Raw genomic sequence first — 57,671 nt, 5'->3', positions numbered from 1 at the left:
CGCGGCGGCCTCGCGGCGCGCGGCCGACCGGCTGGCGACGCGTACCTGGACCGAGACCGCCCGGGACTACGCCGCGGTACTCGACTGGGTGGCCGGCGGCCGCTCCGGTCCGGTCCCCCAGTCGTCGTTCCTGAACCCAGACGCCGTTGGAGGCAGCCCGTCATGAACCCCGCACTGCGCTATCCGGTCGCCCGGCCGTCCCTGACCGAACTGGAGGAGGCGTACGTGCTGGACGCGCTGCGCAGCGGTTGGGTCTCCTCGCAGGGGCCGTACCTGCGCCGCTTCGAGGCGGAGTTCGCGGCCCGCTGCGGCACCCCGACGGCGGTGGCGACCGGCAACGGCACGGTCGCCCTGCACCTGGTGCTCGCCGCCGCCGGGATCGGCCCGGGCGACGAGGTGATCGTTCCGGCCCTGACCTACGTGGCCACCGCCAACGCGGTCACCTACTGCGGCGCCCGGCCGGTCTTCGTGGACGTCGACCCGGCGACCTGGTGCCTCGACGTCGACCGGGTCGACGCCGCGATCACCGCACGGACCAAGGCGGTGCTCGCGGTCGACCTGTACGGGCATCCGGCCGACTACCCCCGGCTCCGGGAGGTCTGCGCCGCGCACGGCATCCTGCTGGTCGGCGACGCCGCCGAGTCCTTCGGCGCCCGGCTCAGCGGTACCGGCGCCGGTGCGCTGGCCGACGTCACCACCTTCTCGTTCTTCGGCAACAAGATCCTCACCAGTGGCGAGGGCGGCTGCGTCACCACCTTCGACCCGGCACTGGCCGAGCGGATGCGACTGCTGCGCAACCAGGGGATGGACCCGCAACGGCGCTACTACTTCCCGATGGTCGGCTTCAACTACCGGCTCACCAACCTGGCCGCCGCCCTGCTCTGTGCCCAACTGGAGCGCGGTACGGCGATGGTGCAGCGCCGGCAGCAGATCGTGGCGACGTACGAGAAGGCGTTCGCGGATCTCGACGCGCTGACGCCGCAGCCGGTGGCGGTCGGTGTCGAGCGTGCCCCGTGGATGGCGTCCTTCCTGGTCGGCCCGGCCGGCGACGGTCAACTCCGGGACCGGCTGGCGGCGGAACTGGACCGGCTCGGTGTCGAGACCCGACCGTTCTTCGTGCCGATCCCGGACCTGCCGCCGTACCGGTCGGACCGGGACGGCGGTTTCCCGGTCACCGCCGACCTGAGCCGGCGGGGCATCAACCTGCCGACCTATGCCGACCTCACCGACCCGGAGGTGCTGGACATCGCCGACCGGGTGCGTACCGCGCTGGCCCGGCTGTCGACCGCCGGACCGGCCTGACCACCGCCGGTCGCGGATCAGACCGGTTCCAGTACGGGTTCCGCCCGGTGCCGGACCCGCAGCAACGACCGGTAGCTCCACCACCAGCCGACGGCGGCGCAACAGGCCATCCCGGCCATCGCCCAGGCCGCGCCGGCCGCGCCGAACAGGTGCCCGGCCCCGACGATCGCGCCGACCCGGATCGGGGCGAGGGCCGCCCCGAGGACCAGGGTCCGGCCGCCGGCCCGCTCGATCCGGTGTCCGGCGGAGGCGACCATGGCGGCCACCATGAAGACGCTCTCGACGGCGAGCGCGGGCAGCAACGGACGGGCGAACTCCCAGTTCGCACCGAGCAGCGCCCGGCCGACGAGATCAGGTAGGGCGGGTAGGGCCAGCGTGAGCGGCCCGACCAGCACGACGATGCCGGCGGTGACCCGGGCCGCCGAGCGGAGCCGGATGCGTGGCCCGGCCTCCCTGGTCCGGGCGAGGTACGGAATCAGCAGCGCGGAGCTGGCGCCGATCAGCAGGGTGACCGGGCCGAGCGCGGTCTTCGCCCCGCCGATCGCGCCGACCACGGCCGTTCCGGCCACCGCGGCCAGGGTGGCGGTGGCGAGTTGCGCGGTCCCCGAGCCGACCAGGAAGTGCAGGCCGAACGCGAACGCGTTCCGGGTCTCGGCACGCCCGACCGGCCAGCCGGGCAGCAGCGCGCAGCGCCGCCGGACCGCTCCGAGGTAGCCGACCGACGCCCCCGAGCCGGCCCACACCACGAAGGCGGTCGAGGCGCTGATCCGGCCGGTCAGGGCCAGCCCGGCGCCGGCCCCGCTGGCCAACGTCCAGAGCAGTTCGTAGCGGAGGATCCGGCGGGGGTCGGCCACGCCGAGGCCGTACGCCTTGACGTAGTCGTAGAGCACCAGGCCGGGCAGCGCCAGGCCGACGACGACCAGGTAGCGGTTCCCGGCCAGTGCTCCGGCTGTGCCGGCCAGCACCCCGGCCGCGCCGCCGAGCAGGCAGATCCGCCGGGTGGACCGGCGGAACGGCTCCGGGTCGCGCCGGTCCGGCTCGGCCAGCACCGACTCGGTGACCATCGCCCGGGCCAGGCCGGAGACCAGGACGTACAGCGAGAACGCCAACGAGTACCGACCCAGTTCGCTGAGGGATCCGCCCCGGGCCACGGTTACGGAGAGCAGCAGGTTGCCGAAGCTGGACGTGGCGGTGACGACCACGGCGGTCGGGGCACGCCGACCGGAGAGGATCCGGCGGCCCGACACCCGCAGCGTCGCCCGCCAGCCGGGTCGGACGCTCACCTGTGCGCTCGACCGGCCCGGGGCACCGGCAGCCGGCCGGCCGGACCTGACGGCACCAGTCGGCCCGGTGGGCTACGCCGGGTCAGCAGCAGCACCAGCAAGACCGGCGCGGCCGCCATGGTGTTCTGGGTCGCCGCGATCGTCGACTCCGGGTGGCCGTTCAACCAGACCAGCGGTCCGGCCACCACGAAACAGAACAGGCTCAACCGCAGCGGTCCGGGCGCCCCGCGCACTCGGAGCAGCAACCCGGCGACCAGCGCCCAGCCGCCGTAGAAGACGACCACTCCGGCCCGGCCGTCGACGAAGTAGACGGTCCCCAGGGTGAGGAAGTTGAACGAGGACTTGTCGCTACCGCCGAGGAACCGGTTGATCGCCGACCCGGTGGCCAGCGGTGCCCGGCCCGGATCGAGGATCCGGGGCACGAAGCCGTACCGGAGATAGGCGGTAGGGCCGGGTTGCCCGACGTCCACCGGTACGTCGTACCCGCTGGCCCGGCCGATCTGCTGGTCGAACCGGAGCCGGTCCGCGGCGCTCACGTCGCTGGCGACCTTGACGCCGTTCTCCTGCCGGATCGCGTTGCGTAGCGCGAACACCGTCGGCCAGGCCAGGAAGAGCAGCACGGCGACCACCAGCACGTACCGGGCCCGGATCACCCCGCAGATCGCGCCGGCCGCCGCTACGAAGGTGAGGTAGCCGACGAGCGAGGCGGCGATGGCGGTCAGGAACACGAGCGCGACCTGCACGCCCACCAGCCCGGCGGTCCACCGGTAGAGGCTGCCCAGCCGCGCGTGGCCACCGTGGAAGCTGGCGATCAGGAGCGCGAAGGCGAGGTACTTCCAGCCGGAGACCAGGGCCACCACGTTCACCAGCGGCGACGCCACCTGGGCCCCGGCGACCTGGGTGAAGATGCTTCCCCGGCCGGCGTACCCGCCGAGGAGCTCCGCGGCGATGCTCACCACGGCCACCGCGCGGGCGACGAGGAAGAGATTCGGGTATCCGGAGTTGGCCTCGGCGAAGGTCTGCCGGGCCGGGATGCCGGCGGTCCGACCTCGCCCCGGCCTGCCCAGCGGCAGCAGCACCGTCTCGACCAGCAGCGAGGCGGCCAGGGCCAGGGCCAGCAGCCGGAGCACGAACCCGAGGTCCGGGTTGCGGTGCAGGATGGCCATCGGCAGGACCAGGACCAGGTACGGCACCAGCAGCAGCGTGCTGACCGGATAGCGCTGGAGCAGCCGGACCAGCGGGGCGTACCGGTCGCCCCTGCGCGGAGAGGTGACGAGCTCCATCGATCCCCTCCCGGTCCCGGCATGGCCACTGGGGTCGACGCCCCGGTGGCCACCAGGGTCAACGAGGCCGTCGCACAACCGTCACGCGCGCTCGCGCCTCCAGTACGTCTCCGCCGCGGTACCCGGCTCGTCGCCCTGGTGCGGACTCGGTGCCGGCGGGCTCGGCGCTCGACCTGGCCGGGGCAGCACGGCAGAAGCCGTCGAAGGCACGAAAAACGTGAAAGTGGCCCCTAAGGCCCCAGCAAGGGGCTAAGTGTGGTTTACCCGCCGGGAATTCCCCCGCTGAGCTGCCCGAATACCGCTCGCATCAGGACACCAGGAGACTCCATGCCGCCCAGCGCCGCCGCCACGACCGAGAGCCCGCCGACCCTCCGCCGCAGGCAGCCCGCTCTGGGCAGGGCCGCACTCCTGGTCACCGACACCGCGGCTTGGACGATCGGCTTCGGCTCGGGCGCCTGGACCAGATACGAGTTCGCCCTGACCACGAGTCAGTTCGTCCGGGCGCTCGCCGTCGGCATGCTCGCCGCCGCGTTGCACGCCACCATCGCTTCCGTCGGCCGCCGCTATCTGGGTCGGCATCCGCTGGGCAGCCTGCCGGACCTGCGCGCCCTCTCGGTCACGGTGGCCTGCACCGCGATCCTGGTGTTCCTGGCCGACATCGCGCAGCCGGACCGGCCGGTCCCGGCGAGTACCCCGCTGGTCGGCTCGGCGGTGGCCCTGCTGCTGATGGTCTGCGCCCGGGCCGCGTACCGGCACCGCCGGGACCGCTGGCTGCGCCCGGACACCCGGTCGGCGACCCCGGTGCTGCTGTTCGGCCTCGGCTCGGCCGGTCAGGGCCTGCTGCACGCCCTGGTCACCGACCCACAGGGCAGATATCTGCCGGTCGGACTGCTCGACGACGACCTCGACAAGCGGAACCTGCGGATCGACGGCGTCCGGATGCTGGGCGGCCGCCGGGAGATCCGGGAGGCGGTCACGCAGACCGGTGCCACCACGGTGATCTTCTCGGTGGCGAACGCGGACGCCGAGCTGATCCGCGAGGTCCGCGCCGCGACCCTACAGGCCGGCGCCGACTTCAAGGTGCTGCCGCCGGTCTCCGAACTGGTCGACCACCGGATCAGCGTCGCCGACGTACGTGACGTGGAGATCGACGACCTGCTCGGGCGCCGGCAGGTGGCCGCCGCCCTGGTCACCGCCGACTCGGCACTGACCGGGCAACGGGTACTGGTCACCGGCGCCGGCGGCTCGATCGGTGCCGAACTGTGCCGGCAGATCCTCCGGGCCGACCCGGCCGAGCTGATGATGCTCGACCGGGACGAGTCGGCGCTGCACAGTCTGCAACTCTCCGTCACCGGCCGGGCGCTGCTGGACGGGCCGGAGCTGATCCTGGCCGATCTGCGGGACAGCGAGGGAATCTCGCGGATTATTCGCGAGCGGCGTCCGGACATCATTTTCCACGCCGCCGCGCTCAAACACCTCACGCTGTTGCAGCGGCACCCCGGCGAGGCGATCAAGACGAATATCTGGGGTACGCTGTCGGTCCTGAATGCCGCTCGGGACGTGGCCAGGTTCGTGAACATTTCGACCGACAAGGCGGCGAACCCGATCAGCGTACTCGGCTATTCCAAGCGGATCACCGAACGGCTGACCGCGTACGCCGCCGCGAACAGCCCGGGCACATTCCTCAGCGTACGGTTCGGCAATGTGTTGAGCAGCCGGGGATCCGTGGTGACCGCGTTCCGGGCACAGATCGACGCCGGACTGCCGATCACCGTCACGCACCCCGACGTCACCCGCTACCTGATGAGCGTGCACGAGGCCGTGCAACTGGTCCTGCAGGCGGCGGCGATCGGGCGGGACGGCGAGGCGCTGGTGCTCGACATGGGTGCCCCGGTACGCATCGACGACCTGGCCAGGCAACTCGCCGCGCAGGTACCTGGCCCGCCGCGGATCGTCTACACCGGTCTGCGGCCCGGCGAGAAGCTGCACGAGGAACTGCTCGGTGACGGCGAACTCGACGTACGGCCGCTGCACCCGCTGGTCTCGCACGTGTCGGTTCCGCCGATGAACCCGACCGAGGTGACCGGGCTGGACCCGTTCGACGAACCGGAGAAGGTGATCGAACGCCTTGCCTGGCTCTGCGGCCAGCCGGACCAGCCCACCCCGCCCCTGGCGCTGGTGCCGAATACCCGAAACGCTCGCCCCTCCTCGTCCCGGTCGACGTGACACCGGTCGGGAATTGGACACGCCGCTGGCGGGTCGCCGCCGGGCCGTAGCAGGATTTCGGGGAATTGCCGCCGGGCTTCCGGCGGCCGCCTTCACCCGCCTGTCGACACTTTTCCACACCACCGACAGCGAGTGATCGTCGCCGAACGGAATTCGCGTCGCAGAAATGTCCGCGCGATGTTCGGCGACGATTTCCACAGTCACCGATCTCCTGGAGACACCACCGTGACCGAGAAGTTCGGCCTGATCGGCTTCGGCTACTGGGGCACCAATCTCGCCCGGAACCTCGACAAGCTGGCCGGAGACCGGTGGCGCTACCTGGTGGACGCCAGCCCCGAACGGCGGCAGGCGGCCACCGAGCGCTACCCGCAGGTGCGGGCCACCGGCGACCTGGACGCGGTGCTCGGCGACGACGAGGTCCGGGCGGTCCTGATCGCCACTCCCGCGCCGAGCCACGCCCCGCTGGCCCGCCGGGCGCTGGCGGCCGGCAAGCACGTCTTCGTCGAGAAGCCGCTGGCGATGTCGGTCGCCGACGCGGTCGCGCTGGCCGAGACGGCCGACCGGTACGGCCTGGTGCTGATGGTCGGGCACACCTTCGAGTACGTCCCGGCGGTCGAGCGGATGCGCGACTACATCCGGTCCGGCGAGATCGGCGACGTCCTCTACCTGCACTCCCAGCGGCTCAACCTGGGCCGGATCCAGAACGACCTGCACACCTTCTGGTCGATCGGGCCGCACGACGTCTCGATCGCCAACTACCTGCTCGACGCCGAGCCGCGCTGGGTCGCCGCCCAGGGCGGTCGCTACCTGCACGACGGCGTCGAGGACGTCACTTTCGTCACCGTCGGCTATCCGGGAGACGTGGTGGCGCACATGCACGTGAGCTGGCTGGACCCGGCGAAGACCCGGCGTACCACCGTGGTCGGTACCCGGCGGATGCTGGTCTACGACGACCTGAACACCGACGCCCGGCTCACCGTGCACGACAAGGGGGCGGACAGGCTGGAGCCGGACGGGGACGGCGTGCGGCGCTACCGGCTGCGCGACGACGCGGTGCACGTACCCGTGCTCTCCCCGGCGGAACCGCTCAGCCTGGAGTTGCGGCACTTCCTCGACTGCGTCCGCACCGGGGCACGCCCCCGGACGGACGGCTGGAACGGCGCCCGGGTGGTGGCGGTGCTGGAGGCCGCCGACGCCTCGCTGCGGGCCGGCGGCGCGACGGTGCCGGTGCCGCCCGTCGCCGGCCCGATGGACGCCGCCGGGACGTACCGCCGGCGTCCACACCCCGACGGCCCGCATCCCGACCTGACCACCGCCGCGCACTGACCACCTCTGCACCCTGAATCGCCCGGCGCCGCCAGCGCCCCGGCCCGACCGGCGGCCACGGCGGGCCGCAGGGGGTTCACCGAGCAACAGGAGCCTGAGATGCCCCGAATTCCCCTGGTCGACCTCGCCGCCGCCTACCACCGGCAGCGGGACGCGATCGACGCGGCGATCCGCGCGGTCGTCGAGGACACCCGGTTCATCCTCGGCCGGGAGGTCGGCGAGTTCGAGTCGGAGTTCGCCGCCTTCTGCGGCACCACGCATGCGGTCGGGGTCGCCTCCGGCACCGCCGCGATCCACCTGAGCCTGGCCGCGCTCGGCATCGGACCCGGCGACGAGGTGGCGGTGCCGGCGCACACCTTCGTCGCCACCGCCGAACCGGTGAGCTGGCTGGGTGCCCGGCCGCGCTTCGTCGAGGTGGACACCGAGACCGGCGGGATGGACCCGGACGCGCTGAAGTCGGTCGTCGACCGGGTCCGGGCGGTGCTCCCGGTGCACCTCTACGGCCTGCCGGTCGACCTGACCGCGATCGGCGCGCTCGCCTCGGCCGCCGGGGTGCCGCTGATCGAGGACGCCGCCCAGGCGCACGGCGCCGAGTACGTCCGGGACGACGGATCGGTGGTCCGGGCCGGGGCGTACGGCCGGATCGGCTGCTTCTCGTTCTATCCCGGCAAGAACCTCGGCGCGTTCGGCGACGCGGGCGCGGTCACCACCTCCGACCCGGCCCTCGCCGAGCGCGTCCGGAGGCTCTCCGACCACGGCCGCACCAGCAAGTACGAGCACCTCACCGTCGGCTACGCGGCCCGGCTGGACACCGTGCAGGCGGCCGTGCTCTCGGTCAAGCTGGGCACGCTGGCCCAGGGCAACCAGCGACGGCGGGACCTGGCGGCGGCGTACCGGTCCCGGCTGGACGGGGTCGGCGACCTGGTGCTGCCGGCCGAGCCGCCGAACCGGCGGGGCGTCTACCACCTCTTCGTGCTCCGGACCCGGCACCGGGACGGGTTGCTGGCCCACCTGCGCGACGCCGGCATCGGCGCCGGGGTGCACTATCCGATCCCGCTGCACCTGCAACCGGCGTACGCCTCGCTCGGGCACAAGCCCGGCGACCTGCCGGTCACCGAGGCGTGGGCCCGGGAGTGCCTCTCCCTGCCGATCTATCCGGAGCTCACCGAGGAGCAGCTGGAGACGGTCGTCGCCGAGGTGCGTGGCTACTTCGAGCGGGTGTGAGGGACGGGCCCTCCGTCGTCCGGAGCGCCCGCCCCGTCGTCCGCTCAGCTTCCCGGCGGGCTCAAGCTTCCGGACAGGCTCAGCTTCCGGACGGGCTCAACGCAGGCCGTTGCGGATCGCCACCGTCACCAGCCGCTCGGGGTAGTCGGTGATGATGCCGTCCACCCCGAGGTCGATCACCCGCTGCATCACCGCCGGATCGTCCACCGTGTACGGCACGACCTTCAGCCCGTACCGGCGTTGCAGGTCGGCGACCGTCGGGCCGTGGAAGTACGCCGGATCCTGCCGCAGGTACCAGTCGGCCGACGGCACGGTGCCCTGGGCCGGGTCGTGCACCTGCCAGTTCGCCGAGACGGTGCCGGCGCCGGAGGCCCGGACCAGCTTGCCGAGGTCCCGGTACCGCCACCAGTCCAGCCCGGCCGTCCACGGGCTGCGTACCGAGGGGTCGCCGTAGACCGCCCGCAGCGAGCACTCGTCGGCGAGGCTGGCGCACTCGGCCGGGCCGTACTGCCAGACCAGCGCGACGGTCTCGATCCGCCGGTTCAGGTCCCGGGCGTGGGTGATGGTCCGCCAGTCGAACGACTGGATCGTCACCCGGTCGGTGAAACCGGCCCGCTCGACCGCCCGGACCAGCTTCGCGGTGAAGCTGCGGTACGGCTCGGTGTCGTCCACCAGCGGGCTGAGCTTGGTCTCGATGTTCAGCCGTACATCCCGGCGACCGCTGCGCCGCACCAGGTCGAAGACCTCGTCCAGGGTGGGGATCCGGGCACCCGGCGCGGCGACCTGCTCCGGCAGCTCCGGCAGCGTCTTCGTGCCGCAGTCGAGGGTCCGGATCTGCTTCAGCGTCAGGTCGTGCACCCGCTTGCCGACGTACGGGAACGCCCGGTCACCCGGCCAGGCCGGGGCGGTGTCCTCGCAGTGGCTGCCGTTGACGGTCCGGTCGTGCAGCACCACCAGGTGACCGTCCCGGGTCACGCCGGTGTCCAGCTCCAGCGTGGAGATCGCCGGATTGCCGAGCGCGTTGGCGAAGGCCGGCAGGGTGTTCTCCGGCCGCGTCGCCCGGCCGCCCCGGTGCGCCTGGATGTCGAACGGCGCGGCGTACCCCTTCGGCAGCGGGATCCGGCGCTGCGCCAGCAGGGTACGCAGCCGGTCCGGGTAGTCGGTGATGATGCCGTCCACCCCGTCGTCGAGCAGCTTCGCCATCGTCGGCACGTCGTCGATCGTCCACGGCACCACCTTGATGCCGTGACGGTGCGCGTGCGCGATCATCTCCTTGGTCACGTACGGCCGGTAGCCCGGGTCGGTGACCGTGCCGTTCTGCGGGAAGCCGTGCACCGGGGAGAACGCGGTGGCGCCGAAGGTCCTGATCGCCGTGATCGGGTCGCCGCCGAAGTCGTCGATGTCGAGGCCGCCGAGCCAGGGCGAGGCACCCGGCTGCCCGGTCTGCAGGAAGTCGTAGTTGGTCAGCGCGACCAACGGCAGCCGGGGCTCGACCTGACGCACCCGCATCAGCGCACCCCAGTCGAAGCTCTGGATGGTCACCTGCTGTACCAGCCCGGCGGCCCGGATCTCGGCCACGGTGAGCTGCACGAACTGCTCACGGGGCGCGGTCTCGGTCGGCGCGCCGGCCTCCACCTTGGTTTCCACGTTGAGCGTGACGTCGTCCGCCCGGTAGCGCTTCACCAGCGCGAAGACCTCGCGCAGCAACGGCATCCGGGCCCCGGGTACGGCGAGCTGCCCCGGCTTGTCGGCCAGCGTCCTGGTGCCGCAGTCGAGGGTACGCACCTGGGCCAGGGTCAGCGTGTTGACGTACTTCCCGACGTACGGGAACTCGGGGTCGCCCGGGGTGGCCGGGGCGGTGTCGACGCACTTCGTACCGCTGACCCGGCGGTCGTGGGTGACCACCACCTGACGGTCCTCGGTCACCTGCACGTCCAGTTCGAGGGTGCGGACCCCGAGCTGGAGCGCGTTGCCGAACGAGGCGAGGGTGTTCTCCACCCGCAGGCCGAGCCCGCCCCGGTGAGCCTGTAGGTCGAAACTCCGCCGGGACTCCGGTCGGTGGCGCTCGCCCGCCTGGACGCCGGTGGGCGTCCCGGCCAGTACGGCCGCCGTCACCAGCAGCGCGCCGATCAGTTGGCGCCGTCGGGACATCGGTATCACCTATTCCAATGTGGTGCGTCGGAGCCCGGGTCGACCGGGCCTCCGGTGCGCTGTCGAGGGTCGAGCCGGGTCTGACCCGGTGATCGGGGCACAGCATCACGACAGTCGGCGGCCGAGAGGCGTGCAGTGGGCGACATCGGCGTGAACCGGGGTCGACGGCCGACGGCGGATCGGACGAACCGGTGGGGATGTCCGACCGGTCGGGCAGCGCACACCGGAGCGCACGCTGTCCATTGCGCGATCGAGGGCCCCGATTTGACAACAACAGTCGGTTGTGCTTCGGCTACAATGAGCCGCGACCACGTCACCCAACCATCCACGGGGAGGGGTTGCGATGAGCCCGGTTGGTCCATCGGTGGGCGCGGCAGCCGGCGCGATCGGCGCGGCAGCCGCCGCGGTCATCGGCCAGATCAATGTCGAGATCGACGGTCTGGCGAGCGCGGCGGCGGCGATGCGCGAGGAACTCAAGGAGGGCTACCGCACCCAGGTGCCCCCGGTGCACGACGCCATGCAGCAGGGCGCGACGATCGGCGACCGGCTCGAGGGCGACGACTGGCTGCGCCTCCAGGAGCGCTACGACGAGTGCATCCACAAGAGCCTGGAGGCACTGGTCAACCTGGACAAGGGGACTCAGGCGGTGGCACAGGCGGCCGAGCAGATCGCGGCCAACTACCGGGGCTCCGACGCGTTCGCGCACGCCACCGTCAGCGACGTGCACCAGGTCCTGCCGCCGACCGAACAGACCAGGCCGGCTTCCAGCGCGAACCCGGCCGCACCGGCCACCGGGACCGGAGGCGACGGCAATGGCTGAGGAGTACATCCCGCACCTGTGGCGGCTGGTCGAGGCGGCGCAGCAGAAGCTACAGCCGAGCCGGGACCAGGTGGCGGCCTGGGAGCGGGCGTCCAGCATGCTGAGCGGGCACGCCGCCAGATTGCAGAACTGCCGCAACCAGCTCGCCGCTCTGTGGCCGCCGGAGCAGAACGCGGCCTCGGCGGCGTACATGGTCGAGCTGGACCGGCTGATCGAGGCGAGCCGACAGACGTCGACCGCGGCGCAGAACAACGCCACGCACATCGGGCACGTGGCGGACGCCATCGAGCAGGCGCGGACCAAGCTGGAACCGATCTACAAGGAATACCTGGAAAACCAGCGGAAGCTCGCCGACTACCAGCAGCAGGTCGAACTGGCCGGCGACGTCGGGGCGGCGGCCGGCGGAGTCGCCGGATCGCGCTTCGGCCTGACCAGCCTGGGCCAGAAGGCCGGGGACTTCCTCGGCGAGGGCGGGATGACGCTCTTCACGGATCCGCCGGTGAGCGATGCCCAGCAGGCGGCGCTGGTCGCCCGGGCCCGCGCGGTGCAGGCGGAGGTGGACGGCGCGGCGCGGGACGGTGGCGGCCGGATCCAGCCGCCGCCGGAGTACGTCCCACCGTTGACCAACAAGGAGGGCGATCCCCGGCAATTCGACGACGACTCGGACGGGACGGTCCGGCCACCCGTGGTCAACCCGCCGCCGCGCCGCCGGGGCGAGGTGGAGGACTCCCGGCCCGGCTACATCGACGGGACGCCGCCGCCGGACATCCACACCGAACTGACCCCGGAACAGGTCACTCCGCCCACCTACCCGGTGGAGGAGGGTCCGAGCCTGACCGCTGTCGCCCCGCCGACCACCGGGCCGCCCCCGCCCGTCACAGCGGTTCCGCCCGCCCCGCCGACCACCGGGCCGCCGGCTCCGGTACCACTGGTCGTCCCGCCCACCATCGGCGTGCCACCCGGTCCCGGCGGACCACCGGGCACCGGCCCGGGACTCGGCAACGGGCCACGCGTCCCGGGTGTGCCGGGCAAGGTCGGCCCGCTCGGTACGGTGCCGACCGGTGTGCCGCCGGGCGGTGTGATCGGTGCCCGGCCCAGCGGAAACGTCGGCGTGCCACCGGGCGGCGTCGGCGCATCCCGCTCGGGCGGCGTACCCAAGGGGATCAATCCGGTCGGCGGCGTCATCGGGCCGCAGGGCGGCCGCCCCGGCCCGGCCGGCGCCAGGTCGGGCCCCCGCCGACCCGGCACCGGCGGCGTGCCCGGCGCGGCCAGCGGGACCCGGGGCCGTCGCGACCAGGAGGAACCCGAGCAGAAGCACTGGGACCCCGACAATCCGTGGGAGGTCGAGCAGGGCGTCGCGCCCGAAATCGAGCCGAACCGGGACGTCGGCCGACACGAGCCCGGTGGCGGAATCCTCGGGAAGGACCGGTGAGGAGAGCCACCAGGTTCCACGCACGGCTGCCGCGCTGGTGCGCGGCAGCCGTCTGCGGTCTGCTCGTGGCACTGGTCGGCGCCCCACCGGCAATGGCGGACGCGGCCCGGGACCGGCAGTGGCACCTGCGGGCGCTCGGCGTCGCGCAGGCGCACCGGGTCACCCAGGGCGCCGGGGTCGTGGTGGCGGTGATCGACACCGGGGTGCGGGCGGACCACAAGGACCTGACCGGCAACGTCCTGCCCGGCGTCGACGTGACCGGCGCGGGGACCGACGGCCGACAGGACACCGACGGACACGGCACCGCGATGGCGGGACTGATCGCCGGGCACGGGCACGGGCCGGACAACGCCGACGGCGTGCTCGGGATCGCCCCTAAGGCCAAGATCCTGCCGGTACGGAGTTCCCGGACCAAGGTCGGTGCCGGCGACGACCTGCCGCCGGCGATCCGGGAGGCGGTTCGCCGCAAGGCGGGCGTGCTGTCGCTATCGCTCTCCGGCGGCGCCAGCGAGAGCCTGGAGCAGGCCGTCCAGGAGGCTTTGGCCGCCGACGTCGTTCTGGTGGCTGCCGCCGGGAACCGGCCGGACGACGCGTTCGTCGGCTATCCGGCGGCCTACCCGGGAGTGCTCGCCGTCGGCGCCACCGGACGGGACGGGAAACTCGCCCCGGTCAGCGTCACCGGCGACGCGATCGGGCTTGTCGCGCCCGGCGTGGACATCGCCTCCACCAGCCGGACCGGGGCGTACCAGTCCGCCACCGGGACGAGCGATTCCACGGCGATCGTGGCCGGGGCCGCCGCCCTGGTCCGGGCGAGATATCCGGATCTCTCCGCCGCCGAGGTGGTGCACCGGCTCACCGCGACCGCCACCGACCGGGGCGCCCGCGGCCGGGATCCCGAGTACGGCCACGGGGTGCTGAACCTCGTCGAGGCGCTGACCGCCGACGTCGAGCCGGCCGGGGCGCAGCCCAGCCCCGGCACCCGACCGACTCCCACGGGGGACGCGACGTCACCGGCCGTGGCCGCACCGCCGCCCGGCGACGGGTCGGCCGAGGTCCGGCTCAGCCCCGCCGCGTACGTGGTCGGTGGGCTCTGCCTGCTGGTGGCGTTGGCCGGTGCCGGCGTACTCGGCTGGTTGCTGGTGCGTGGCCGACGCCGACGACAAGGCGGCGGGGGGCCTTCCGTTCCTGGGCACCCGGTGCCGCCCCGTCCCGCTCCGACGGCGAGGTACCCGGGACCACCGGGTGCACGGCCGTATCCGTCCGGATATCCGGCGCCACCGCAGCACCCCCCGGGCGGCCATCCGCCCGGTTACGGCCCACCCGGACCGCCGTACCCGCCGAGGCACCCTGGCACACCGCCGCCGGGCGGATAGCTGCGGGTACGCGCCTACCTCAACCACCGGTAAACGATCCAGGCCGCTGGCAGGTCGGGTTCAGGCCGGACACGTCGGTCGTGGGCGGGACGCGGGGTGGGCGTACCGTCCTTGAGATGCGGCAGGACGGGTCCGGTGACTGGGCGGAGCAACGACGGCAGGCGGTCGCCGCCCGGGCACTGGCCGACCAGCACCGTCGGGACGCGGAGCACGAGCAGGCCCGGCAGCTCGTCGCGGCGTTCGTCGCGCAGGCCCGGGAGCGGGGGCTGCGGCAGACCAGACTGACCGCACTCGCCTACAACGGCCGTACCCGTTACCGCACCAAGCTCACCGGCTGGTACCTGGACCTCGCCCGGATCCACGCGGTGGACGACGCCGGCAACTTCTACCTGCTGACCGTGCCGACCAGCCTGCGTGCCCGGTTCACCGGTGCGACTGTCCGGCCGCAATCCGCGAAGCTGGTCGTCGGTGAGGGCGGGCCGGACGGCCAGTCGATGCCGCTGGCCGCGCTGTTGCGCAAGCGGCTCGACGCCGGTGACCGGTGGCCCGAGACCGCCTGACACGACGTCCGGGTTGCCACCGCGAGGCTCCCGGCCCGGTCAGGCGCCCTTCAGCACCTCGGTGATCAGTGCCTGCGCCTCTTCCTGGAGCCGGCCGAGGTGCTCCGGTCCCCGGAAGGACTCCGCGTAGATCTTGTAGACGTCCTCCGTACCGGACGGGCGGGCGGCGAACCAGCCGGACTCGGTGCTGACCTTCAGCCCGCCGATCGCCGCACCGTTGCCCGGCGCCTCGGTCAGGATGGCGGTGATCGGCTCCCCAGCCAGTTCGGTGGCGGTGACCTGGTCCGGGGAGAGCCGCCCGAGCACCGCCTTCTGGGCCCGGTCGGCCGGCGCGTCGATCCGGGCGTACGCCGGCTCGCCGAACCGGGACACCAGGTCGGCGTAGTGTTCGCTCGGCGTCCGCCCGGTCACCCCGATGATCTCGGCGGCCAGCAGGCAGAGCAGGATGCCGTCCTTGTCGGTGGTCCAGGTCCGGCCGTCGCGGGCCAGGAACGACGCCCCGGCGCTCTCCTCGCCGCCGAAGCCGACCGAGCCGTCCAGCAGCCCCGGCACGAACCACTTGAAGCCGACCGGGACCTCCAGCAGCTTCCGGCCCAGGTCGGCGGCGACCCGGTCGATCATGGACGAGGAGACCAGGGTCTTGCCGACCGCCGCGTCCGCGGACCAGTCGGGCCGGTTGCCGAACAGGTAGGAGATCGCCACCGCGAGGTAGTGGTTCGGGTTCATCAGGCCGCCGTCCGGGGTGACGATACCGTGCCGGTCGGCGTCGGCGTCGTTGCCGGTGGCGACCTGGTAGTCGGCGCGCCGGGCGATCAGCGAGGCCATCGCGTACGGGGACGAACAGTCCATCCGGATCTTGCCGTCCCAGTCCAGGGTCATGAACCGCCAGGTCGGGTCGACCAGCGGATTCACCACGGTCAGATCCAGGCCGTGCCGGTCCGCGATCTCGCCCCAGTACGCCACGCTCGCCCCGCCCAGCGGGTCCGCGCCGATCCGCACCCCGGCGGCCCGTACCGCCGGCAGGTCGAGCGCCGAGGGCAGGTCGTCGACGTACTCGGCGAGGAAGTCGTACCGGCCGGTGGTGTCGGCGGCGCGCGCCCGGGCGTACGGGATGCGCCTGACCTCGCGGAGTCCGTCGGCCAGCAGCGCGTTCGCCCGGTCCTGGATCCACCTCGTCGCGTCGGTGTCGGCCGGGCCGCCGTGCGTCGGGTTGTACTTGAACCCGCCGTCCGAGGGCGGGTTGTGCGACGGGGTGATCACGATCCCGTCGGCGAGCCCGCTGGTACGCCCGGAGTTGTGCCGGAGCACCGCGTGCGACAGCGCCGGGGTCGGGGTGTAGCCGTCCCGGCTGTCGACCAGCACCGTCACCTCGTTGGCGGCCAGCACCTCCAGCGCGCTCACCATGGCCGGCTCGGAGAGCGCATGCGTGTCCCGGGCCAGGTACAGCGGCCCGTCGACGCCCTGATCCCGCCGGTATTCGCAGGTCGCCTGCGTGATCGCCAGGATGTGCCGCTCGTTGAACGCCGCCCGCAGGCTCGACCCACGGTGCCCGGAGGTGCCGAACGAGACCTGCTGCGCCGGGTCGGCCGGGTCCGGCTGCTCGGCGTAGTACGCGGTGACGAGCCGGGGCACGTCCACCAGGTCCTCGGGCTCGGCGGGCTGGCCGGCGCGGGCGTGTACCGACATGTGACCTCCTTCTGGCACGGGTGTGGGAACGCGGAACCGGGGGTGCCGGCTCCGCCGGTGGCGGCCGACGGGTCAGGGCTCGACGCGCTGCCCCTTGCCGACGACCACGATCCCACGGTCGGAGACCGTGTACCGCTCACGGTCGCGGTCCAGGTCGACGCCGATCTCCGCGCCCTCCGGCACCACCACGTTCTTGTCGAGGATGGCGTTGCGGACCACGGCGTGCCGGCCGATCTCCACCCCTTCCATCACTACCGAGCCTTCCACGCGGGCCCAGGAGTGCACCCGGACATTCGGCGAGACGACCGAGTTCTCCACCAGCGCACCGGAGATCACCACCCCCGGGGAGATCATCGACTCCACCGCCCGGCCGATCCGCTCCTCCAGCCCGTGCACGAACTTGGCCGGCGGCCACGGCGGGTGGTCGGTGTAGATCGGCCACTCGTAGTTGTAGAGGTTGAAGACCGGGTGTACGGCGATCAGGTCCATGTGCGCCTCGTAGAACGAGTCCAGCGTCCCCACGTCCCGCCAGTACGCCCGGTCCCGGTCGGTGCTGCCCGGCACCTCGTTGTCGCGGAAGTCGTAGACGTTGGCCTCGCCCCGCTCGACCAGCATGGGGATGATGCTGCCGCCCATGTCGTGCTTGCTGGCCCGGTCGGCCGCGTCGGTCTCCACCGCCTCGCAGAGCACCCTGGTGGTGAAGACGTAGTTGCCCATCGACGCGTAGATCTCGTCGGGCGCGTCCGGCAGGCCCTTCGCGTCGGTCGGCTTCTCGCGGAACGCCTGGATCCGCCGGCCGTCCGACCCCACCTCGATCACCCCGAACTGGTCGGCGGAGGCGAGCGGCTGGCGGATGCCGGCGACCGTCACCCCGGCGCCGGAGTCGATGTGCTGCTCCAGCATCTGCCGGGGGTCCATCCGGTAGATGTGGTCGGCGCCGAACACGATGACGTAGTCCGGCTGCTCGTCGTTGATCAGGTTGAAGCTCTGGTAGATCGCGTCGGCCGAGCCGGCGAACCACCACGGTCCGCGGCGCTGCTGCGCCGGTACCGGCGTCACGTAGTTGCCGAGCAGGTTCGACATCCGCCAGGTCTTGGTGACGTGCCGGTCCAGCGAGTGCGACTTGTACTGGGTCAGCACCACTATCTTCAGGAACCCGCCATTGGCCAGGTTGGACAGCACAAAATCGATCATGCGGTACATGCCGCCGAACGGAACGGCCGGCTTGGCACGGTCGGCGGTCAGGGGCATCAGTCGCTTGCCCTCACCCCCGGCCAGGACGATCGCGAGGACCTTGGCTGACATGTCCCGACGGTAACGGAGCCGGCAGCCCACCGCACGGGGCTCGTCGGCTTCGTCCCAGCAAGATCTTCAACGGCCCGATTCGCCCGGATCCACGGCACCAGCCGGGGTTGGCCGAGGACGCCCGCGACGGGGTTCAGCGGGCCGGCGCGGACCTGCCCGGGCTCGGCTACCCGTCGAGGGCTTCGGCGGCCGCGGCGGCGACGCTGTCGGCCAGTACGCCGAGGAGCCGGGAGTCGAGCCGCCACTGCTGCCAGTAGAGCGGAACCTCGACCACCGCCGCCGGGTCGATCGGCACCAGGCTGCCGGCCGGATAGCGCTCGCTCTGCTGGGGCGGCACCATCCCCCAGCCGAGCCCGAGCCGGATCGCCTCCGGAAAATCCCCGGAGGACGGGACGTAGTTGCGCGGCGGGTTCCAGTCCCGGCGGGACCGCTGCCGCAGGTAGCGCTCCTGGAGGTCGTCCCGGCGGTCGAAGACCACCATCGGGGCGCGGGCCAGTGCCTCGACGGTCGGGCCGTCCGGCAACCAGGTCCGGAGGTACTCGGGACTGGCCATCGGGCGGTAGCGCATCCGGCCGAGCGGGCGTACCGCGCAGCCCTGTACCGGCCGGGACTCGGAGGTGATCGCCGCCATCGCCGTACCCTGGCGGAGCAGTTCGACCGAGTGGTCCTGGTCCTCCCGGTAGACGTCGACACAGATCCGCTCGCGGGCGGCCGCCGCCAGCGCCGGGAGTACCCAGGTGTTCAACGAGTCGCCGTTGACCACGATCGGGATCCGGCTGAACTCCGCGGGCTCGGCCGAGTCCTGCCCGAGTTCCTGGAGCGCGTCGGTGGCGAGCAGCGCGACCTGGCGGGCCAGCCGGAGCACGACCTGCCCCGAGGGGGTCGGGCGGGCCGGCTTGCCGCGTTCGACCAGCACCCGGCCGACGGTGCTCTCCAGCGCCTTCATCCGCTGGCTGACCGCCGAGGGGGTGACGTGCAGCCGCCGGGCCGCCGCCTCGAACGAGCCGTCGTCGACGACGGAGACGAAGGTCCGGAGCTGCTCGAACTGGAGGTCCACGTTAAGCAAGTCTAACGAATCATAAGAATGATTAGCTGGAGTGGTCCGGACGGGTTACCTAGGGTCGGGCCCGTGATCCTCTCCTCCACTGCCGCCGCCACCTCCGGTGTACTGCCCGTCCTCGTCGCCGGGTTCGGCGTCGGCCTCTCCCTGATCGTGGCGATCGGGGCGCAGAACGCGTACGTGCTCCGGCAGGGCGTACGCGCCGAACACGTCCTGCCGATCGTGGCGATCTGCGCCGTCTCGGACGCGGCACTGATCCTGGCCGGCATCAGCGGGATCGGGGCGGTGGTCGAACGCGCCCCGGTCGCGCTCACCGTGGTCCGCTGGGCCGGCGCCGCCTTCCTGGTCGGCTACGGCCTGCTCGCCGCCCGCCGGGTCTTCGCCACCCAGAGCCTCCGGGCCGGCACCGGCGGCGGCACCTCGACGCTGCGCACCGCGGTACTCACCGTGCTGGCGATGACCTGGCTCAATCCGCACGTCTATCTGGACACCGTCCTGCTGGTCGGCTCGATCGCCAACACGCACGGCCAGGCCGGCCGGTGGTCGTTCGGGGCCGGGGCCGCGCTCGCCAGCTTCGTCTGGTTCGCCGCGCTCGGCTACGGGGCCCGGCTGCTCGGCCGGGTCTTCGCCCGCCCGGTCGCCTGGCGCGTCCTGGACGCTCTGATCGCGATCACGATGATCACCATCGGCGTGAGCCTGGTGGCGGGCTGAGCGGCCCCGCCCGAGGTCGGCGGCGCATCTCGCGCCCAGGGTCGACGGCACGGCGACAGGTGACGACATCAGGGACGTCGGCGAGACGACAGCAAGGATGACCGTTCGGTTGAGGAAGGTCATATAAACAGCCCCTATAGTCGTACCGATCGATATGCGGCTTCCTCGTGGCCCACCAAGGATCGTGATCCGACAAGCCCACCACGCGGTTCCGTCCGTCGATCACCGCACCCGGCATTTCCCGTTCCGCCCGGAGCGGAGGTCCCGTCCGACCGCCATCACCCGGCACCGGAGGATGCCGAGACAACGGTGGACGGACCACCGGCACGGTGCTCGTCATCCCAGCTAGGGCCGACATTGTGAGCGTGGGCCGAATGACACTCCGAACGCAGGCCACGGGAGCGACCGTCACCGGTCTCCGTAGGTCGGAATATCTTGAGGCCAGATTGCGCGCCTTCCGGGCCCGCGAACTCGCCGACCGGCAGCATCCGACACCTACCCGGGTGGCCGCGGACGCGGCGTCACGCGTACTGCCACTGCTCGGCGGTTACACCGGGATCTTGTTGTTCGCCTTTCCCTACAACCTGCCCGCAATAGCCGTCTTCGCGATAGCCACCGTCTCCGTACTCGGCTCCTGGTTCCACGATTCGGTCCACCGGAGCGTCCAGGCACCCGCCACCGTCGCCTTCCTGCTGGCCCGGCTCGGTGCGAGTCCCGTCGGATTCAGTCCGAGCTGGTGGGCCTACAAGCATGTCCGACTCCATCACCGATACCCCGGAAACCCGGAGTTCGATCCCGACATCCAGTTCGGTCGGCTGGGGCGGGTCTCGTCCGCGCAGCAGTGGCAGCCACTGCACCTGACCCAACACGTCCACATGTGGTTACTGCTCCCGTTCTCGACGCTGAACATGCTCAAGCCGGCCGAGCCCGGTCTCGTACGCCGCTACAACAACCTTCCCGGAATCAGGATCACGACGCCCGGCTGGTTCTTCCTGGTCGACAAGTACGCCGGGCCGGTGGTCGTCTGGGTCCCGGTCCTTCTCGCACAGTCCCTGCGGGGGGCGGTCTTGACCTTCCTCGTCTTCCACCTGCTCACCGGCACGCTGGTCTCCTTCGTCACCCAGGTCCAGCACAACACCGCGCTCTCCGACGCCAGCGACGACTACTCGGCCCGCTGGCCCCTGTGCGAGCAGGTACTGCGCACCACCGACGTGGGCCGGTCGCAGGACTTCTGGTGGTGGCTCTGCGGTGGGGTGAACTTCCACGTCGCCCACCACCTGGCACCGAGTCTCACCTTCTTCGAACTGCCGGCCGTGACCGCGCGGTTGCGGGCGGACCTTCGGGAGATCGGCATCGACCTACCGGTGCACAGGAACATGATCGAGGCCCTCCGGTCGCACGCGTCGCTCGTCCGCAGCCTCGCCCGGCGCCCTTCCGACAGCCTCCCGCACAGGCTCGGCAGCAGCCTCGACAGATAGCCGAAAGGACCCAGGGTGCAGCCAGTACCGAAACAAACGCAGCGCACCGAACCGGCGCCCATCCCGGACCTGAGGCCATTCGTCGTGGAACCTCTGATCCTGGCCAGGCTGGACGGCGCCGCGGCGGGCAACCTGACCGTCGCCCTCTGCACCGCCGCACTGACCGCGCTGGCGGCCATCTGGTCGGCAGCCGCATCCGGCCTGTTCCTGCGGTCGAAGGACGCGGACGCCCTGTGGAACGACATCTGGCTCTTCGCGCTCCGCAACGAGTCGAACGGTGTCGACACATCCGTTCCCTACCTGCGCGACTATCCGTCCATCATCCTGACCTTCACCATCGCCGCCTCGGTGCCGCTGGTCTACGCCCTGTACCGGGGAGCCGCCAGCCTGCATTCCGAGATGGAGGCGTCCGGCTGCGTCAAGTACGACGAGGCCGGCCGGCGGAAGCTCACCGAGGCCGTGGAAGCGGTCAATCTCCGGCTTCGGCGTTGGGGAAAGTTCTCGCCTCTCGCATTCGCGGTCGCCCTCGCCTTCACGACTCTCACCAACCTGGCGCTCCAGTCCGGGCTGTTCGGATTTCTCGCTCCCGGGCTTTACGACGAGTGGTGGGCGAGTCTCCAACCGCTACGCCCCGGAGGTGTAGTCTGGATTCTCTTTGGGGCGATCGGCATCTATATGGTTTACGCGGAGGCGGTGGTGGGTCTCACGTATGTCTCGTTCCTGAAGCGTCTCCACAACGACTACCAGTTCAGGGCCAACATGCTAAACCCCGACGGGTTCTTCGGCTGGCTCCGACTACGGCAGTTAATCACGAACATGCAGGCCGGAGCGTTGTGCACGCTACTCAGCGCCTGGGCGCTGTCCTTCTTTCTGGAGCCGGCGACCGGCACCATCGCGACCGTCGTCCTGCTCTCGGTGTTCATCGGCGTCGTCGGCTATGTGTTCTTCGCCGTCAACATAAACTTCCGCCGTCAGGTCCGGCGAGACAAGGAGGCCCAGACGCGGGAGGTGGCGGAGGAGATAAAGAAGAACGCCGGACGGACGGATACGGAGGGCCTGCTGCTGCTCCTGGTCGCCTATCAACGACTCGAATACATTGCCAAGATTCCCTCAACCCCGATACGACAACGATGGCTGGTCGCCGGCGCCCTCTCCATCCTCGGCCCCATCTCTGCGATTTCCATTCAGGTGGTCAAATACTTCTCACCATGACCATCGGCCGACCCATTTAGGAGCCCCAGAATGATCTCCGTTGTGATCCAGGGCGGCGCAATGCGCTCGATATACTGTCTCGGCGCGATCCGGGCGGTCGTCGAGGGTGGCTACGCGGACCGGGTGCAGACCATCCACACGGCCAGCGCCGGCTGCGTCTCGGGAGCCGTGCTCGCCGCGCATCTCGCCAGGCCGGAGAGCCGGGCGGTCGCCGAAGCGGCGGATGCGTTCCTGGACAGGCTCGGCGGCGATCGCTTCATCAACCTCTGGCGCTTCCGGAAGATCGTCGACGTCGACCTCCTCGTCGACAGCATAGCTGCGGTGACCTCGCTCTCCGTCAAGGCGCTCGCCAGCCGAGACCTCACCTTCGAGGTGGGCCTGACGGACGCGCACGACGGCTCGGCCAGATACGTCGACCTGGCCCGGAGCGAGTCGGACCACGACCTCTACCGCGCGCTGCGCGGGACGATGGCCATCCCGCTGCTGTACCCGAGGAAGGTGATGATCGACGATCGCCGCTACATCGACGGCGGTATAAGCGATCCGCTACCGGTGCTGCGGGCGGCGCGCCGGAATCCGACGGCCATCATCGCGATCTCCAGCGTGGCGAAGCCGAATCTCGGCAGGGAACTGGAGAGCCGTCGCGAGTCGTACGTGGTCAGGCTCCTGCCCAACCTCTCGTCGTCGATCAAACACCTGCTGCTGGCCAGGAATCCGCTCGGCGCCGCGATCGAGGACCTGACCGAGTACGGGTCGGTGGCGGGAGTGCGGGTCATCCGGATCGCGCCGGTGGACCAGGCGCGGCTGGGGCATCGGCTGGAGACCGACAGGCAGAAGCTGCTCGTGCTCGAAGAGATGGGTTACCAGGACGGCATGCGTGCGCTGAGCGCTCTGGCGCCCCTCGGAGAGTCGAAGCGGCAGTAGAGCTCTCGACCTGGACGGCGCGGCGGACTTGTCCGGCGGAGCGCGGCGGGCTGCACTAGGGTGCCGGCTGTGACCGAATCCGTACCCGACGACCGGCGGCTCCGGGTCGACCTGCTGACCCGGGAGTACCCCCCGGAGGTGTACGGCGGGGCCGGGGTGCACGTCGAATACCTCGCCCGCGAACTGCGTACCCGTGCCGACACCCGGGTGCACTGCTTCGGCGCACCCCGCCAGTCCCCGTACGCCGATCCCGGCGTCACCGCGTACCCGGAGCCGGCGGAACTGGCGCACGCCAACGCCGCGCTGCGCACCATGGGGGTGGACCTGGCGATGGCGGCCGGCACCGCCGGCACCGACGTGGTGCACAGCCACACCTGGTACGCCAATCTCGCCGGCCACGTCGCCAAGCTGCTGCACGGGGTACCGCATGTGGTGACCGTGCACAGTCTGGAGCCGCTGCGGCCGTGGAAGGCAGAGCAGCTCGGCGGCGGCTACGCGCTCTCCTCGTGGTGCGAGCGGACCGCGCTGGAGGCCGCCGACGCGGTGATCGCGGTCTCCGCCGGGATGATGCGTGACCTGCTGGCCGCCTATCCGGCGGTCGCACCGGAGCGGGTCCGGGTGGTGCACAACGGCATCGACACCCACCAGTACGCCCCCGACTCCGGCACCGACGTGCTGGACCGGCTCGGTGTCGACCCCGACCGGCCGAGCGTGACGTACGTCGGCCGGATCACCCGGCAGAAGGGCCTGCCGTACCTGCTCCGGGCGGCCCACCGGCTGCCGCCGACCGCCCAGCTCGTGCTGCTGGCCGGTGCCCCGGACACGGCGGAGATCGCCGCCGAGGTGGAGGCGCTGGTCGCCGAACTGCGGGCCAGCCGGGAGGGGGTGGTCTGGGTGGCCGAGATGCTGCCCAAGCCCGAGGTGATCCAGATCCTCAGCCACAGCACCGTCTTCGTCTGCCCGTCCGTCTACGAACCGATGGGCATCGTCAACCTGGAGGCGATGGCCTGCGAGACCGCCGTGGTGGCGACCGCCACCGGCGGCATCCCCGAGGTGGTCGCGGACGGCGCGACCGGCCTGCTGGTGCCGATCGCCCAGGCCGGCGACGGCACCGGCACCCCGCTCGATCCGGAGCGCTTCGTCGCCGACCTGGCCGCCGCGATCACCGAACTGCTCGACGACCCGAGACGCGCCGTCGAGCTGGGCCGGGCCGGCCGGCGCCGGGCGGTCGAACACTTCTCCTGGGACGCCATCGCCGACCGCACCGTGGCGGTCTACCGGGAAGCCCTCGGCTGATGCGGGAGCGTTCTGCGCGCCCTGCCTGGCACGCCGGACGCTCCCGGATCATGACGCCTGGCTGTCGGGGCGGCGGGGCCGGCCAGCCGGAATGCGTCCGGCGCGCGGCCGTCGATCAATCACAGTAGGTTGGGCAGGGTGAGTGGACGGATTCCGATCGAAGACGTGACGCCGTCCGTGGCGGGTGGTCGGTACCCGGCCAAGGCGGTGGTCGGCGAACTGATCCCGGTGACCGCGCTGTCGTACCGGGAGGGGCACGCGGCGATGGGCTGCCAGGTCGCCTGGCGCGGCCCGGACGGCGCGCAGCGGCCGGTGGTCCGGATGCGCCCCGGCCCGCACTTCGACGACCGGTGGCACGCCACCATCCGGCCGGACGCGGTGGGCGAGTGGAGCTTCACCGTGCAGGCGTTCGACGATCCCTATCTGACCTGGCGGGACGCCGTCGGAAAGAAGATCGACGCCGGGCAGGGGCTAGCCGAGCTGGCCAACGACCTGACCGAGGGCGCCGACCTGCTGGACCGGGCCGCCGACGGCGTACCGGTGCAGGAGCGGGACCGGGTCCGGGCCGCCGCCACCGCGTTGCGGGACGGCGCGCGGCCGCTGCCCGAGCGGGTCTCCCCCGCGCTGGACCTGGCCGACCTGCTCTGGGCGTACCCGGTCCGGACGCTGCTGACCAGCGCCCCGGCCCAGCCGATCTGGGTGGACCGGCAGCGGGCGCTCTTCTCCGCCTGGTACGAGTTCTTTCCGCGCTCCGAGGGGGCGGTGCTGGCCGCCGACGGGCATCCGGCCCGGTCCGGGACCTTCCGCTCCGCCGCCGAGCGGCTGCCCGGGGTCGCCGCGATGGGCTTCGACGTGCTCTACGTGCCGCCGATCCACCCGATCGGCCGGATCAACCGGAAGGGCCGCAACGCCGCCCTGGTCGCCGGGCCGGACGACATCGGCTCGCCGTGGGCGATCGGCGCGGCCGAGGGCGGGCACGACGCGATCCACCCCGACCTGGGCACGCTCGACGACTTCCGGTCCTTCGTCGCCGCCGCCGGGCGGGTCGGCCTGGAGGTGGCGATGGACCTGGCGCTCCAGGCCGCGCCGGATCATCCGTGGGTCACCGCGCACCCGGAGTGGTTCACCACCCGGGCGGACGGGTCGATCGCGTACGCCGAGAACCCGCCGAAGAAATACGAAGACATCTACCCGGTCAACTTCGACAACGACCCGGAGGGGATCCGGGCCGAGGTACTGCGGTTGGTGCTGCACTGGGTGGACCAGGGCATCCGGATCTTCCGGGTGGACAACCCGCACACCAAGCCCTTCGACTTCTGGCACTGGCTGATCTGGGAGGTCAAGCGGCACGACCCGGACGTGCTCTTCCTGGCCGAGTCGTTCACCCGACCGGCGGTGATGCACGGGCTCGGCAAGATCGGCTTCACCCAGTCGTACACCTACTTCGCCTGGCGGACCAGCACCGCCGAGCTGCGCGAGTACTGCCAGGAGTTGGTGGCGGCGGCGGACTACATGCGGCCGAACTTCTGGCCGAACACCCCGGACATCCTGCCCGAGCACCTCCAGCACTGTGGGCCGCCGATGTTCAAGATCCGCGCGGTGCTGGCCAGCCTGCTCTCGCCCTCCTGGGGGATCTACGCCGGCTACGAACTCTTCGAGCACCTGGCCCGGCCCGGCGCCGAGGAATACCTCGACAACGAGAAGTTCGAGCTGCGCCCCCGGGATTGGGCGGCGGCCGAGGCCGAGGGCCGGTCGCTGGCGCCGTTCCTGGCCCGGCTCAACGCCATCCGGCGGGACAACCCGGCGCTGCACTGGCTGCGCAACCTGGTCTTCCACCAGATCGACAACCCGGCGCTGCTCTGCTGGTCGAAGCGGGACGAGCAGACCGGCAACACGGTGCTGGTGGTCTGCTCGGTCGACCCCGGGCAGGTGCAGTGGGGCAACACCGTGCTGGACATGCCGGCGCTCGGCTTCGACTGGCACGAGCGGTTCACCGTGCACGACGAGCTGACCGGTGCCCGGTACGACTGGGGGCAGCACAACGTCGTCGGGCTCGACCCATTCCTCTCCCCCGCGCACGTCTTCACCGTGCACCGGCACGACGGCCGGGCGGGCGACGGGGCCGGGGCCGGGGCCAACGGCACCGACAAACCCGCCGGACCGGAAGGCCAGGGATGGACGAGCTGATCGCCGGTACGGCACACGACCCGTACGCCCTGCTCGGTGCCCACCCGGACGGCGACCGGACGGTGATCCGTACGCTGCGTCGGGGTGCCGGCACAGTGGAGTTGCTGGTCGGCGGGGAACGCCGGCCGATGCACCGGGTGCACGGCGAGGGGATCTTCGAGGCGACGGTCCCCGGCACGGTGCTCGACTACCGGGTGGTGGTGGACGGCGAGCCGCGCGACGACCCGTACCGTTTCCCGCCGACCGTCGGGGAACTCGACCTGCACCTGATCGCCGAGGGCCGGCACGAGCGGCTCTGGACGGCGCTCGGCGCCCGGCCGGCCGACGGCGGCGGGGTGTCGTTCGCGGTCTGGGCGCCGAACGCCCTGGGTGTGCGGGTGGTCGGCGACTTCACCGGCTGGGGCGCGCACCAGGGCTGGCCGATGCGGTCGCTGGGCAGCAGCGGGGTCTGGGAGATCTTCGTCCCGGAGGCGGCGGCCGGGCAGCGGTACAAGTACCGGATCCTGTCCCGGGACGGGCAGTGGCGGGACAAGGCGGATCCGCTGGCCCGGCGGACCGAGGTGCCGCCGGCCACCGCCTCGGTGGTGGACGGGTCCGGCTACCAGTGGTCCGACGCCGACTGGCTGGACCGGCGGGCCCGGCGGCAGCCGCACCAGGAGCCGATCAGCGTCTACGAGGTACACCTCGGCTCGTGGCGGCCGGGGCTCTCCTACCGGGAGTTGGCCGACCAGCTCACCGCGTACGTGCTCGACCTGGGCTTCACGCACGTCGAGTTCCTGCCGGTGATGGAGCACCCGTTCGGCGGCTCCTGGGGCTACCAGGTGACCGGCTACTACGCCCCGACCGCGCGCTTCGGCGACCCGGACGACTTCCGCTACCTGGTGGACCGGCTGCATGCCGCCGGCATCGGGGTGCTGCTGGACTGGGTGCCGGCGCACTTCCCCCGGGACGACTGGGCGCTGGCCCGGTTCGACGGCACCCCGCTCTACGAGCACCCCGACCCGCGCCGCGGCGAGCACCCGGACTGGGGCACGTACGTCTTCGACTACGGCCGCCCCGAGGTCCGCAACTTCCTCGTCGCGAACGCGCTCTACTGGTGCGAAGAGTTCCATGTGGACGGTCTGCGGGTGGACGCGGTCGCCTCGATGCTCTATCTGGACTACTCCCGCGGCGACGGCGAGTGGCTGCCGAACGAGCACGGCGGCCGGGAGAACCTTGAGGCGATCGCCCTGCTCCAGGAGGTCAACGCGACCGTCTACCGGAAGCATCCGGGTGTGCTGATGGTGGCCGAGGAGTCGACGGCCTGGCCGGGGGTGACCCGGTCGACCGACGCCGGCGGGCTGGGCTTCGGCTTCAAGTGGAACATGGGCTGGATGCACGACACCCTGACCTATCTCGGCAAGGACCCGATCTACCGGCAGCACCACCACAACGAACTGACCTTCTCCCTGGTGTACGCCTGGAGCGAGAACTACGTGCTGCCGATCAGCCACGACGAGGTCGTGCACGGCAAGGGGTCGCTGCTCGGGAAGATGCCCGGCGACCAGTGGCGCAAGCTGGCCGGGGTACGCGCGCTGCTGGCGTACATGTGGGCGCACCCGGGCAAGCAACTGCTCTTCATGGGCTGCGAACTCGGCGACGACCGGGAGTGGAGCGAGACCCGGGGGCTGGACTGGCACCTGGTCGACGATCCGGGCCGGGCCGGCGTGCAGCGGCTGCTCCGGGACCTGAACCGCGGCTACCGGGACAATCCCGCGCTCTGGTCCCAGGACACCGTACCGGCCGGCTTCCGGTGGATCGTCTCGGACGACTCCGCCAACAACACCCTGGCCTTCACCCGGATCGCCGCCGACGGCTCGCCACTGGTCTGCGTGGCGAACTTCGCCGCGCTGCCGCACGAGGGCTACCGGATCGGGCTGCCGCTGGCCGGGCGCTGGTCCGAGATCCTGAACACCGACGCGGACTGCTACGGCGGCTCCGGGGTGGGCAACCTCGGCGCGGTCACCGCCGACGACCAGCCGTGGCACGGGCTGCCCGCCTCGGCGGCGCTGCGGGTGCCGCCGCTCGGCGTACTCTGGCTCCGCCCGGGCTGAGCGGCGGCGGGACGCACCGCGACTCCGGCGGAGCCGCCTCTCCGGCCCGGGTGCGGTCGCTACCCGGCAGGCCGGGCTCCGAGGCGGCGCCCGGTGAGGAGCACTGCCAGCAGGGTCAACGCGGCGAGGGCGGCGGCGGCCAGGAAGACCCCGCGCGGCGAGGTGGCGGCCTCGACCGGCCCGAAGAGCAGCGGCGAGCCGAACTGGCTGGCGAAGGTGGCCGTACCGAGCAGTGCGGTCGCCTGCCCGCGCCGGGCGGCCGGGGCGTGTTCGGCGACCAGCACCGTCAGGGCCGGCACGGCCAGACCCATGCCGAAGCCGAAGACGGCGGACGCGGCCAGCAGCGGGACCGGCGACGCGCCGACGGCGAGGAGCACCAGCGCCACCGTCCAGGCGGCGAAGGCCAAGAGCAGCAGTCCCGACCAGCCGAGGCGGGCCCGGACCCGGGCGAACCGGAGCCCGGTCAGGCTCATCACCAGCGAGAGCAGCGCGCCGAAGAGCGCGACCCGGAAGCTGTCCCGGACACCGACCTCGGCGAGGCGCGGTGGCAGGAACACCAGTACGCCGTAGAGCAGCGCGGTGGCGATCGCCTGAAGCGCGTAGATCCCGAGCAGTCCGGGACGCCCCCGCAGCAGCGGCTCGGGGCGGGCCCGCGTGCCGTGGCCGGTGGCGGACAGGGTCGCCTCCTCCGCAGCGGCCCTCCGCGACCGGGCGGCATCGGCGTACCTCGACCGTCGTGCGCCATCCGACATGGACAGTACTCGGAGGGTGGCCACGCCGAGCGGGACGCCGACCAGGTATACCGCGAACGGCGCGTGCCAGGAGATCTCGCCCAAGGCGCCGCCAAGCAGTGGCCAGAGCACCCCGCCGAGGCTGATCGCGGTGCTGCGCCAGCCCATCATCCGGTCCCGAGCCGCGCCCTCGGCGAGGTCGAGCAGGCCCAGGGTGGTGCCGGTGAAGACGGCGGCGGCGCCGATCCCGAACACCAGGCGGCTGGCGACCAGCGACACGTAGTCGTCCAGCAGCAGGCCGGCACCGCCGGCCACGCCGTAGACGACGAGTCCGGCGGCGAGCGGTCCGGGTACGCCCCACCGGTCGACGGCCCGGCCGACCAGGGGACCGACGAGGGCCAGCGACAGCCCGTGCGCGGTCAACACCAGTCCGGCGGCACCGGCGCTGACTCCGAGGTCGGAGCGGAGAACTTCGACCACCGGCGCCAGCACCGCCCCGGCCAGCACGGTGAGGGTGGAGCCGAGCAGGAGTACCCAGAGCGGACCCCTGGGCGGGCTCGGCGGTGTATCCCCGACGGGCGGCCGGGTGGCGCGGCCCGGCCGGGTGGCGGGACCGCGCCCGGCGCGGCGGCGGGGGTTCCCGGCGTGTTCCGGATTGGCGGTCATGTGCACAGGATCGGATCTCGAGTTTGGTTGAGGTCAACCCCGGCCCGCCCGGCCCGTACTGCTGAATCCGGCAACCTCCGGCGCAGGTCCTGGAAATATTAGATCGACGTGTGACAATGTTCTTCGCCACCCGCACGTCCCGTCCACTCAGGAGGAAACGTCATGCCGCGACCGATCCGCCGGTCGGCGGTCTTACTCGCCGCCGCCCTGCTCACCCTCACCGCACTGGCCGGCCCCGCCCGGGCCGGCAGCGACACCGACCTCGCACCGCAACCGTTCGCCGCCGACAGCGGCGACAGCTGCCGGTACGGCCTCGCCGAAGGAACCCTGGAGTTCCTTCCGATCTCCGCACCTCCCGGGCTCGGCTCGGTGACCGTCACCGGCACCATCGCCGACCGCCCCTACGAGCGCGATCCCGGCCCGATCTGCCCGGACGACGGGCTCTTCAGCTTCGTCACCTTCTACGCCTACGGCAACGGCCGCCCCATCACCCAGGGCACGTCGAGGGTGGACAACGACATCACCAAGTACAGCTTCCGGCTCGCCCCGCAGGAGCCGTTCGGCGGCGTCGACACCGTCGTCGTCCAGGTCTGCCGGGCAGCGACGGCGAACGCCCCGACACCGCTGCCGACGCCGGCCGGCTACTGCGGAACGCCCCAGGTCTACTCGTTGCACTGGGGCTGACCGGCCGGTCGAACGCCCTGGGAGGAGCACAATGCCGCGTTCCATCCACCCGGTCGCCGCCGTACTCGCCGTCGTACTCTCCGCCGCCGTAGTCTCCGCCGCCGGCATCGGCACCGCCGGTCCCGCGTCGGCCGCTACCGGCGCCGGACCGCGCACCCGGGCCGAACAGCCGTTCCGGGCCGACTCCGGCGACGACTGCCCGTACGGGGTCACCGAGGGCACCCTCGACTGGTATCCACCGACCGCGCCGCCCGGGCTCGCCTCGGTGGTGGTCCGAGGCAGCGTGGGCGACCAGCCGCTGCCGATCGACCCGGTCCGGATCTGCGAGGACGACGGCTGGCGCACCGTCGCCGTCTACTCCGCCTATCGCCAGCGGACCCTGGTGGACGAGGCGCGGATCTGGGCCGACAACGATGTCGTCCCGGTCACCGTCGGCCTCGCCCCGAACACACCGCCGGTCGTCGACTCGGTCGTCGTCCGGGTCTGTCGCGTCCCGGCGGATCCCCGGCTCCGTCCGATGTACTGCGGCGCGCCACAGGTCCACCGCCCCGACGCGGCGGTGACCACCGGCCGGTGACAACCCGCCCCGGGGGCCGGCCCGTCCAGTCGAGCGGCGACGCCCCCGCCGGTGGCGTCCCACAGGTCGGGCCGCCCGCCGGGCGGGGCAACTCCTGACCGATCGCGCGAATCGGTTTCCCGGAAACTCCGGTAGGTTCCCGCCATGACCGTGCTGCAAGATCTTGTTGCCGCGCTCGCCACCGGCCGGGTCGAGGTCGTGGACCTCACCGCCCCGCTCTCGGCGCAGACGCCGATCCTCACCCTCCCCGAGCCGTTCGGCCAGACCGTCCCGTTCGCGCTGAGCGAGATCAGCCGCTACGACGAGCGCGGCCCGGCCTGGTACTGGAACAACTTCACCACCGGCGAGCACACCGGTACGCACTTCGACGCGCCGGTGCACTGGGTCAGCGGCCAGCACGGCGACGACGTCTCCCAGGTGCCGCCGAGCCGGCTGATCGCTCCGGCGGTGGTGCTCGACCACACCGCCGAAGCCGCCGCCGACCCGGACTTCCTGCTGGAGGTCGAACACGTCCGGGCCTGGGAGGCGGAGCACGGCCCGCTGCCGGCCGGCGGCTGGCTGCTCTACCGGACCGGCTGGGACGCGTACGGCGACGACGCGCAGCGGTACGCCAACGCCGGCCGTACCCCCGGGATCTCCGCCGCCTGCGCCAGGTGGCTCGCCGAGGAGGCCCCGGTGCAGGGCGTCGGGGTCGAGACGGTCGGTACCGACGCCGGGGCCGCGCACTCCTTCGACCCGCCGTTCCCCTGCCACTCCTTCCTGCTCGGGGCCGACAAGTACGGGCTCACCCAGCTCCGCAACCTGGCACAGCTTCCGCCGACCGGCGCGGTGGTGGTCGCCGGACCGTTGCCGATCGTGCGGGGGTCCGGCAGCCCGTGCCGGGTACTCGCCCTGGTCGAGCGGTAGCGGGCGGAGCGGATGCGGGCGACGGGATGGCGGTGACGGGCATGCGGGTCGCCGAGGTGGTCGGTCGGGTGCTCGCCGCGCACGGGGTACGGCACGTCTTCGGGGTAGTCGGCAGCGGCAACTTCCACGTCACCAACGCGCTGGTCGCCGGCGGGGCCCGGTTCGTGGCCGCCGCGCACGAGGGCGGCGCGGCGAGCATGGCGGACGGCTACGCGCGTACCTCGGGCACGGTCGGGGTGCTCTCGGTGCACCAGGGGCCGGGGGTCACCAACGCGTTGACCGGGATCGTCGAGGCGGCCAAGAGCCGGACGCCGATCCTGGTGCTGGCGCCGGAGGCGACCGAGCCACGGTCGAACTTCTTCATCGACCTGCCGCACACCGCCACCGCGCTCGGCATCCACTACCAACGGGTACGCCCCGAGCACGTGGTGGTGGACGTCGACGCCGCCTACCAGCGGGCAACCCGGGGCGAGACCGTGCTGCTGGGGCTGCCGCTGGATGTGCAGGCCCGGGAGATCGCACCCTGGACCGGCCCTCTCGATACCTGGCCCGCCCACACCGACTGGGTTCCCGACGTCGAGCCGCTGGTCAGCGCGTTGACCACCGCCCGGCGCCCGGTCTTCGTCGCCGGCCGGGGCGCCCGGGGTGCCCGGGAGCCGCTGATCCGGCTGGCCGACGAGTGCGGCGCACTGCTGGCAGTCTCCGCCGCCGCCAAGGGACTCTTCGTCGGCGATCCGTGGTATCTCGACGTCTCGGGCGGCTTCGCCACCCCGCTCGCCGCCGAGCTGATCGCCGAGGCCGACCTGGTGGTCGCCTGGGGTAGCACGCTGAACATGTGGACCACCCGGCACGGTCGACTGATCTCCCCGTCGGCCGTGGTGGTCCAGGTCGACGAACTGCCGATCGGCACCGCCTCGCATTCCCGGGTCGACCGGTACGTCAGTGGCGACGTGGCCCGGGTCGCCCGGTACGCGCTGCGCTGGCTGGACCGGGAACCGGGCGTCGGCCGGCCGCCCGGCACGCAGCGCACGCCCGAGCTGCGAGCGCGGATCGCGGCCGAGGGGCGGTGGCGGGACGTGTCCTATCTGGACGACAGCGGCGAGGGACGGATCGACCCGCGTACCCTGACCATCGCCCTGGACGACCTGCTGCCGACCGAGCGGACCGTGGTGGTCGACTCCGGCAACTTCATGGGCTATCCGTCGATGTTCCTCTCCGTACCGGACGTCGCCGGGTTCTGCTTCACCCAGGCGTTCCAGTCGATCGGGCTGGGGCTGGCCAGTGCGCTCGGCGCCGCCGTGGCCCGGCCGGACCGGCTCACCGTGGCGGCGCTCGGCGACGGCGGGTTCCTGATGTCGGCGGCCGAGCTCGTCACCGCCAGCCGGCTCGGCCCGCCCCTGCTGGTGCTGGTCTACGACGACGCGGCGTACGGCGCCGAGGTGCACCACTTCGGCCCGGACGGCCACCCGCTGGACCTGGTCCGGTTTCCCGACACCGACCTCGCCTCGATCGCCCGGGGCTACGGCTGCGCCGCGCTGACCGTCCGCGAGGTCGACGACCTCGCCCCGGTGCGGGAGTGGCTGGCCGGCCCTCGCGACCGGCCGCTGGTGGTCGATGCCAAGATCACCAGCGAGCGCGGCGCCTGGTGGCTGGAGGAGGCTTTCCGGGGGCACTGAGCCAGCCGGGGTCACCGATCGGCGTCACCCCCGGCCGGCTCGGGCAGCGTGACGGTGCCGTCGAGGTAGCGGCGGTAACTGCCGCGCAGGCGTACCCGGTCGCCGTCGACCACGCAGTGCACCGTGCCGCCCCGGGCGGAGAGCTGCCGGGCGGTCAGCGTCGTCCGGCCGAGCCGCTCCGCCCAGTAGGGTGCGATCTGGCTGTGCGCGGAGCCGGTCACCGGATCCTCGAAGGCGCCCGCCCCGGCCCCGAACCACCGGCTGACGAAGTCGACGCCGTCGGTGTCGGCGGGGGCGGTGACGATCGCTCCGCGTACCGGCAGCCGGGCCAGGGTGGTGAAGTCCGCCTCGACGGCCCGGACCTCGGCGGCGTTGCGCACCACGTAAACCAGGTCGCTGTCCTGGAACCGGTGCTGCGGCTCGATGCCGAGCGCGGCCACGGCGGCGGCGGAGACCTCGTCGCCGTCCGCGACCGCCCGCAGCCGTCCGGCCGGGAAGTCCAGCTCCAGTTCGCCGTCCCGGGCGGCCCGGCGCACCGGGAGCCAGCCGCTGCGGGTCCAGAACAGCAGACGCCGCGCGTCCGGATGCACGTCGTCGAAGAGTTGCCCAGCGGTGGCCAGGGTCGCGTGCCCGCAGAGGTCCACCTCGACCGCCGGGGTGAACCAGCGCAGGTGGTAGGCGGGGTCGCCACCGGGCGGCCGGTCGGCGTCGGCCGGCAGTTCCGCCGTGTAGAAGGCGGTCTCGGAGAGGTTGTTCTCCTCGGCGAGGGCCTGCAGGACGGCGTCGGGCAGCCAGCCGGGCAGGGGCATCACGGCCGCCGGGTTGCCCTGGAACACCCGGTCGGCGAAGGCGTCGATCTGGATCAGGCGGAGCCGCATCGCCCCTGTCTACCAGTACCGGGCCACCTCGTCGGGACCGGTGGCCGGCTCGGGCCGGGGCCGGGCCGGTAGGGTCGTCCGGACCGATCCCCGGATTGGGTAGACTTCGGTTATATAAGTGAGCGCTGAAAGGATGGCGGCGTGCACGCGTTCGACGTTCTCGGCGATCCCGTCCGGCGGCGGATCCTGGAGCTGCTCGCCGACGGGGAGCGGTCGGCGGGCGAGGTCAGCGCGGTGGTGCAGGAGGAGTTCGGGATCTCCCAGCCGGGCGTCTCACAACACCTGCGGGTGCTCCGGGAGAACGGGTTCACCACCGTACGCGCCGCCGGCACGCGGCGGCTCTACGCGGTGGACCCCGCCCCGCTCCAGGAGATCGACCGGTGGCTGGAGCGCTATCGGGGGTTCTGGACCCAACGGCTGGACGCCCTCGGCACCGAGATCGCCCGGGGCAGACGCGAACGGCGCCGGGCGGCGGAACCCACCCGGGAGAGCTGAGAACCGATCCGGCTCCGCCACGCGCCCGGACGAGGTTCGCGCACCGCCCGGACCCAGGTCGCCGCGCGCCTCAGACCAGATTCGCCTCCCGGAGCAGGCGCCACAGTCCGGCGCCGTCGGGCGCGCAGAACCAGCGCTCGCCCAGCAGGCCGGCCGCCGGGGTACTGCCGTCGGTGCTGCCCGTCGGCGCCGGGAAACCACCGGCCAGCACCGCCTGGGTCGGGGAGAGCCGGCGGATCAGCACCGCGGCCACGTTGTCCGGGTGCTCGGCGGCGAACTCGGCGTAGATCTCCTGGTCGTGCTGGCCGTCGTCGCCGATCAGCAACCACCGGATCTCCGGGAACTCGCGGACCAGCCGGGCCAGGGTGGCCCGCTTGTGCTCCCGCCCGCTCCGGAACCAACGGTCCGCCGTCGGGCCCCAGTTCGTCAGCAGCAGCGGGCCGGCGGGATAGAGGTGCCGGGACAGGAACCGGGTCAGCGTCGGCGCGACGTTCCAGGCACCGGTGGAGAGGTAGAGCACCGGGGCGCCGGGGTGCGCGTTGACCAGGCGCTCGTAGAGCACCGCCATCCCGGGTACCGCCATCCGGGCGTGCTCGTCCAGCACGAAGGTGTTCCAGGCGGCCAGCAGCGGCCGGGGCAGCGCCGTCACCATCACCGTGTCGTCGATGTCGGAGAGGACCCCGATCCGCAGCGCCGGGTCGACGATCCGGACCGGCGCGTCGACCGGCTCGGCGCCGGGACTGGCCAGGCGTACGCTCTGCCAGCCGGGCGCCAGGTCGGCCTCGACGACGAGGTCGATGAAGCCGCTCCGGTCGGCCCGGGCCTCGTGCCGGCGGCCACCCGCCTCGATCACCACCGGCGCGTGCTGCACCGGCAGGGTGGCGAAGCTACGCCAGCCGCGTACCTTCTCCGGCCGGCGGCGGGGGCGGCGGCGCAGCCGGGTCAGCAGGACCCGACCCAGCACCCGGATCCACCCGGGCGCGCCATAGCCGGCGTACGGGATGATCGTGACATCCCACCCGCCCTGCCCCAGGCGACGCTCGATGAACTGGTGCACCGCGTCCTCGATCCGGGCCGCTCGGTGCAGCCGGGGCGCGGGCGCCGGACCGGCGGGTATCAGCGACACCTAGCCACCCTGCCACAGAGCACCCGGTCCGGCTACGAGACAGATCAACTAACCCGCCGGCACGCTCCCCGCGCCGGGCTCCCGGACCGGACAGAACCGGTGCGACCTGCGCCGATCCGGACCTCCGGTGCGGGACGCCGTGCGAGACTTCGAGGCGGGACGGCGACGGGGGCGCGGGGGTGTCGGTGGCGGTGCCGCGCGGGGGGCGGCGGGTGCGAACACTCGACCGGCCGGGCGCGGTGGCGCTCGGCCTCGGCCTGCTCGCCCTGGCCTACCGGCTGGCGCTGATCCTGCTGACCGTACCGGGCTCCAACAGCGACGAGGCCACGTTCGGGCTCGCCGCGCTGCACATCGCGGACGGCCGCGAACTGCCGGTCTTCCTCTACGGCCAGCACTACATGGGTACCGTGCAGAGCTATCTCGCCGCGCCGCTCTTCCTGCTCTTCGGCGCCGGCTGGATCCCGCTGCGGATACCCCTGCTGTTCCTGTACGCCGCCTTCCTCTACCTGGCGTACCGGCTCACCCGGCGGCTCTACTCCCCCTGGCTGGCCACCTTCACCGTCGGGGTACTCGCGCTCGGCGGCGAACGAGTGATCCGGGACCAGATCACCGCCGTCGGCGGCCGGCCGGAGGTCAAGCCCGCCGTGCTGGGCCTGCTGCTGATCGCGCTCGCCCTCGGCCAGCGGCGGACCCGGCACCGGTTCTGGGCCTTCGGCCTCTTCGGCCTGGTCACCGGGCTCTGCGTCTGGGACGACTGGCTGGTGCTGCCCTACCTGGTGGTCGCCTTCGCCGTGCTGCTGGTCGGCTGCTGGCGGGACCTGCTCGGTCCGGCCGGCGCCGTACTGGTCGCCGGGTTCCTGCTCGGGGTCGCGCCGCTGGTCGTGGACAACCTGACCGCGCCGGCCGGGCAGGACTCGATCTCCGTGCTGCGGCAGGTCAGCGAGGGCGAGGCGGAGTCGACGCCGGGTACCGCCCGACTGCACGGCGCGCTGCTGGTCGGGATCCCGCTCGCCACCGGGCTCTGCCGGCCGGAGCGCTGCGATGCCGTGGAGATGTCCTGGGGCGGGCTCTACCTGGCGCTGCTGCTCGCCGCCGGGGTGCTGGCGGTGGTCGGACTCGTCCGGGCCGGCCGACCGACTCCGGGCAGCGGTGCCGAGTCCCGCGGAACGTCCGGCAGCGCCACGGCCGTCGGTACGCCGGGGGACGCCCGGGCCGGTGACGCGGTCCGGGCCGCCCGGGTCGGGTACGCCACCCAACTCGCCCTGCTGATCGGCGCCGCGCTCACCGTGGCGGCGTACGCCCGCAGTTCGCTCGCCGGCAGCGCGCCGCTGGCCAGCGCCCGGTACCTGTCGATCCTGCAGATCTCGCTGCCCGCCGTACTCTGGCCGCTCTGGCTGGTCGCCCGCTGGTCGGGGCGGCTCGCCACCGGACCGGTGACCCGGCTCGCCGGGGTGCTCGGCACCGCCGTACTCGCCCTGCTGATGGTGCTGCTGCTCGGCACCACCGGACACCTGGTCGGCGAGATCGGCACGATCCGGACCGAGGAACGGCAGCAGCGGCAGCTCGCCCGCACCCTGGAGCGGGCCGGGGTCAGCGCGGTGTACGCCGAGTACTGGACCTGCAACCGACTGGTGTTCGTCACCCGGGAACGGATCGCCTGCGCGGTACTCGGTGCGAACCTGCGGCCGGGGCAGGACCGCTATCCGGCGTACCCGAGGCGGGTCGGCACCGCCGACCGGCCGGCCTTCGTCTTCGAGGGCGGCGCGCCCGCGGACGCCGCGTTCCAGGCCCACCTGCGCCGCTCTGGCGTGCCGGCCCGGGTGACCCGGGTCGGACGGCACACGATCTATCTGCCGGAGTCGACGCTCCGTCCCCCGCCCTGACCGGCCGGGCCGCTCGGCGTATCCTGCAAAGCCGTGACTCAAGCGATGAACGAGCCTCCCGCCCTCCCCGACACGGTCTTCGTGCACCCGTCGGCCGAGGTCGACGAGGGCGCGCGGATCGGCGACGGCACCAAGGTCTGGCACCTCGCCCACGTCCGCTCCACCGCCCAGGTGGGCGCGAACTGCGTGATCGGCCGGAACGTCTACGTGGACGCGAACGTCGTGGTCGGCGACCTGGTGAAGATCCAGAACAACGTCTCCGTCTACCAGGGCGTGACCATCGAGGACGAGGTCTTCGTCGGCCCCTGCGCGGTCTTCACCAACGACCTCCGGCCGCGGGCCCAGAACCCGGACTGGCAGATCACCCCGACCATGGTCCGCAGGGGCGCCTCGATCGGCGCGAACGCCACCATCGTCTGCGGGGTCGAGATCGGGGAGTACGCGATGATCGCGGCCGGCTCGGTGGTGACCAAGGACGTCAAGCCGCATCAGTTGGTGGCCGGCAACCCGGCCCGCCCGCTCGGCTGGGTCGACGTCTTGGGTCAGGTGGTCTCCCGGGACAAGGAGAACCCGCCCGCCGACCTCGGCTGACCGGCACGCTCCTGCCCGGCCGCCATCGTGCTCCGCCGCCGACTCTCCGAGTGGCGGCGGAGCACGGACCATCGCGATCTAGGAGTCGTCCCGGAAGGCGGTCAGCGACGTGGTGACCGCCAACTCGGGGTACCTGCGGGCGAGTCGCCAGCCGATGGTGGTGCCGTACGAGCCGGAGATGACCACCCCACGGGTGTGCGCCAGATCGAGCCGCGGCAGCACGACACGGCGGGTGATACGCCACAGGATGAACGGCCGGAGCATCAGGTAGCCGGGGAAGAAGATTTTGTTGTGCACTCCCCTCGCGCCGCGCTGGTGCCACCGTCGCAGCCTGCCGATCGCGACTTCCGGCCCGAGCCGGTGCACCCTGCGGGCGACCCGTTGGGCGCCGTAGAGCAGCTTCCCGGGAATCCGGAAGACCAGCAGCTGCTCGGTCCAGAGCAGCAGCCGGCGGTTCTCCGCCGCTGTCAGGGCATGGATCCGGACCCGCTCGTCCAGTCGAGCCCGCGACCACGCCTCCGGCTCGTTGACGACGAGGTCCACCGTGTAGCCCCGGGCCGACATCTCGTTGACGAAGTCCCGGGTGACATCGATCTTGCGCGGGTTGACCGCCACCACCAGGAGGCGGGAGTCCGGCCCCACCGCGTCCCGCATCATCGGCACCGATCCGGACAGCCCGGCCGGCGCGGGAAGGGGTGCCGGCCCGACCGGCGCCCCGGCGGCCGTCGCCCCCGGCCGCAACCCGGGCGCCTCGTCCACCGCAGCGCCGGTTCCCGGGCGGTAGCTGGCCAGCAACTCGGCCGCCACCGCCTCCCGGCCGTGCCGGGCCTGCAACCTGGCCCGGGCCGCCGGCAGGTCGAGGACGTCGAACTGGTCGCGCAACCGGCGCCAGCCGGCCGCGATCACGTCCGGGTCGTCACCGACGTCGACGAACTGCCCGGCGACGCCGTCCAGCCCGGCCAGCGTCTCCGTCGCCTCCGGGCTGCGGCCGACCAGCACCGGCAGTCCACTCGCCACCGCCTCCACCGCGGCAGGACCGAGCAGCCCGATGTCACCGGGCTGCACCAGGAGGTCGTGCTGGTGCAGCACCCCGACCAACTCGTCCGCGGCGACCGGGGGACGCAGCACCACCCGGCCCGTCAACCGCAACTCCTCGACCCTGCCGCGGACCGCCTCGTTGCCGGATCCGGCCAGGGTCAGCGTCGCGCGCGGCTCCTCGATCGCGATCCGCGCGAACGCCTCCACCACCCCCGGCACGGCCTCGTCGTCGGCCGGTTGACCGAGGTGGAGCCACCGCAACGGCTCCTCGACCGGACGGGGACGGACCACGATCCCGTCGAGGTCGACAAGATCCGGCACGATCCGCAGCTTGTCCACGTAGTGCGGAAACCGCGCCTTGAGCAGGTTGTACACGTACGGGCCGGCGCAGAGCAGTTCGTCGACGCGTTGCAGCATCTCCTCGTACTGGCGCCGGGCCGCCGGCCGGGTCAGCGCGGCCGACAGCAGCGGGGCGGATTCGGTCACCACGATCCGGGCGTCCGGCCGGGCGAGCCGGGCGGCCACCAGCCCGCCGTAGATGCCGGTGTGGGCGTGCACCACGGGCGCCTCGATCCGCCCGGTCGGCAGGATCGCGGCCAACGCGTCCACGTGGGCGCGGGCCCAGACCGCGTGGTCCGGCACCGACCGGACGTGCACCGGCACCCGGGTCAGTTCACCCTCCGGAATGTCCTGCACGACGGCACCGCCGCCCCGGTCAGCGAATCGCTCGGCCGCCGCCGCGATCAGGTTCGCCGACGGCGACCGGTGCGCGTACGTCCAGTCCTCGGTGTGCAGGACCGACACCCGCTCGAACCGCTCGCCGACCGCCCGGAGCATGGCCCGGACGACCGTCCCGGAGGACGGGGCGTTCGGCGAGGGATGCCAGGGAGTGACCACCGCCAGGTCGGCCGGTGCGGGCCGGCGGGCAGGATCGTCCGCCGGCTCGTACCTGATCGTCAGATCCGGCCGGGCCCCGGCCGCGGCCCAGGCCACCGGCAGTGCCTCCGGGTCACCGGCGATCAGCAGGTCGGCGGCGCGGAGTGGTCCGCCGAGCACGGCTCGCCGGGCGTTTCGGTGCAGGGCACGTGCCGCACCGGCTACCCGGTGCAGCGTCACGCCCGGGGACGGGGCAGTCCCGTTCCACTGTGGTATGTCCGCCACGACCAACGTGACCTGGGCACCCGCCGCCGCCAGTGCGGCGGTGTGGTGCCGCGCCGCGCCGACCCGCGACGGCCCGAGCGCGATGTAGAGGATTTTGCGGTGGCTGCCGGTCAACGAGACCCCTCCACCAGGGCGCGCAGCCTCGCTTCCCACGGGCGCAGCGTGGCGTCCCTGGTGTACTGCTGGGCATGGTCCAGGGCCCGCTGGTGGAGCTGGCTGTCCATGTCCCGGGCGGCCTTGGCGGCACCGATGAACGACTCGGCGACGGCGTCGGCGTCCATCCGGTCCCCTGTGAACCACAGTGGATAGTCGCGGAGCACCTCGCTCGCCGCGATCAGCGGCTCGTGCACGGAGACCACCGGCTTACCGGATGCCATGTATTCGAAGACCTTTCCCGACGTCACGAACCGGGCGCCCGGTACGCAGAAGACCAGCGCGTCGACCTGGTCGTAGATCGTGCTGACGTCTGCTTTGCCGAAGGCACCGTGGTAACGCACCCCGTAGTTCTGCTCCTCCTCGATCCGCTGGCGCAGCGGCGCCACGGTGTTCGCGAAGAATCCGAGGTGGCCGTGGATGTTCAGCTCGGCGCCCGCCAGCAGCGGATGACTCTGTGCCCGGCGCCAGCCGGCGAAGAGCAGGTCCAACGGCAGATAGGGGGTGACGGTCCCGACGTAGGCGAAGCGCAGCGGCCGATCCGCCGGAACGGGACGGAACTCCGGCCGACCCAGCAGTTCCGGCTCCCAACCGTTGGGCACCACCGTCATCCGCTCCGCGGCGTACGGATAGCGCTCGGCGTGCCACTGCCGCATCCCGTCGTTGACGAAGACCGCCTCGGCGGCGTGGCGCAGTACCCGTGCCTCCCACCGGCCCCCCGGAGTGTTCCGGCCCATCCGGATCTCCTCGGTGAACTGGTTGAAGGTCCACGCGTCCCGGTAGTCGACGACGTACGGGATCCGCAGCGTGCGCCCGAGCAACCAGGCCACCGCGAACGAGACGAACGGGTTGCCGGTCGCCACGACGAGATCGAACTTGCGCCGCCGGTGCATGCCGAACGCCTTGGACAGCAGCCCGGGCACCCACCCGTTGTAATGCTCGGGAAAGACCGACCGGAAGATCTGCTGGTAGATCCGGTCCGAGAGGACCGGGAGATTGCCGCGTACCCATCCGAACTGCCGGACGTCCGTCTCCCAGATGTACGCGTTCATCGGCGCCCGGACCACCTGCACCCGGGGGTCGACCGTCGCCTCCAGCGACTCGTCGCTGCCGTTCTCGAGGTAGTGGCTGAAGAACTTCCTCGGGGCGGTCAGCACGGTCACATCCCAGCCGGCCTCCGCGAGGTGGTTGGCCGTGGCACGGGCTCGGAAGACGCCACTGGCCCGGCTGGGCGGGAAGTAGAACGACAAATAGAGGACCCGGGGAGGGGATCCCCTACGGACAGGCCTGGAAATCGTCACTGCTCCTCTCGATACCCGAGGCGCCGCCGTCGGCGTCCCCTGCCGGCTGGCCAGGCTGACGGGACGGCGGCGTCATAAGCGGGATGGATTCCGGGGCCCAACGGTTCTACCACAGGAACGTGAATATCCGACCGCGCACCGAACGACGACGGTCAGCCGCCGATCACCAGCCGGCGGGCCGTGGACCAGCGTGCCGGATCCGTCACCCGACGGCCATCCACCAGCACCTTCACCCCGGGCAGGTCGGCGGCACCCAGGGTCCGGTACTCGGCGTGGTCGGCCTGCACCACCGCGGCGGTCACCGGCTCACCGGCGTACGCCGGCAGGCCGAGCGCGGTCAGTTCGTCGTTGGTGTACATCGGGTCCGAGACGTACGGCCGGGCACCCCGGCGGCGCAGCGCCTCGACGGTCGGGAAGACGCCGGAGAACGCGGTCTCCTTGACCCCGCCCCGGTAGGCGGCGCCGAGCACCAGCACCTCGACCCCGGTCAGGTCACCGACCGCCGCCGCGAGCAGGTCCACCGCGTACTCCGGCATCGCCGCGTTGGCCTCCCGGGCCGACCGTACGACGGTGGCCGCCGGGTCGTTCCACAGGTACATCCGGGGGTAGATCGGGATGCAGTGCCCGCCGACCGCGATGCCCGGCGAGTGGATGTGGCTGTACGGCTGGGTGTTGCATGCCTCGATGACCTTCATGACATCGACTCCGACGGTGTCGGCGAACCGGGCGAACTGGTTCGCCAGGCCGATGTTGACGTCCCGGTAGGTCGTCTCGGCGAGCTTCGCCAACTCCGACGCCTCGGCCGAGCCCAGGTCCCACACCCCGTTCGGCCGGGCCAGGTCGGGACGGTCGTCGAAGTCCAGCACCGCCTCGTAGAACTCGACGCCGCGCCGGGCCGACGCCTCGTCCACCCCGCCGACCAGCTTCGGGTAGCGGCGCAGGTCGGCGAAGACCCGGCCGGTCAGCACCCGCTCCGGGCTGAACACCAGGGTGAAGTCCTTGCCGACCGTCAGGCCGGAGCCCTCCTCCAGCATCGGGGCCCAGCGGTTGCGGGTGGTGCCGACCGGCAGCGTGGTCTCGTAGCTGACCAGGGTGCCCGGCTTGAGCCCGGCCGCGATGGCCCGGGTCGCGTCGTCCATCCAGCCGAAGTCCGGCACGCCCTCGGCGTCCACGAAGAGCGGCACCACCACGACCACGGCCTCGGACTCGGCGACCGCCGCCGCGGTGTCGGTGGTGGCGGAGAGCCGGCCCGCCGCCACCGCCTCCTTGAGCTTGACGTCGAGGTCGGCCTCGCCCGGGAACGGCACGGCACCGTCGTTGACCAGCTTCACGACCCGCTCGGAGACGTCGGCACCCACCACCGAGTGCCCCTTGTCGGCAAACTGCACGGCGAGCGGCAGTCCGATCTTTCCGAGAGCGACGACGCAGATTTTCATGCCTTCTACTTTCCTCCCTGGGGCAACCTGCGCCGCAGTCGGGCCAGGACCCGACGGGGGGTGACAGGTGCGATGGCGATCACGAGTTGGCCTCGGTGACTCGTTGTCGGGGTGATCACGAAGAACCGCATCCCCCGGCGGAACATCAAGCGTGACACGGTCGGCCGGGTCGGCGCCCGTACCGGCGCGGAGCCGACCCCGCCGAAGGCGGTCAACTGGGACCGGACACCGAGCAGCGAACCGCCCACTCCGGCGCCGGCGAGCAGCAGGCTCGCCCGGAACTGCGCCCGGACGGTACTGCCGGTGCTGTCCCGGCTGGTCTCCAGCGTGATGCCGGTGACGTCGCCCGCGGTCAGCCCGATCGGCCCGGAGGTCAGCGACGCCAGGTCCCGGCGGGGGGTCCGGGCGGTGACGGTCAGCGCCCGCTCACCGTCCTCGCAGGTCTCCCAGGTGATAGCGACCGCCTCCAGCCGGGCGAGCCAGTCGGCGGCGGTGTCCGAGACGTCGAACCAGGCGTCCGGCAGATCCAGCCGGGGGTCCCGGAAACCCGGATATCCGGCGTACCAGCGGTCGCCGTCGACGATCGTCGGCGGAACCCCCTGCTCGGCGTCCTGCCGGATCACCGCGAGAACGTCGTCGACGGTACCGCGCTGGGCAGTGGAGATCCGCAGCCGCGCTTCGATCTCGAGTTTGGCCCGGATCCGGTCGGTGAGGTACTGGTCGGCCAGGTTCCGGATCCCGGCCACCACCTGCTCCTGAGCCGCCCGGTCGACGCCGAGGAAGTCGTCCTCCACCAGCCGGGCGACCTCCCAGCTGAAGTGCCGCACCAGTACGGCGTCCCGCTGCTCGCCCGGCTCGATCAACTTCGCGACGAAGTTCATGATCGCCTCGGCGCAACGGAGCCGCTCCAGGTGCTTCGACCGGTAGGTGATGTTGCGGGCGTTGAGCCGGCGCACCGCGTGGTAGAAGTCGTAGTCGGCCAGTACCGAGATCCGCTTCGCCCGGAAGCACGCCTCCAGGGTGAACGGCTGGTCGCTGCCGACCGGCATGTCCTCCGGATAGCGCAGTTGGTGACGCTCGATCAGCTCGCGGCGGAAGAGCTTGGTGTTCGCCAGCGACCAGGGCAGCGCCGAGTCGAAGAGGTCGATCTCCAGCTCGTTGCTGGCGAAGACCGCCTGGTGGATGTTGCGGCTGTTCACCCCGACGGCCTTGCCGAGCACCACGTCGGAGCCGTACTCGTCGGCCGCCGCCACCAGCCGCTCCAGGGCCTCGTGCCCCAGGTAGTCGTCGGCACCGACGAAGAAGACGTACCGGCCGGTGGCCAGGTCCAGGGCGCGGTTGCTGGGCTGTGCCGGACCGCCCGAGTTCTCCTGGTGGACCACCTTGACGGTCTCCGGATAGAGCCGGGCGAAGCGGTCCAGCTCCCGGCCGCTGCCGTCGGTGGACCCGTCGTCCACCGCGATGACCTCGATCCGGTCCCGGCCGATGCTCTGCCGCACCAGCGAGTTCAGACACTTGGTCAGATAGGGCATGGTGTTGTAGACCGCCACCACCACGCTGACGTCGGGGGTGTTCACCTGACAGATCCCGCGGACCGCTCGCTCACCGCCCGCGCCGGGGTGTATTCCGGCTCGGGAGCGGGCTCCGGCTCCGGCAGCAGCCTCCGGTAGACCTCGTCCAGCACCTTGGCCTGCGCTTCCCAGGTCCACTCGGCCAGCAGGCCCGGCCGGTCGTACGCCGCGCGGTAGCGCTCCCGGTCGGCGAGCACCGCCCGGACCGCCCGCAGGAAGTCGGTCAGGTCCTCGGCCCGGAACACCTCGCCCTGGCCGGTCGAGCGGACCGTCTCGGCCATCGTCTTCACGTCGCTGACCACCAGCGGCAGCCGGGCGTGCGAGTACTCGAAGAACTTGGTGATCAGCGCGATCTCGTGGTTCGGCCAGTGGTGGATCGGGATCACCCCGACGTCCGCCGCCGACAGGAAGGGCACCACCTGCCAGTGCGGCACGTAGGGCAGCACGTGCAGCCGGTCCGCCACCCCCAGCGCCGTGGCCCGGGACACCAGCTCCCGGATGTACGCGCCGTCCGGCTTGTTGACCACCAGGGCGGCGTGCACCCCGGGCAGCTGCGGCAGCGCCTCGACCATGATCTGTAGTCCCCGCCGGGGCGCCGCCGCCCCGCTGTAGACCATCAGCGGGGTCTCCGGCGCGACGCCGCAGATCGCCCGCAGGTCCGGCACGGGGCCGTCCGCCGCCGACGGTGGCTCGACGTCGGGGGCGTTGAGCACCACGGCCGGCAAGCTGGCCAGGCCGTGCTCCTTGCGGAGCAGCTCGGCGAGGCTGGTCGAGACCGTGATCGCGGCGTCGGCGTAGGGAACGTACTCCCGCTCGTGCGCCCGGTGCGCCGGCAACCACCGCGCGTTGTCCTGCCACGGCTGCACCCCGGGGAGGAACTCGTGCGCGTCCCAGACCAGCTTGACCGACCGGCCGGCGGCGGCGGCCCGGGTCTTGGCCCGGGCGCCGACCCCGATCATCCGGAAGTCGTGCGCGTGGATCAGATCCGGCTTCAACTCGTCGACGACCGGGCCGAAGGCCAGCTCGTAGTCCCACAACCCCGGCTCCAGCCGCCGCCAGGCCCGGCCGCCCTGGACGGTCTGCCAGAACCAGGTGTAGAGCCGATCCCACGGGCCGTGCAGCCGGCGACCCTTGCGGGCCCGGGTCAGTTGCCAGTAGCGGAACGAGACCCAGCGGCGCAGCCACTCCGCCGCCATCCGCTCGGTGCGCAGCCGGCGGGCCTGCCGCGGGTCCGGCCGGCCGGACCGGGCCGCCACGGCCAACGCCGCCTCGCGGACCCGGATGTCCGTCTGCCAGGCCTTCACCCAGGCCGCCCGGTTCGCCGCGATCCCGCTCGGCGGGTACGCCAACGGCCAGCGCAACCAGGCCCGCCGGAACTCGTGCCGGCGGCGGGCCAGCGGATCGGGCATCGGCACCAGGCGTACCTCGGCGCGACCGAGCCGCCACGTCTGCGGAGCCCCGACCGGCGCGCGACCGAGCAGCGTCACGTCCCAGCCCGCCTCGGCGGCCGAGCGGGCGACCTTCTGCACCCGGGAGTCACCGTGCACGCCGTTGTCGACCAGCATGACGACCCGCCCGCGTGAGCCCCGACCTCCGGCAGCCCGGTCCACGTCCATGATCTGTGTCTCCGCCTTCCCGCAGTGCGTCCCGCACGGCAAGCCCCAGCGAGTGTACGGCAACCCTCGCAGAGCTCTTGACACGCTTGTACTGTTCGTGCATAGCCGACCGTAAAGGCCCGTTCACCGCGTTTGCGTCCCGGAAACGGGCCTTCCGGCGGCCGGATCGGCTGTCGACCGATTACCCGGAAACGCCGCCGCTGGACGCGGCCGGGCGGGCACCCGGACGATCCGCCAGCAGCCGGGTGTAGACGTCGTCCAGCACCTCGGCCTGCGCCTCCCAGGTCCAGCGTTCCAGCAGGCCGGGCTCGTCGTACGCGGCCCGGTAGCCCTTCGGGTCCGCCAGCACCGCGCGTACCGCCCGGACGTAGTCGGCGACGTCCTCGGCCCGGAACACCTCGCCCTGGCCGGTCCGGCGTACCGTCTCGGCCATCGTCTTGACGTCGCTGACCACGATCGGCAGCCGGGCGTGCGAGTACTCGAAGAACTTGGTGATCAGCGCGATCTCGTGGTTCGGCCAGTGGTGGATCGGGATCACTCCGACGTCCGCCGCCGACAGGAACGCCGACACCTGCGAGAACGGGACGTACGGCAGCACGTGCACCCGTTCGGCGACGCCGAGTTCGGCGGCCCGGGCCAGCAGCCCCTGGATGTACGAGTCGGTGGAGCTGGGCACCACGAAGACGACGTGTGCCCCGTCGAGCTGCGGCAGCCCCTCCACCATCGTGCCGAGCCCGCGCTGTACGGCGGCCCCACCGCTGTACACCAGCAGCGGCACGTCCGGCCCGACACCGCAGAGCGCCCGCAGATCCGGCGCCGGCCCGTCGGCCTCCGCCTCGCCCGGGCCGGGCTGGGCGTGCGGCGCGTTGAGCACCACGTACGGCCGCTGGGTCAGCTTGTGCTCCTTGACGAGCAGGTCGCCGAGGCTCTCCGAGACCGTGATCACCGCGTCCGCGTACCGCCCGTACTCCCGTTCCGCAGCTCGCAGGCCGGGCAGCCACTGTGCGGTGTTGCCGCCCGGGTTGATCCCGGGCAGGAACTCGTGCACGTCCCAGACCAGCTTCACCGGGCGGCCGGCGGCCCTGCCCCGGATCGCGGCGCGGGCACCGACTCCGATCATCCGGAAGTCGTGCGCGTGGATCAGGTCCGGCTTCAACTTGTCGATGGTCGGCCCGAACGCCAGCTCGAAGTCCCAGAGCCGGGGCTCCAGCCGGCGCCAGGCGCGGTCACCCATCCACTTCTGCCAGACGAACGCCTGGGCCCGGTCCCACGGGCCGGTCAGCCGGCGACGCGCCTCCTGGGCCCGGTTCAACTGGCGGTACCGTAGCCCGACCCAGCCGCCGACCAGCTTCGCCGCCAGCTGTTGGGCGCGCAGCGCCGCCTTGCGTACCGGCAGGGCGGCCGGCGGCTTCCCGGAGCGTGCGGCCAGCACCAGCAGGGCCTGCCGGACCCGCAGGTCCGCCTTCCACGCCTTCACCGACTGCTGCCGGAACGCCGCGACCCCGGTGGGCGGGTAACCCAGCGGACCGCGCAACCAGCGACGGCGGAAGTCGTGCGGCCGCTTCGTCAGCGGCGACGACATCGGCAGCAGCCGGACCTCGGCGCCCCCCTCCCGCCAGGTGTGCGGCTGCCGGTCCTTCGAGCGTCCGAGCAGGATCACCTCCCAGCCGGCGTCGGCAGCCGAACGCGCCACCTTCTGCACCCGGGAGTCACCCTTGACGGCGTTGTGGACCAGCATCACCACCCGGCCACGGGCCTCGCCGGACCCGACGCCGTTCGAGACGTGCATGACGCTCCTACCCTCTTCCGCCCCGGCCGACCCGGCCGGGATCACAGTGAGTTCTGTCGAGTATCCGGCGAGCCGTGCCCGGCCGGCGATTCCGCGAAGGCGGCGTAGTCGAGCCCGAACGAGAAGCGCGGCATCTCGCCACCGGCACGCTGGTAGTCGGCCAGCAGACCGGCCGCGTACGGCATCGACGTCGGGTCCGCCACGACGATCAGGTCGAACCGCTCGGCGTCCAGCACCCGGCTCCGGATCAGGTTGCGGGAGCCGTCGCCCCAGCCCCGCCGGAACAGCGGCTGCACCAGCCGGCGGTGCACCGGATCGGCGACCCGGGTCTCGTAGACCCCGGAAGCGCGCTGGGCCCGGCCGCGCAGCGGCCCTCGGCCCACCACCCGGAACAGCTTGCGCGGGCCCCGGTACAACAGGACCTGCTCGACCTTGCCGAGTGGTTGGCTCGACTCCAGCCGCGACAGGTCGACCACCCGGACGCCCTTGGCGAACTTCACCCGCCGCCAGAGCTTCGCCTGGTCTATCAGCACCACCACCCGGCCACCGTCGGCGACGATCTGGGCCGCCTCCGCCGCGACTCCCCGGCCACGGTTCGCGCCGAGCGCGAGAATCAACACCTGCACGGTCACTCCGTCGGATCGGTGGCGGCGGGCGACGACACGGCGGCCGGCGCGGAGGTGTCGGCGTCCGGAAACCAGACCCGCAGATGCGCCCGCGCGACGGCGTCGTACCCGTAGCGGCTCGTCAGCACCGCCCGGGCACGTACCGGATCCACCTGGTCCGGGAACCTGTCGCGGAGCCGCCGGTAGCCGTCGGCGATGGTGTCGGGGTCGTCGGTGACGTCGATCAGCACCCCGGCGGCGTCCTCGATCCCCGCCAGGGTCTCCTCCGGCCCGCCGCACCGGGTCACCAGTACCGGCATGCCGGCCGCGATCCCCTCCACGATGGTCATGCCGAAGGTCTCCAGCCGGCTGGGATGGATCAGGAGATCGTGCTCGCGCATCAGCTCCAGCGCCCGCTCCGGCTCCACCGGCCCGGCGAAGGTGACCGCCTCCGCGACACCGAGCGCCGCCGCCCGGCTGGTCAGGGCGGCCCGCAACCGCCCCTCGCCGACGAAGGTCAGGGTCAGCGCCGGGTCCTCGGCGTGACACTTGGCGAACGCCTCGAGCAGCAGGTTCACGCCCTTGCGTTCGCTCAGCGTCCCGACGTACAGCCAGCGACGCAGCTCGGTGACCGGCTGCTCACGCGGTGCACCGAAGGCCACCGGGTTCGGCATGAAGGTGATCTTGTCGGCGTGGTGCGGGAACGCCTCGACGAGTACCGACCGCACCGCGTTGCCGACCGCGAAGAAGCCGGTGGCGCGGTGGATCACCTCGTCGTACATCGCCCGGGAGTCCGGCTCCGCCAACACCTGGGGCAGGAAGGTCGCGTGCTCGGTGACGAAGACCCGGGCGTCGGGGCGGGCGTTCTCCAGGGCCGTCCAGCCACCGCGCAGACCCACGTGCGCGTGCACCACCGGCGCGTCGATCGGCCGGCCGCCGAGCACGATCCGGAGCGACTCCGCGTGCCGGCGGGCGAACTCCGCGAAAGTCATCCCGACCCGGGTCGGGACCGGCAGGTAGCGCAGCCGGGCCCCGGCCACCGTGCCGGTCTCCCGGACGGCGTGCTGCAACAGCGTCCGGTGCGCCCGCATCACCGCGGCGTCCTGGGCCTCCGAGATCCGGGCCCCCCACGGGTCGACGTGGTAGACGGTGGCCCGGTCCCACGACGACGCCGTCGCCTCGACCATCGCCTGCACGAAGGCGCCGGCGAACGGCACGTGCCTGGTCGGATACCACGGCGTGACCACGGCCACGTCCCGGACAGCGGGCACCCCCACCAGGTTCTCCTTCTCTATTTCCCGGCCGGCGCGCGGGTCGCCGGCGGTCGTGTCTGATTCGGACGGACGCGGGGTCAGACCTGGGCGGTGGAGAGCACGGACGGGGCGCTCGACTCGGCCCCGGCCGCCGGCTCCCGGCCGGGCAACTGCGGCAGCAGCCGGGTGTAGAGCTGGTCGATGATCTCCGCCTGGGCCTCCCAGCTCCACTGCTGCAGCAGGCCGGGGCGGTCGTAGGCGGCACGGTAGCGCTCCGGCTCGGCCAGCACCAGCTTCACCGCCCGGATGAAGTCGGTCAGGTCCTCGGCCCGGAACACCTCGCCCTGTCCGGTCGACCGGACCATCGCGGCCATCGTGCGGACGTCGCTGACCACCAGCGGCAGCCGGGCGTGCGAGTACTCGAAGAACTTGTTGCTGAGCGCGATCTCGTGGTTCGGCAGGTGGTGCAGCGGGCTCACCGCGGCGTCCGCGCCGGAGAGCACCTTCGAGACCTGCCAGTGCGGCACGTACGGCAACAGGTGGACCCGGTCCGCCACGCCCAGTTCCACGGCGCGGGCCCGCAGCTTGTTGGCCGCCCGGTTCGCGCCGAGAGGCTGTACCGACAGCATCGCCACGTGCACGTCCGGCAGGCTCGGCAGCGCGTCGACGATCAGGTCCACCCCGCGCACCGGGGTGATGCCGCCGGAGTAGGCCAGCAGCGGGGTGTCCGGCCCGACGCCGCAGAGTTCGCGCAGGTTCGGTACGGCGACGCCGCGCTCCTCGTCGGCCGGGGCCAGCACCGGCGCGTTGAGTACCACGACCGGCTTCTCCGCCAGCTTGTAGTCCTTGCGCAGCAGCTCGGCGAGGTCGTCCGAGACGGTCATCACCGCGTCCGCGCACGGGGCGTACTCCCGCTCGTAGGCGGACTGCGCCTCGATCCAGCCGGGCGTACGGGGGCGCAGCCCGGGGACGTACTCGTGGGCGTCCCAGACGAATCGCACCGCCCGGCCCTTGGCGCGCGCCCGGGCCACGGCGCGGGCCCCGACGCCGACCATCTTGAAGTCGTGCGCGTGGATGAGGTCGGGCTTCAGCCCGTCGATCACCTTTCCGAAGGCCAACTCCCACTGCCAGAGCGAGGGGTCGAGCCGCCGCCAGCACCGCGCGCCCATGGTGGTGGAGAAGAACCAGATGGCGAAGCGGTTGGCCGCGGAACGGGGGTTGTTGCGCGCCTCCCGCAGCAGCCGGCTCTCCCGGGCCCGGAACCGGACCCAGCGGCTCGCCACCGCGAGGCCGAGCCGGGACAGCAGCAGCCGGGGCTCGGCGAGGAACCCGCCCGGCGGCTTCCGGCCGGCGGCCCGCGCGGCGCGGCGCTCGGCGATCCGGGCCACGATGTCCACCCGCCACGCCTTCATCGCGTCCAGCCGGTAGATCACCTGCTTGCCCGGCGGGTACGCCAGCGGCCGGCGCAGCGAGCGCCCGCGCCGGAACCACGGTTCGAGCGGTTCCGGGGAGACCGGGACGAGGCGTACCTCGGCGTCACCGATTCGCCAGGAATCCGGCCCGGAGTCGCCCTTCTTGCCGATCAGGGTCACGTCCCAGCCGGCCTCGGCCGCCGAGCGGGCGGCCTTCTGCACCCGGGAGTCTCCGTCGACCCCGTTGTCGACCAGCATGACGATCCGACCCCGAGTGCGCCGTGTTCCGGCGGGCCCGTTCAAGTCCATGATGCCTGTCTCTGCCTCTCCCGCAGCGCGACTTCCCGCGAACCCCGGCGAGTGTACGGCAACCCGGCGGGTAATCGTCCCGGGCCTTCTCCGGCATTCGTCGCCATATCGGCCCCCCGCCCCACCTGCTGCGCAACCACCCGGGGCGGCCCCGGCGGGTACGAAGGGGACGGAGAACTCCGGCCGGCGAACCGGGCGAGGCGGGACGGCAAGGCACGGCCGGGAAGTCGCCGGAGGCGGCGTTCCATGACATATTGTATTGCCGCCGGGTGCGGGGTCAGGCGCGCCGGTGACGATCCGGGCCGGCCGTTCTGGCCGGACATCCCCGTCGAGGTCCAGACTTTCCGGGAGACGAGTGGTGAAGGTAGTCAGTGTCGTCGGAGCCCGTCCACAACTGGTCAAGCTGGCACCGATAGCGGCCGCCTTCGCCCGTACCGAGCACGAACACGTCATCGTGCACACCGGTCAGCACTACGACGTCAACCTCTCCGACGTCTTCTTCTCCGGGCTCGGCATTCCCGACCCGGCGGTACACCTCGGCGTCGGTTCCGGTGGCCACGGCGCGCAGACCGGGCGGATCCTGGAGGCCATGGACCCGGTCCTGGCCGCCGAGAACCCGGACTGGGTACTGGTCTACGGGGACACCAACTCGACCCTGGCCGGTGCCGTGTCGGCCGTGAAGCAGCACATCAGGGTGGCCCACCTGGAGGCCGGCCTGCGCTCGTTCAACCGGCGGATGCCGGAGGAGCACAACCGGGTCCTCACCGACCACGCCGCCGACCTGCTGCTGGCCCCGACGGAGGAGGCGCTGCGCCACCTGGCGACCGAGGGGCTCGCCGACCGGGCGGTGCTCACCGGTGACGTGATGGTCGACGTCTGCCTGTCGATCAGGGACGCGATTCTCGCCGGCGAGCGGCCCGCGGTGGAACTGCCCGAGGGCGTCGACCCGGCGGAGCCGTACCTGCTCGCCACGCTGCACCGGGCGGAGAACACCGACGATCCGGCCCGGCTGGCGACGCTGGTCGCGGCCCTGGCCGACCTGCCGATCCCGGTCGTGCTGCTCGCCCATCCCCGGCTGCTGGCCAGGGCCGAGGCGCAGGGCCTGAAGCTGGCCCAGGGTGCGCTCCGGGTCGGCCCGCCGGTCGGCTACGCCGCCATGGTCGCCACGGTCCTCGGTTCGGTCGGTGTGGTGACCGACTCGGGCGGCCTGCAGAAGGAGGCGTACCTGTTGGGCCGCCCCTGCACGACGCTGCGGTCCGAGACCGAATGGCTGGAGACGCTCGACGGCGACTGGAACCGGCTCGTCCCCGATCCGGCGCTGCTCGGCCCGGGCGAGTGGGTGGCGACGGCCACCCGACCGGCCCCCGGAACGCCGCTCGGCACGCCCTTCGGCGACGGACGTGCCGCCGAACGCGTCGTCGAGATCCTCGGACGTCGACTGGGCTGACCGCCCCGGTCCGGCGATTCCGGCGATCGCGCGTCCGGCCGCCGCCGGTCCCGCCGGGCCGGCGGCGCTGGCCTCGACTACCCGCGCGACCCGGTGGTGCGGCGCCGGTCCGGTCGCCGGCACCACCGGGCAGGGCAGGCCGGTACGGTGCTGAGCCTCGGCTCAGGACACGGCGGCGACGTCCGCGGCGGAACCCCGTGAGGTCAGGTGGATCGTGCTGCCGTCCGACGCGGACCGGAGCACCGCGGCGGAGACCTCCACCGTACGCAGGCCCTGGCGGAGGGTGACGATGTCGCTCTCCTTGCCCTCCACCGCGTCGCGGAACCGCTCGTGCTCGACGAGCAGCGGCTCCCGCTTCGGGATCGCGTAGCGCACCATGTCACCCTCGGCGACGCCCCGGAACGCGCGCAGCGCCTCCCACTCGGTGTCGATGGCGCCGTTGGCGTAGAAGGTGAGGTCGGCGGTGAGGGTGTCGGCGACGAAGCAGCCCCGGTCCCCGGTGATCACAGTGGACCGCTCCTTGAGCGGGCTCAACCAGTTGACCAGGTGGTTGACCATCGTGCCGTCGGCGAGCTGACCGACCGCCGCCACCATGTCCTCGTGCAGCCGCCCGCTGCGCGACACCGTGCGGGCCGACACCGAGGTGTATTCCTGCCCGGTGACCCAGCTCGTCAGGTCGATGTCGTGGGTGGCGAGGTCCATCACCACGCCGACGTCGGCGATCCGGTGCGGGAACGGGCCCTGCCGGCGGGTCACCACCTGGTAGACCTCGCCCAGCTCGCCCGCCTCCAACCGGACACGCAGGCTCTGCAACGCCGGGTTGTAGCGCTCGATGTGCCCGACCCCCGCGACGAGTCCGGCCGCCTCGAAGGCGTCCACAAGTCGGGTCGCGGCCTCGACGGACTGGGCGAGCGGCTTCTCGATCAGCGCGCAGACGCCGTTCGCCGCCAGTTCCAGGCCGACCGGCTCGTGCAGCGCGGTCGGGCAGGCCACCACCGCGTAGTCGAGCTTGAGGGCGAGCAGCTCGGAGACGGTGGGCACCACCGGCACCGGCAACGCACCCGTCGGGTCGCCGGCCGGGTCGACGACGCCGACCAGGTCCACACCGTCCAGACCGGACAGTACCCGGGCGTGGTTGCGGCCCATCGCGCCCAGCCCGATCAGGCCCGCGCGCAGCTTCCGCGCCTGGCCGCTCATCGGGTGCCCGCCACGGTGTTCGCGGCGTCGGCGATCCGCTCGAGCTGTGCCTGGGTCAGCGACGGGTGGATCGGCAGCGACACCACCTCGCGGGCGGCCCGCTCGGTCTCCGGCAGGTCCCACGGACCCGGCTTCCCGTCCTCGCCCAGGTACGGCTTGAGCCGGTGGATCGGGGTCGGGTAGTAGACGGCGTTGCCGACGCCCCGCTCGGTCAGGTGCTGCTGGGCGGCGTCGCGGTCACCGGTGACCCGGACCGTGTACTGGTGGTAGACGTGCCGGGCCGCGTCGGCGACCGGCGGCGTGATCATGCCGGTGATCCGGGAGTCGAGGAACTTCGCGTTCGACCGGCGCTGCTCGGTCCACTCCGGGAGCTGCTTGAGCTGTACCCGGCCGATCGCGGCGGCCACGTCGGTCAGCCGCATGTTGGCGCCGACGATCTCGTTGGCGTACCGCTGCTCCATGCCCTGGTTGCGCAGCAGCCGCAGGGTACGGGCCAGCTCCGGGTCGGCGGTGGTGATCATGCCGCCCTCCAGGGCGTGCATGTTCTTGGTCGGGTAGAAGCTGAAGCAGCCGGCGGCGCCGAAGCTGCCCACCGGGATCCCGTTCAGCGCGGCGCCGTGGGCCTGGGCGGCGTCCTCCACGATCGCCAGGCCGTGCTGCTCGGCGATCGGGACCAGCCGGTCCATCGCGGCCGGGTGGCCGTACAGATGGACCGGCATCATCGCCACGGTGCGCGGGGTGATCGCCGCGGCGACGGCGTCCGGGTTCACGCAGAAGCTGTCCGGCTCGATGTCCACGAACACCGGCTCGGCGCCGACCAGCCGGACCGCGTTCGCGCTCGCGGCGAAGGAGAACGACGGCACGATGACCTCGTCACCGGGCCCGATGCCCAGGGCGAGCAGGGCCAGGTGCAGCGCGGACGTGCCGGAGTTGACCGCGACACAGTGCCGGCCCGCCACCAGCTCGGAGAACTCCTCCTCGAACGCGGCCACCTCCGGCCCCTGCACCACCCGGCCGCTGCGGAGCACCCGCACGGCGGCTTCGATCTCGGCTTCTCCGATCACTGGCTTGGCGGGTGGGATCAGGTCTGGGTGCTGCCCAGTCATGGGCATCCTCCTGTCGATGAGGGATTCGCGTTCGGCATGCGATGCTAGCTCTTTGCGCGGTACGTCGATCGGGTGGTGCGCGGTGGTCCGGGCTGGCGGTGGCGCCGGTCACCTGTCGGGGTCGGGGGGGGTGGCCGGTGCGGTCGTCCGGGGACACCGGTCGGGTAGGGGCGGAACCTCAGGTGCTCCCTCCCGCGACGACGGCGTCGTCCGCGCCGAGGGCGCTGGCGATCGCGGCGACCATTCGTCGCAGGTAGTCCTCCTGGATGGGGGTGCGGGCCACGGCGAGCCGCCAGTAGAGCGGGCCGATGATCAGGTCGATCGCGACGTCCGGATCGGCGCCCGCCGGTAGCTCACCCCGGTCGACCGCCCGGCCGATCAACAGTATGCCGACGTCCCGCTGGTTGGCGTGCAGGGCCTCCTGGAGCGTCTGCGCGATCTGTGGGTTGCGGGACGCCTCGGCGAGGAGATCCGGGATGATCTGCGAGGCCAGCGGATGTCGCAGCGCCCTGGCCACGATCCGCAGCAGCACGTCGAGATCTCCCTTTAGGCTCCCGGTGTCCGGTAGCGGTAGGCTCTGCCCCGCGACCCGGGAGACGATCTCCAGCACCATTTCCAGCTTCGAGTTCCAGCGGCGATAGATCGCCGTCTTGCCGACGCCGGCCCGACGCGCGACTCCCTCTATCGAGAGGCGCCCATAGCCGACCGCGGCGAGTTCCTGCATCACCGCCTGGCGGATGGCGACGGTGATCTCCCCTCGGAGTACCGCCGCTCCCGCCGGAGCACGCCGGTTGTCAGTCGCCACGCCGGCCAATATAGCGCGGCGACGGTACGGTTGCGTCCCGACGTACGATGGACTACCTTCTTGGCCGAAGCGACGACCGCACGGCGTTCGATCGTTCCGGCCACGGTCACCCCTGTCGCGCGTTTTTCAAGCCCGAATAGATCGGAGCGCCTTGCTATGGCCACTACGGCGGTAGCCGATCCTGATTCAGGACTGACCGGAGCCCAGCTCGCCGCCCGGTACGGACTGACCCTCGCCGGCGAAAGACCCGGCCTCGTCAGCTACATCCGGCAGTTGTGGTCCTATCGGCACTTCATCGCCGCCTACGCCAACGCCAAGGTGGCGGCG

At 72.2% G+C, this 57,671-nt stretch carries 46 protein-coding genes (2 of these 46 cut by a window edge); 25 read left to right on the top strand and 21 right to left on the bottom strand.

Annotated elements, in window-relative coordinates:
* Positions 1–166: the final stretch of a glycosyltransferase gene (locus tag AAH979_RS14540; protein ID WP_346258615.1), read on the top strand. 1,046 nt of this gene lie to the left of the window's left edge; only the last 166 of its 1,212 coding nucleotides appear in the window; its start codon lies off the left edge, out of view; the stop codon is at positions 164–166.
* Positions 163–1,302 (top strand): DegT/DnrJ/EryC1/StrS family aminotransferase, encoded by a 1,140-nt coding sequence (locus AAH979_RS14535; RefSeq protein WP_346258614.1) that lies wholly within the window; start codon positions 163–165, stop codon positions 1,300–1,302. Before AAH979_RS14540 ends, AAH979_RS14535 begins: the two co-directional genes overlap by 4 nt.
* A gap of 17 nt (positions 1,303–1,319) precedes the next feature.
* Here the strand turns inward: AAH979_RS14535 and AAH979_RS14530 are convergent, their stop codons facing one another.
* Positions 1,320–2,585 carry a hypothetical protein gene (locus AAH979_RS14530; RefSeq protein ID WP_346258613.1) on the bottom strand — a complete coding sequence of 422 codons (1,266 nt, stop codon included), beginning with the start codon at positions 2,583–2,585 and terminating at the stop codon, positions 1,320–1,322.
* Positions 2,582–3,868, bottom strand: coding sequence for a hypothetical protein (locus AAH979_RS14525; protein ID WP_346258612.1), 1,287 nt, complete (start codon positions 3,866–3,868; stop codon positions 2,582–2,584). Before AAH979_RS14525 ends, AAH979_RS14530 begins: the two co-directional genes overlap by 4 nt.
* A 327-nt stretch (positions 3,869–4,195) precedes the next feature.
* Between AAH979_RS14525 and AAH979_RS14520 the strand changes: the two genes are divergently transcribed.
* The 3 genes from AAH979_RS14520 (at position 4,196) to AAH979_RS14510 (ending at position 8,644) form a co-directional block, all read left to right on the top strand.
* Positions 4,196–6,094 carry a nucleoside-diphosphate sugar epimerase/dehydratase gene (locus AAH979_RS14520; RefSeq protein WP_346258611.1) on the top strand — a complete coding sequence of 633 codons (1,899 nt, stop codon included), beginning with the start codon at positions 4,196–4,198 and terminating at the stop codon, positions 6,092–6,094.
* A gap of 225 nt (positions 6,095–6,319) precedes the next feature.
* Positions 6,320–7,420, top strand: coding sequence for a Gfo/Idh/MocA family oxidoreductase (locus tag AAH979_RS14515; protein ID WP_346258610.1), 1,101 nt, complete (start codon positions 6,320–6,322; stop codon positions 7,418–7,420).
* Between the two features lie 99 nt (positions 7,421–7,519).
* Positions 7,520–8,644 (top strand): DegT/DnrJ/EryC1/StrS family aminotransferase, encoded by a 1,125-nt coding sequence (locus AAH979_RS14510; protein ID WP_346258609.1) that lies wholly within the window; start codon positions 7,520–7,522, stop codon positions 8,642–8,644.
* A 96-nt stretch (positions 8,645–8,740) separates the two neighbouring features.
* Here AAH979_RS14510 and AAH979_RS14505 read toward each other — a convergent pair whose 3' ends face one another.
* Positions 8,741–10,795, bottom strand: a complete 2,055-nt coding sequence (locus AAH979_RS14505) for a glycerophosphodiester phosphodiesterase family protein (RefSeq protein ID WP_346258608.1) — start codon at positions 10,793–10,795, stop codon at positions 8,741–8,743.
* A gap of 343 nt (positions 10,796–11,138) precedes the next feature.
* Here AAH979_RS14505 and AAH979_RS14500 point away from each other — a divergent pair, with 343 nt between their 5' ends.
* From AAH979_RS14500 to AAH979_RS14485, 4 genes are all read left to right on the top strand, one after another.
* Positions 11,139–11,615: a hypothetical protein gene (locus tag AAH979_RS14500; protein WP_346258607.1), complete on the top strand. Its 477-nt coding sequence runs from the start codon at positions 11,139–11,141 to the stop codon at positions 11,613–11,615.
* Entirely contained in the window at positions 11,608–13,047 is a 1,440-nt protein-coding gene (locus tag AAH979_RS14495; RefSeq protein ID WP_346258606.1) for a hypothetical protein, read from the top strand. Before AAH979_RS14500 ends, AAH979_RS14495 begins: the two co-directional genes overlap by 8 nt.
* Positions 13,044–14,420 carry a S8 family serine peptidase gene (locus tag AAH979_RS14490; protein ID WP_346258605.1) on the top strand — a complete coding sequence of 459 codons (1,377 nt, stop codon included), beginning with the start codon at positions 13,044–13,046 and terminating at the stop codon, positions 14,418–14,420. The genes AAH979_RS14495 and AAH979_RS14490 overlap by 4 nt, the downstream gene beginning before the upstream one ends.
* Positions 14,421–14,536: 116 nt before the next feature.
* Positions 14,537–14,980: a hypothetical protein gene (locus AAH979_RS14485; protein ID WP_318401102.1), complete on the top strand. Its 444-nt coding sequence runs from the start codon at positions 14,537–14,539 to the stop codon at positions 14,978–14,980.
* A gap of 39 nt (positions 14,981–15,019) precedes the next feature.
* On the opposite strand, the gene pgm is transcribed toward AAH979_RS14485, so the two are convergent.
* From pgm to AAH979_RS14470, 3 genes are all read right to left on the bottom strand, one after another.
* Positions 15,020–16,666, bottom strand: coding sequence for a phosphoglucomutase (alpha-D-glucose-1,6-bisphosphate-dependent) (gene pgm / locus AAH979_RS14480; protein WP_346258604.1), 1,647 nt, complete (start codon positions 16,664–16,666; stop codon positions 15,020–15,022).
* A 72-nt stretch (positions 16,667–16,738) separates the two neighbouring features.
* On the bottom strand, positions 16,739–18,001 hold the full coding sequence (gene glgC / locus AAH979_RS14475; RefSeq protein WP_346258603.1) for a glucose-1-phosphate adenylyltransferase: 1,263 nt from the start codon (positions 17,999–18,001) through the stop codon (positions 16,739–16,741).
* A 136-nt stretch (positions 18,002–18,137) separates the two neighbouring features.
* Positions 18,138–19,028, bottom strand: a complete 891-nt coding sequence (locus AAH979_RS14470; RefSeq protein ID WP_346258602.1) for a LysR family transcriptional regulator ArgP — start codon at positions 19,026–19,028, stop codon at positions 18,138–18,140.
* Positions 19,029–19,100: 72 nt separating this feature from the next.
* On the opposite strand from AAH979_RS14470, the gene AAH979_RS14465 reads away from it, so the two are divergent.
* The 7 genes from AAH979_RS14465 (at position 19,101) to glgB (ending at position 28,932) form a co-directional block, all read left to right on the top strand.
* Positions 19,101–19,742 carry a LysE/ArgO family amino acid transporter gene (locus AAH979_RS14465; RefSeq protein WP_346258601.1) on the top strand — a complete coding sequence of 214 codons (642 nt, stop codon included), beginning with the start codon at positions 19,101–19,103 and terminating at the stop codon, positions 19,740–19,742.
* A 374-nt stretch (positions 19,743–20,116) separates the two neighbouring features.
* Entirely contained in the window at positions 20,117–21,220 is a 1,104-nt protein-coding gene (locus AAH979_RS14460; protein ID WP_346258600.1) for a fatty acid desaturase, read from the top strand.
* Positions 21,221–21,235: 15 nt separating this feature from the next.
* On the top strand, positions 21,236–22,432 hold the full coding sequence (locus tag AAH979_RS14455; protein ID WP_346258599.1) for a hypothetical protein: 1,197 nt from the start codon (positions 21,236–21,238) through the stop codon (positions 22,430–22,432).
* A 30-nt stretch (positions 22,433–22,462) separates the two neighbouring features.
* A complete protein-coding gene (locus AAH979_RS14450; RefSeq protein WP_346258598.1) occupies positions 22,463–23,356 on the top strand; it encodes a patatin-like phospholipase family protein in 894 nt (297 codons plus the stop codon).
* Positions 23,357–23,425: 69 nt separating this feature from the next.
* Entirely contained in the window at positions 23,426–24,652 is a 1,227-nt protein-coding gene (gene glgA, locus AAH979_RS14445; RefSeq protein WP_346258597.1) for a glycogen synthase, read from the top strand.
* A 138-nt stretch (positions 24,653–24,790) separates the two neighbouring features.
* Positions 24,791–26,839: an alpha-1,4-glucan--maltose-1-phosphate maltosyltransferase gene (locus tag AAH979_RS14440; protein ID WP_346258596.1), complete on the top strand. Its 2,049-nt coding sequence runs from the start codon at positions 24,791–24,793 to the stop codon at positions 26,837–26,839.
* Positions 26,827–28,932: a 1,4-alpha-glucan branching protein GlgB gene (glgB, locus tag AAH979_RS14435; protein WP_346258595.1), complete on the top strand. Its 2,106-nt coding sequence runs from the start codon at positions 26,827–26,829 to the stop codon at positions 28,930–28,932. Before AAH979_RS14440 ends, glgB begins: the two co-directional genes overlap by 13 nt.
* Positions 28,933–28,991: 59 nt before the next feature.
* Here the strand turns inward: glgB and AAH979_RS14430 are convergent, their stop codons facing one another.
* Positions 28,992–30,329: an MFS transporter gene (locus AAH979_RS14430; protein ID WP_346258594.1), complete on the bottom strand. Its 1,338-nt coding sequence runs from the start codon at positions 30,327–30,329 to the stop codon at positions 28,992–28,994.
* Between the two features lie 162 nt (positions 30,330–30,491).
* Between AAH979_RS14430 and AAH979_RS14425 the strand changes: the two genes are divergently transcribed.
* From AAH979_RS14425 to AAH979_RS14410, 4 genes are all read left to right on the top strand, one after another.
* On the top strand, positions 30,492–31,013 hold the full coding sequence (locus tag AAH979_RS14425) for a hypothetical protein (RefSeq protein ID WP_346258593.1): 522 nt from the start codon (positions 30,492–30,494) through the stop codon (positions 31,011–31,013).
* 31 nt (positions 31,014–31,044) lie between these two features.
* Positions 31,045–31,590: a hypothetical protein gene (locus tag AAH979_RS14420; protein ID WP_346258592.1), complete on the top strand. Its 546-nt coding sequence runs from the start codon at positions 31,045–31,047 to the stop codon at positions 31,588–31,590.
* Between the two features lie 144 nt (positions 31,591–31,734).
* A complete protein-coding gene (locus AAH979_RS14415) occupies positions 31,735–32,496 on the top strand; it encodes a cyclase family protein (protein ID WP_346258591.1) in 762 nt (253 codons plus the stop codon).
* Between the two features lie 41 nt (positions 32,497–32,537).
* Positions 32,538–34,172 carry a thiamine pyrophosphate-binding protein gene (locus tag AAH979_RS14410; RefSeq protein WP_346258590.1) on the top strand — a complete coding sequence of 545 codons (1,635 nt, stop codon included), beginning with the start codon at positions 32,538–32,540 and terminating at the stop codon, positions 34,170–34,172.
* 11 nt (positions 34,173–34,183) lie between these two features.
* Here AAH979_RS14410 and AAH979_RS14405 read toward each other — a convergent pair whose 3' ends face one another.
* Positions 34,184–35,050, bottom strand: coding sequence for a PhzF family phenazine biosynthesis protein (locus AAH979_RS14405; protein ID WP_346258589.1), 867 nt, complete (start codon positions 35,048–35,050; stop codon positions 34,184–34,186).
* 141 nt (positions 35,051–35,191) lie between these two features.
* Here AAH979_RS14405 and AAH979_RS14400 point away from each other — a divergent pair, with 141 nt between their 5' ends.
* Positions 35,192–35,545, top strand: coding sequence for a metalloregulator ArsR/SmtB family transcription factor (locus AAH979_RS14400; protein WP_346258588.1), 354 nt, complete (start codon positions 35,192–35,194; stop codon positions 35,543–35,545).
* 70 nt (positions 35,546–35,615) lie between these two features.
* On the opposite strand, the gene AAH979_RS14395 is transcribed toward AAH979_RS14400, so the two are convergent.
* Positions 35,616–36,671: a phosphatase domain-containing protein gene (locus tag AAH979_RS14395; protein ID WP_346258587.1), complete on the bottom strand. Its 1,056-nt coding sequence runs from the start codon at positions 36,669–36,671 to the stop codon at positions 35,616–35,618.
* A gap of 212 nt (positions 36,672–36,883) precedes the next feature.
* Here AAH979_RS14395 and AAH979_RS14390 point away from each other — a divergent pair, with 212 nt between their 5' ends.
* Both AAH979_RS14390 and AAH979_RS14385 read left to right on the top strand, forming a co-directional pair.
* Entirely contained in the window at positions 36,884–38,554 is a 1,671-nt protein-coding gene (locus tag AAH979_RS14390; protein ID WP_346258586.1) for a hypothetical protein, read from the top strand.
* Between the two features lie 45 nt (positions 38,555–38,599).
* Entirely contained in the window at positions 38,600–39,145 is a 546-nt protein-coding gene (locus tag AAH979_RS14385; RefSeq protein ID WP_346258683.1) for an acyltransferase, read from the top strand.
* 78 nt (positions 39,146–39,223) lie between these two features.
* Here AAH979_RS14385 and AAH979_RS14380 read toward each other — a convergent pair whose 3' ends face one another.
* The 9 genes from AAH979_RS14380 to AAH979_RS14340 form a co-directional block, all read right to left on the bottom strand.
* Positions 39,224–41,458 (bottom strand): glycosyltransferase family 4 protein, encoded by a 2,235-nt coding sequence (locus AAH979_RS14380; protein WP_346258585.1) that lies wholly within the window; start codon positions 41,456–41,458, stop codon positions 39,224–39,226.
* Entirely contained in the window at positions 41,455–42,747 is a 1,293-nt protein-coding gene (locus AAH979_RS14375; RefSeq protein WP_346258584.1) for a glycosyltransferase, read from the bottom strand. Before AAH979_RS14375 ends, AAH979_RS14380 begins: the two co-directional genes overlap by 4 nt.
* Before the next feature lie 203 nt (positions 42,748–42,950).
* Entirely contained in the window at positions 42,951–44,234 is a 1,284-nt protein-coding gene (locus AAH979_RS14370) for a nucleotide sugar dehydrogenase (RefSeq protein WP_346258583.1), read from the bottom strand.
* 5 nt (positions 44,235–44,239) lie between these two features.
* Positions 44,240–45,811, bottom strand: a complete 1,572-nt coding sequence (locus AAH979_RS14365) for a glycosyltransferase (RefSeq protein ID WP_346258582.1) — start codon at positions 45,809–45,811, stop codon at positions 44,240–44,242.
* On the bottom strand, positions 45,808–47,370 hold the full coding sequence (locus tag AAH979_RS14360) for a glycosyltransferase family 4 protein (RefSeq protein WP_346258682.1): 1,563 nt from the start codon (positions 47,368–47,370) through the stop codon (positions 45,808–45,810). Before AAH979_RS14360 ends, AAH979_RS14365 begins: the two co-directional genes overlap by 4 nt.
* Before the next feature lie 232 nt (positions 47,371–47,602).
* Positions 47,603–49,159 carry a glycosyltransferase gene (locus AAH979_RS14355; RefSeq protein ID WP_346258681.1) on the bottom strand — a complete coding sequence of 519 codons (1,557 nt, stop codon included), beginning with the start codon at positions 49,157–49,159 and terminating at the stop codon, positions 47,603–47,605.
* 92 nt (positions 49,160–49,251) lie between these two features.
* Positions 49,252–49,836, bottom strand: coding sequence for a hypothetical protein (locus AAH979_RS14350; protein WP_346258581.1), 585 nt, complete (start codon positions 49,834–49,836; stop codon positions 49,252–49,254).
* 2 nt (positions 49,837–49,838) lie between these two features.
* On the bottom strand, positions 49,839–51,092 hold the full coding sequence (locus tag AAH979_RS14345) for a glycosyltransferase family 4 protein (protein WP_346258580.1): 1,254 nt from the start codon (positions 51,090–51,092) through the stop codon (positions 49,839–49,841).
* 74 nt (positions 51,093–51,166) lie between these two features.
* Positions 51,167–52,738 (bottom strand): glycosyltransferase family 4 protein, encoded by a 1,572-nt coding sequence (locus AAH979_RS14340; RefSeq protein ID WP_346258579.1) that lies wholly within the window; start codon positions 52,736–52,738, stop codon positions 51,167–51,169.
* 409 nt (positions 52,739–53,147) lie between these two features.
* Between AAH979_RS14340 and wecB the strand changes: the two genes are divergently transcribed.
* The gene (gene wecB / locus AAH979_RS14335; protein WP_346258578.1) at positions 53,148–54,236 is read left to right on the top strand and encodes a UDP-N-acetylglucosamine 2-epimerase (non-hydrolyzing); all 1,089 of its coding nucleotides are present in this window, start codon (positions 53,148–53,150) and stop codon (positions 54,234–54,236) included.
* Between the two features lie 162 nt (positions 54,237–54,398).
* Here the strand turns inward: wecB and AAH979_RS14330 are convergent, their stop codons facing one another.
* The 3 genes from AAH979_RS14330 to AAH979_RS14320 all read right to left on the bottom strand — a co-directional run bounded on the left by AAH979_RS14330 (position 54,399) and on the right by AAH979_RS14320 (position 57,344).
* Positions 54,399–55,433: a Gfo/Idh/MocA family oxidoreductase gene (locus AAH979_RS14330; protein ID WP_346258577.1), complete on the bottom strand. Its 1,035-nt coding sequence runs from the start codon at positions 55,431–55,433 to the stop codon at positions 54,399–54,401.
* Positions 55,430–56,539: a DegT/DnrJ/EryC1/StrS family aminotransferase gene (locus tag AAH979_RS14325; RefSeq protein WP_346258576.1), complete on the bottom strand. Its 1,110-nt coding sequence runs from the start codon at positions 56,537–56,539 to the stop codon at positions 55,430–55,432. The genes AAH979_RS14330 and AAH979_RS14325 overlap by 4 nt, the downstream gene beginning before the upstream one ends.
* Before the next feature lie 178 nt (positions 56,540–56,717).
* Complete coding sequence (locus tag AAH979_RS14320; protein ID WP_346258575.1) at positions 56,718–57,344, bottom strand: TetR/AcrR family transcriptional regulator; 627 nt, start codon at positions 57,342–57,344, stop codon at positions 56,718–56,720.
* Positions 57,345–57,500: 156 nt separating this feature from the next.
* On the opposite strand from AAH979_RS14320, the gene AAH979_RS14315 reads away from it, so the two are divergent.
* Positions 57,501–57,671: the start of an ABC transporter permease gene (locus AAH979_RS14315; protein WP_346258574.1), read on the top strand. 726 nt of this gene lie beyond the right edge of the window; 171 of the gene's 897 nt are visible here — the first part of the coding sequence; its start codon is at positions 57,501–57,503; the stop codon falls past the right edge of the window.

The sequence above is a fragment of the Plantactinospora sp. ZYX-F-223 genome (genome assembly GCF_039649625.1).
In the GTDB taxonomy this organism is placed as follows: Bacteria; Actinomycetota; Actinomycetes; order Mycobacteriales; family Micromonosporaceae; genus Plantactinospora.
Note: the sequence above shows the minus strand (reverse complement) of the source record. Positions and strands in the feature narration are given on the sequence as shown.

Bases quoted from the DNA above. Each gene is read 5' to 3' on its own strand.
- AAH979_RS14535 (WP_346258614.1), top strand. From the start codon at position 163: ATGAACCCCGCACTGCGCTATCCGGTCGCCCGGCCGTCCCTGACCGAA.
- AAH979_RS14525 (WP_346258612.1), bottom strand. From the start codon at position 3,868: ATGGAGCTCGTCACCTCTCCGCGCAGGGGCGACCGGTACGCCCCGCTG.
- AAH979_RS14520 (WP_346258611.1), top strand. From the start codon at position 4,196: ATGCCGCCCAGCGCCGCCGCCACGACCGAGAGCCCGCCGACCCTCCGC.
- AAH979_RS14510 (WP_346258609.1), top strand. From the start codon at position 7,520: ATGCCCCGAATTCCCCTGGTCGACCTCGCCGCCGCCTACCACCGGCAG.
- AAH979_RS14505 (WP_346258608.1), bottom strand. From the start codon at position 10,795: ATGTCCCGACGGCGCCAACTGATCGGCGCGCTGCTGGTGACGGCGGCC.
- AAH979_RS14500 (WP_346258607.1), top strand. From the start codon at position 11,139: ATGAGCCCGGTTGGTCCATCGGTGGGCGCGGCAGCCGGCGCGATCGGC.
- AAH979_RS14495 (WP_346258606.1), top strand. From the start codon at position 11,608: ATGGCTGAGGAGTACATCCCGCACCTGTGGCGGCTGGTCGAGGCGGCG.
- AAH979_RS14485 (WP_318401102.1), top strand. From the start codon at position 14,537: ATGCGGCAGGACGGGTCCGGTGACTGGGCGGAGCAACGACGGCAGGCG.
- pgm (WP_346258604.1), bottom strand. From the start codon at position 16,666: ATGTCGGTACACGCCCGCGCCGGCCAGCCCGCCGAGCCCGAGGACCTG.
- AAH979_RS14460 (WP_346258600.1), top strand. From the start codon at position 20,117: ATGACACTCCGAACGCAGGCCACGGGAGCGACCGTCACCGGTCTCCGT.
- AAH979_RS14450 (WP_346258598.1), top strand. From the start codon at position 22,463: ATGATCTCCGTTGTGATCCAGGGCGGCGCAATGCGCTCGATATACTGT.
- glgB (WP_346258595.1), top strand. From the start codon at position 26,827: ATGGACGAGCTGATCGCCGGTACGGCACACGACCCGTACGCCCTGCTC.
- AAH979_RS14430 (WP_346258594.1), bottom strand. From the start codon at position 30,329: ATGACCGCCAATCCGGAACACGCCGGGAACCCCCGCCGCCGCGCCGGG.
- AAH979_RS14425 (WP_346258593.1), top strand. From the start codon at position 30,492: ATGCCGCGACCGATCCGCCGGTCGGCGGTCTTACTCGCCGCCGCCCTG.
- AAH979_RS14420 (WP_346258592.1), top strand. From the start codon at position 31,045: ATGCCGCGTTCCATCCACCCGGTCGCCGCCGTACTCGCCGTCGTACTC.
- AAH979_RS14415 (WP_346258591.1), top strand. From the start codon at position 31,735: ATGACCGTGCTGCAAGATCTTGTTGCCGCGCTCGCCACCGGCCGGGTC.
- AAH979_RS14410 (WP_346258590.1), top strand. From the start codon at position 32,538: ATGCGGGTCGCCGAGGTGGTCGGTCGGGTGCTCGCCGCGCACGGGGTA.
- AAH979_RS14405 (WP_346258589.1), bottom strand. From the start codon at position 35,050: ATGCGGCTCCGCCTGATCCAGATCGACGCCTTCGCCGACCGGGTGTTC.
- AAH979_RS14385 (WP_346258683.1), top strand. From the start codon at position 38,600: ATGAACGAGCCTCCCGCCCTCCCCGACACGGTCTTCGTGCACCCGTCG.
- AAH979_RS14370 (WP_346258583.1), bottom strand. From the start codon at position 44,234: ATGAAAATCTGCGTCGTCGCTCTCGGAAAGATCGGACTGCCGCTCGCC.
- AAH979_RS14360 (WP_346258682.1), bottom strand. From the start codon at position 47,370: ATGCTGGTCGACAACGGCGTGCACGGTGACTCCCGGGTGCAGAAGGTC.
- AAH979_RS14355 (WP_346258681.1), bottom strand. From the start codon at position 49,159: ATGCTGGTCCACAACGCCGTCAAGGGTGACTCCCGGGTGCAGAAGGTG.
- AAH979_RS14340 (WP_346258579.1), bottom strand. From the start codon at position 52,738: ATGCTGGTCGACAACGGGGTCGACGGAGACTCCCGGGTGCAGAAGGCC.
- AAH979_RS14330 (WP_346258577.1), bottom strand. From the start codon at position 55,433: ATGAGCGGCCAGGCGCGGAAGCTGCGCGCGGGCCTGATCGGGCTGGGC.
- AAH979_RS14325 (WP_346258576.1), bottom strand. From the start codon at position 56,539: ATGACTGGGCAGCACCCAGACCTGATCCCACCCGCCAAGCCAGTGATC.